General features: G+C 70.3%; 50 protein-coding genes and 1 pseudogene (1 of these 51 only partly in view). 23 read left to right on the top strand and 28 right to left on the bottom strand.

Annotated features, from left to right (window positions below; translation table 11 throughout):
* Both H4F98_RS13125 and H4F98_RS13120 read left to right on the top strand, forming a co-directional pair.
* Window positions 1-4, top strand: the 3' portion of a protein-coding gene (locus H4F98_RS13125) for an RtcB family protein (RefSeq protein WP_182688288.1). The gene continues 1,220 nt to the left of window position 1, outside the view; the window shows 4 of its 1,224 coding nt (coding positions 1,221-1,224); its start codon lies off the left edge, out of view; it ends in the stop codon at window positions 2-4.
* A 1,088-nt stretch (window positions 5-1,092) separates the two neighbouring features.
* Window positions 1,093-1,401, top strand: coding sequence for a DUF3247 family protein (locus tag H4F98_RS13120; RefSeq protein ID WP_182688287.1), 309 nt, complete (start codon window positions 1,093-1,095; stop codon window positions 1,399-1,401).
* Between the two features lie 22 nt (window positions 1,402-1,423).
* Here the strand turns inward: H4F98_RS13120 and H4F98_RS13115 are convergent, their stop codons facing one another.
* The gene (locus tag H4F98_RS13115; protein WP_182688286.1) at window positions 1,424-2,086 is read right to left on the bottom strand and encodes a DsbA family oxidoreductase; all 663 of its coding nucleotides are present in this window, start codon (window positions 2,084-2,086) and stop codon (window positions 1,424-1,426) included.
* Between the two features lie 283 nt (window positions 2,087-2,369).
* Entirely contained in the window at window positions 2,370-2,579 is a 210-nt protein-coding gene (locus H4F98_RS13110) for a cold-shock protein (protein ID WP_141517323.1), read from the bottom strand.
* A gap of 258 nt (window positions 2,580-2,837) precedes the next feature.
* On the opposite strand from H4F98_RS13110, the gene H4F98_RS16860 reads away from it, so the two are divergent.
* From H4F98_RS16860 to H4F98_RS13085, 5 genes are all read left to right on the top strand, one after another.
* Window positions 2,838-3,122 (top strand): DUF4031 domain-containing protein, encoded by a 285-nt coding sequence (locus H4F98_RS16860; RefSeq protein WP_182688285.1) that lies wholly within the window; start codon window positions 2,838-2,840, stop codon window positions 3,120-3,122.
* A gap of 112 nt (window positions 3,123-3,234) precedes the next feature.
* On the top strand, window positions 3,235-3,486 hold the full coding sequence (locus tag H4F98_RS13100) for a hypothetical protein (RefSeq protein ID WP_182688284.1): 252 nt from the start codon (window positions 3,235-3,237) through the stop codon (window positions 3,484-3,486).
* Between the two features lie 88 nt (window positions 3,487-3,574).
* Window positions 3,575-4,912, top strand: coding sequence for an MFS transporter (locus H4F98_RS13095; protein WP_343064771.1), 1,338 nt, complete (start codon window positions 3,575-3,577; stop codon window positions 4,910-4,912).
* Window positions 4,913-4,972: 60 nt separating this feature from the next.
* Window positions 4,973-5,251, top strand: a complete 279-nt coding sequence (locus H4F98_RS13090) for a DUF3297 family protein (RefSeq protein WP_182688282.1) — start codon at window positions 4,973-4,975, stop codon at window positions 5,249-5,251.
* 9 nt (window positions 5,252-5,260) lie between these two features.
* Window positions 5,261-6,859, top strand: a complete 1,599-nt coding sequence (locus tag H4F98_RS13085) for an MFS transporter (RefSeq protein WP_182688281.1) — start codon at window positions 5,261-5,263, stop codon at window positions 6,857-6,859.
* A 6-nt stretch (window positions 6,860-6,865) separates the two neighbouring features.
* Here H4F98_RS13085 and H4F98_RS13080 read toward each other — a convergent pair whose 3' ends face one another.
* Genes H4F98_RS13080 through H4F98_RS13070 form a run of 3 tightly spaced genes read right to left on the bottom strand, consistent with a single transcriptional unit; the run spans window position 6,866 to window position 9,074 of the window.
* Window positions 6,866-7,627, bottom strand: coding sequence for an ABC transporter permease (locus H4F98_RS13080; RefSeq protein ID WP_182688280.1), 762 nt, complete (start codon window positions 7,625-7,627; stop codon window positions 6,866-6,868).
* Window positions 7,624-8,595, bottom strand: coding sequence for an ABC transporter ATP-binding protein (locus H4F98_RS13075; protein WP_182688279.1), 972 nt, complete (start codon window positions 8,593-8,595; stop codon window positions 7,624-7,626). The genes H4F98_RS13080 and H4F98_RS13075 overlap by 4 nt, the downstream gene beginning before the upstream one ends.
* A gap of 38 nt (window positions 8,596-8,633) precedes the next feature.
* Window positions 8,634-9,074: a carboxymuconolactone decarboxylase family protein gene (locus tag H4F98_RS13070; protein WP_182688278.1), complete on the bottom strand. Its 441-nt coding sequence runs from the start codon at window positions 9,072-9,074 to the stop codon at window positions 8,634-8,636.
* Window positions 9,075-9,343: 269 nt separating this feature from the next.
* On the opposite strand from H4F98_RS13070, the gene H4F98_RS13065 reads away from it, so the two are divergent.
* Window positions 9,344-9,727: a YciI family protein gene (locus H4F98_RS13065; protein ID WP_182688277.1), complete on the top strand. Its 384-nt coding sequence runs from the start codon at window positions 9,344-9,346 to the stop codon at window positions 9,725-9,727.
* Between the two features lie 97 nt (window positions 9,728-9,824).
* Here H4F98_RS13065 and H4F98_RS13060 read toward each other — a convergent pair whose 3' ends face one another.
* From H4F98_RS13060 to H4F98_RS13045, 4 genes are all read right to left on the bottom strand, one after another.
* Entirely contained in the window at window positions 9,825-10,418 is a 594-nt protein-coding gene (locus H4F98_RS13060) for a hypothetical protein (RefSeq protein ID WP_182688276.1), read from the bottom strand.
* Window positions 10,419-10,521: 103 nt separating this feature from the next.
* Window positions 10,522-11,193 (bottom strand): SDR family oxidoreductase, encoded by a 672-nt coding sequence (locus tag H4F98_RS13055; protein ID WP_182688275.1) that lies wholly within the window; start codon window positions 11,191-11,193, stop codon window positions 10,522-10,524.
* An 87-nt stretch (window positions 11,194-11,280) separates the two neighbouring features.
* Entirely contained in the window at window positions 11,281-11,706 is a 426-nt protein-coding gene (locus H4F98_RS13050) for a hypothetical protein (RefSeq protein WP_182688274.1), read from the bottom strand.
* A 127-nt stretch (window positions 11,707-11,833) separates the two neighbouring features.
* Window positions 11,834-12,160, bottom strand: a complete 327-nt coding sequence (locus H4F98_RS13045) for a DUF6122 family protein (protein WP_182688273.1) — start codon at window positions 12,158-12,160, stop codon at window positions 11,834-11,836.
* Between the two features lie 242 nt (window positions 12,161-12,402).
* Between H4F98_RS13045 and H4F98_RS13040 the strand changes: the two genes are divergently transcribed.
* The 3 genes from H4F98_RS13040 (at window position 12,403) to H4F98_RS13030 (ending at window position 15,880) form a co-directional block, all read left to right on the top strand.
* Complete coding sequence (locus H4F98_RS13040; protein WP_182688272.1) at window positions 12,403-12,966, top strand: biliverdin-producing heme oxygenase; 564 nt, start codon at window positions 12,403-12,405, stop codon at window positions 12,964-12,966.
* Window positions 12,959-14,749, top strand: coding sequence for a GAF domain-containing protein (locus tag H4F98_RS13035; RefSeq protein ID WP_182688271.1), 1,791 nt, complete (start codon window positions 12,959-12,961; stop codon window positions 14,747-14,749). The genes H4F98_RS13040 and H4F98_RS13035 overlap by 8 nt, the downstream gene beginning before the upstream one ends.
* 87 nt (window positions 14,750-14,836) lie before the next feature.
* Window positions 14,837-15,880 carry an oxidoreductase gene (locus H4F98_RS13030; RefSeq protein WP_182688270.1) on the top strand — a complete coding sequence of 348 codons (1,044 nt, stop codon included), beginning with the start codon at window positions 14,837-14,839 and terminating at the stop codon, window positions 15,878-15,880.
* Window positions 15,881-16,218: 338 nt separating this feature from the next.
* Here H4F98_RS13030 and H4F98_RS13025 read toward each other — a convergent pair whose 3' ends face one another.
* The 7 genes from H4F98_RS13025 to lexA form a co-directional block, all read right to left on the bottom strand.
* Window positions 16,219-17,250, bottom strand: coding sequence for a polysaccharide deacetylase family protein (locus tag H4F98_RS13025; protein WP_246373194.1), 1,032 nt, complete (start codon window positions 17,248-17,250; stop codon window positions 16,219-16,221).
* Window positions 17,251-17,403: 153 nt separating this feature from the next.
* A complete protein-coding gene (locus H4F98_RS13020; protein ID WP_182688269.1) occupies window positions 17,404-17,958 on the bottom strand; it encodes a CcdC protein domain-containing protein in 555 nt (184 codons plus the stop codon).
* Between the two features lie 84 nt (window positions 17,959-18,042).
* Window positions 18,043-20,085, bottom strand: a complete 2,043-nt coding sequence (locus tag H4F98_RS13015; protein WP_182688268.1) for a S9 family peptidase — start codon at window positions 20,083-20,085, stop codon at window positions 18,043-18,045.
* A 100-nt stretch (window positions 20,086-20,185) separates the two neighbouring features.
* Window positions 20,186-23,434, bottom strand: coding sequence for an error-prone DNA polymerase (locus H4F98_RS13010; protein ID WP_182688267.1), 3,249 nt, complete (start codon window positions 23,432-23,434; stop codon window positions 20,186-20,188).
* The gene (locus H4F98_RS13005) at window positions 23,431-24,849 is read right to left on the bottom strand and encodes a Y-family DNA polymerase (RefSeq protein ID WP_182688266.1); all 1,419 of its coding nucleotides are present in this window, start codon (window positions 24,847-24,849) and stop codon (window positions 23,431-23,433) included. The genes H4F98_RS13010 and H4F98_RS13005 overlap by 4 nt, the downstream gene beginning before the upstream one ends.
* 9 nt (window positions 24,850-24,858) lie before the next feature.
* A complete protein-coding gene (gene imuA, locus H4F98_RS13000) occupies window positions 24,859-25,494 on the bottom strand; it encodes a translesion DNA synthesis-associated protein ImuA (RefSeq protein ID WP_182688265.1) in 636 nt (211 codons plus the stop codon).
* 1 nt (window position 25,495) lies between these two features.
* A complete protein-coding gene (gene lexA / locus H4F98_RS12995; protein ID WP_182688328.1) occupies window positions 25,496-26,104 on the bottom strand; it encodes a transcriptional repressor LexA in 609 nt (202 codons plus the stop codon).
* Between the two features lie 133 nt (window positions 26,105-26,237).
* On the opposite strand from lexA, the gene H4F98_RS12990 reads away from it, so the two are divergent.
* Complete coding sequence (locus H4F98_RS12990) at window positions 26,238-26,969, top strand: SGNH/GDSL hydrolase family protein (RefSeq protein WP_182688264.1); 732 nt, start codon at window positions 26,238-26,240, stop codon at window positions 26,967-26,969.
* Between the two features lie 184 nt (window positions 26,970-27,153).
* On the top strand, window positions 27,154-27,618 hold the full coding sequence (locus H4F98_RS12985; RefSeq protein WP_182688263.1) for a hypothetical protein: 465 nt from the start codon (window positions 27,154-27,156) through the stop codon (window positions 27,616-27,618).
* A 21-nt stretch (window positions 27,619-27,639) separates the two neighbouring features.
* Here H4F98_RS12985 and H4F98_RS12980 read toward each other — a convergent pair whose 3' ends face one another.
* From H4F98_RS12980 to H4F98_RS12970, 3 genes are all read right to left on the bottom strand, one after another.
* Window positions 27,640-28,383 carry a class I SAM-dependent methyltransferase gene (locus H4F98_RS12980; RefSeq protein ID WP_220479214.1) on the bottom strand — a complete coding sequence of 248 codons (744 nt, stop codon included), beginning with the start codon at window positions 28,381-28,383 and terminating at the stop codon, window positions 27,640-27,642.
* A gap of 102 nt (window positions 28,384-28,485) precedes the next feature.
* A complete protein-coding gene (locus H4F98_RS12975) occupies window positions 28,486-28,959 on the bottom strand; it encodes a YciI family protein (protein ID WP_182688262.1) in 474 nt (157 codons plus the stop codon).
* 76 nt (window positions 28,960-29,035) lie between these two features.
* Window positions 29,036-30,244: a phospholipase D-like domain-containing protein gene (locus tag H4F98_RS12970; RefSeq protein WP_182688261.1), complete on the bottom strand. Its 1,209-nt coding sequence runs from the start codon at window positions 30,242-30,244 to the stop codon at window positions 29,036-29,038.
* A gap of 397 nt (window positions 30,245-30,641) precedes the next feature.
* Between H4F98_RS12970 and H4F98_RS12965 the strand changes: the two genes are divergently transcribed.
* Both H4F98_RS12965 and H4F98_RS12960 read left to right on the top strand, forming a co-directional pair.
* The gene (locus tag H4F98_RS12965) at window positions 30,642-32,624 is read left to right on the top strand and encodes a catalase (RefSeq protein WP_425487608.1); all 1,983 of its coding nucleotides are present in this window, start codon (window positions 30,642-30,644) and stop codon (window positions 32,622-32,624) included.
* A gap of 272 nt (window positions 32,625-32,896) precedes the next feature.
* Window positions 32,897-33,274: a VOC family protein gene (locus H4F98_RS12960; RefSeq protein ID WP_182688259.1), complete on the top strand. Its 378-nt coding sequence runs from the start codon at window positions 32,897-32,899 to the stop codon at window positions 33,272-33,274.
* A 189-nt stretch (window positions 33,275-33,463) separates the two neighbouring features.
* Here H4F98_RS12960 and H4F98_RS12955 read toward each other — a convergent pair whose 3' ends face one another.
* The 3 genes from H4F98_RS12955 to H4F98_RS12945 form a co-directional block, all read right to left on the bottom strand.
* A complete protein-coding gene (locus tag H4F98_RS12955) occupies window positions 33,464-33,856 on the bottom strand; it encodes a DUF3325 family protein (protein ID WP_343064769.1) in 393 nt (130 codons plus the stop codon).
* The gene (locus H4F98_RS12950) at window positions 33,849-35,531 is read right to left on the bottom strand and encodes a PepSY-associated TM helix domain-containing protein (protein WP_182688258.1); all 1,683 of its coding nucleotides are present in this window, start codon (window positions 35,529-35,531) and stop codon (window positions 33,849-33,851) included. Before H4F98_RS12950 ends, H4F98_RS12955 begins: the two co-directional genes overlap by 8 nt.
* Window positions 35,532-35,885: 354 nt before the next feature.
* Window positions 35,886-38,099: a TonB-dependent siderophore receptor gene (locus H4F98_RS12945; RefSeq protein ID WP_220479213.1), complete on the bottom strand. Its 2,214-nt coding sequence runs from the start codon at window positions 38,097-38,099 to the stop codon at window positions 35,886-35,888.
* Window positions 38,100-38,396: 297 nt separating this feature from the next.
* Here H4F98_RS12945 and H4F98_RS12940 point away from each other — a divergent pair, with 297 nt between their 5' ends.
* A complete protein-coding gene (locus tag H4F98_RS12940) occupies window positions 38,397-39,509 on the top strand; it encodes a GGDEF domain-containing protein (RefSeq protein ID WP_425487607.1) in 1,113 nt (370 codons plus the stop codon).
* 380 nt (window positions 39,510-39,889) lie between these two features.
* Here H4F98_RS12940 and H4F98_RS12935 read toward each other — a convergent pair whose 3' ends face one another.
* Window positions 39,890-41,566 carry an ABC1 kinase family protein gene (locus H4F98_RS12935; protein ID WP_182688255.1) on the bottom strand — a complete coding sequence of 559 codons (1,677 nt, stop codon included), beginning with the start codon at window positions 41,564-41,566 and terminating at the stop codon, window positions 39,890-39,892.
* A 365-nt stretch (window positions 41,567-41,931) separates the two neighbouring features.
* On the opposite strand from H4F98_RS12935, the gene H4F98_RS12930 reads away from it, so the two are divergent.
* Window positions 41,932-42,612, top strand: coding sequence for a universal stress protein (locus tag H4F98_RS12930; RefSeq protein ID WP_220479212.1), 681 nt, complete (start codon window positions 41,932-41,934; stop codon window positions 42,610-42,612).
* Window positions 42,613-42,745: 133 nt separating this feature from the next.
* A complete protein-coding gene (locus H4F98_RS12925; RefSeq protein ID WP_182688253.1) occupies window positions 42,746-45,256 on the top strand; it encodes a cation-translocating P-type ATPase in 2,511 nt (836 codons plus the stop codon).
* Between the two features lie 42 nt (window positions 45,257-45,298).
* Here H4F98_RS12925 and H4F98_RS12920 read toward each other — a convergent pair whose 3' ends face one another.
* Together H4F98_RS12920 and H4F98_RS12915 are read right to left on the bottom strand one after the other, a co-directional pair.
* Window positions 45,299-46,210, bottom strand: a complete 912-nt coding sequence (locus H4F98_RS12920) for a ribose-phosphate diphosphokinase (protein ID WP_182688252.1) — start codon at window positions 46,208-46,210, stop codon at window positions 45,299-45,301.
* On the bottom strand, window positions 46,207-47,745 hold the full coding sequence (locus tag H4F98_RS12915; protein WP_182688251.1) for a thymidine phosphorylase family protein: 1,539 nt from the start codon (window positions 47,743-47,745) through the stop codon (window positions 46,207-46,209). The genes H4F98_RS12920 and H4F98_RS12915 overlap by 4 nt, the downstream gene beginning before the upstream one ends.
* Window positions 47,746-47,933: 188 nt before the next feature.
* Here H4F98_RS12915 and H4F98_RS12910 point away from each other — a divergent pair, with 188 nt between their 5' ends.
* The 4 genes from H4F98_RS12910 to H4F98_RS12895 all read left to right on the top strand — a co-directional run bounded on the left by H4F98_RS12910 (window position 47,934) and on the right by H4F98_RS12895 (window position 50,711).
* Entirely contained in the window at window positions 47,934-48,770 is an 837-nt protein-coding gene (locus tag H4F98_RS12910) for a universal stress protein (protein WP_182688250.1), read from the top strand.
* A 9-nt stretch (window positions 48,771-48,779) separates the two neighbouring features.
* Complete coding sequence (locus H4F98_RS12905; RefSeq protein WP_182688249.1) at window positions 48,780-49,082, top strand: hypothetical protein; 303 nt, start codon at window positions 48,780-48,782, stop codon at window positions 49,080-49,082.
* A 483-nt stretch (window positions 49,083-49,565) separates the two neighbouring features.
* The gene (locus H4F98_RS12900) at window positions 49,566-50,339 is read left to right on the top strand and encodes an SDR family NAD(P)-dependent oxidoreductase (protein WP_182688248.1); all 774 of its coding nucleotides are present in this window, start codon (window positions 49,566-49,568) and stop codon (window positions 50,337-50,339) included.
* 129 nt (window positions 50,340-50,468) lie between these two features.
* Entirely contained in the window at window positions 50,469-50,711 is a 243-nt protein-coding gene (locus H4F98_RS12895) for a DUF6868 family protein (protein WP_182688247.1), read from the top strand.
* 183 nt (window positions 50,712-50,894) lie between these two features.
* Here H4F98_RS12895 and H4F98_RS12890 read toward each other — a convergent pair whose 3' ends face one another.
* Window positions 50,895-52,298, bottom strand: a complete 1,404-nt coding sequence (locus H4F98_RS12890; RefSeq protein ID WP_182688246.1) for an MBL fold metallo-hydrolase RNA specificity domain-containing protein — start codon at window positions 52,296-52,298, stop codon at window positions 50,895-50,897.
* Between H4F98_RS12890 and H4F98_RS17060 the strand changes: the two are divergent.
* Window positions 52,297-53,109, top strand: a pseudogene (locus H4F98_RS17060) (cyclic nucleotide-binding domain-containing protein); the annotation flags it as partial. The gene H4F98_RS12890 and the pseudogene H4F98_RS17060 overlap by 2 nt on opposite strands.
* Before the next feature lie 103 nt (window positions 53,110-53,212).
* On the opposite strand, the gene H4F98_RS16850 reads toward H4F98_RS17060, so the two are convergent.
* Together H4F98_RS16850 and H4F98_RS12865 are read right to left on the bottom strand one after the other, a co-directional pair.
* On the bottom strand, window positions 53,213-55,186 hold the full coding sequence (locus H4F98_RS16850) for a PAS domain S-box protein (RefSeq protein WP_246373190.1): 1,974 nt from the start codon (window positions 55,184-55,186) through the stop codon (window positions 53,213-53,215).
* Window positions 55,187-55,191: 5 nt separating this feature from the next.
* On the bottom strand, window positions 55,192-55,932 hold the full coding sequence (locus tag H4F98_RS12865; protein WP_182688244.1) for a response regulator: 741 nt from the start codon (window positions 55,930-55,932) through the stop codon (window positions 55,192-55,194).
* Window positions 55,933-56,679 lie beyond the last annotated feature (747 nt).

Raw genomic sequence — 56,679 nt, 5'->3', positions numbered from 1 at the left:
TTGATCGCAATCGCGGACAGCCCCCGGCAGGCCGCCTCCCTGGAGGCGGCCTTTTTTTGGCTCGGCTCCCCGCGGAGGGGAGACCGGCGCACGGCGTCGTGCCAGCGAACGCTGGAGTGAGAAAAGGGGGGGGCGTAGCAACGGAGGATGGGTAGGGCGAAGCAAAACCCATCGTGCGTCGTGGCCGGGCGCCATGGTGGGTTTCGCCTTCGGCTCTACCCACCTGGTATTGGCGCGACCAAGGGCGGGCAGCTCGACCCCGGCCCAGCGCAGCGCGCTGGGCGTTCGGCCAGACCGCGCGGCTGTGCCGCGCAAGCGGTCCGCCTCACCCCAGCGAACGCTGGGATCCAGCCTTTCGAACAGGAACGGCCAGGCATCGAGATGACATGCGAGGTCGAGGCGCATCGAAGCCTGCATACGGGTCGTTGTCAGCCCAGGAGCCCAAGAGCCAGGAGCTGGATCCCAGCGTTCGCTGGGATGACGAAACGTGGTTGCGTAACACCGTAGGATGGCTTGCGCGAAGCAAGCCCATCGTGCGTCGTGCGTGCAGCGTCGCAACGGTGGGTTTCGCCTTCGGCTCTACCCACCCTACGGTCCGACTCGGCGCGTTGCCGTTGCCGTTGCCTTTGCCGTTGCCCTTGCCGTTGATCTTGATCTTGATCTTGATCTTCGCGACTTTGAGTCCGCCGAGCACCGCAGGCCGTGGCGGCCGGAGAGGCGCCCTTGTCTGAGCGAAGCGAGTTTGGGCGCCGTGCCGCCAGGGCCGAGGCGCGCAGGGGACCGGTGCGGCGAAGCCGTGCCGGCGGACGATGGAGCCCGCGGTTTTGGTTCCTTTTGACAAGACAAAAGGGACTCGCACGCGCAGCGGGCGAAAGCCTTTGACTGGCTTGGATTCCGATCCCGCACCGCAGGATGGGTAGCGCGAAGCAAAACCCATCATTCATCGTGCATGCGAGCACGCGACGGTGGGTATCGCCTTCGGCTCGACCCTCCCTACGACCCGTAGCGCCTCTGCCATGGGCCCTTCACCGGCATGTCGCGCCGCACGCGCTAAGGTCGGCACATGTGAGACATCCCGCAGGAGCCCCGTACATGGGCAGGTTCGCCGAACGCATCCATACCGACCGCGCCGACATCGACCGCCTCGAGGCCCGCCTGCTCGAGCTGCCCAACGATGCCCGCGTCGCACTCAGGCTGGACGACGGCAGCGAGCTCCTCGGCACGGTGGCCGCCCGCGCGAGCCTGCAACTGTTCGAGGACCGCGAGGGAAACGAAGGCATGAACGCGATCGTCCGGCTGGAGGACGTCGTCCTGGACGGCAGCACCCGCGCGGCCGTCCAGGACCTGTGGCTGGACCGGATCGTGGCGGTCCGCAGGATCCCACGCGACGCCGCGTGCTGACCCCGCGGGTGGCGACGCCGGCTCAGGCCGTGCGCGCGCGCCGCACCAGTTGCCTCAGTGCCCGCTCGAATACCTCCACCGGTTGCCCGCCCTGGACCAGGTGCTGCCCGTCGAGGATCACCGATGGGACCGCGCGGATGCCCCGGCCGGCGAAAAAGGCTTCCTGGCGTCGAACCGCGTCGGCATGCGCGTCCGAGGCGAGGATGTCGCGCGCCACGCCGGCATCGAGCCCCACTCCGGCCGCCACTTCGGCCAGCACCTCATGCGAGGAGACGTCGCGCCCCTCGCCCTGGTAGGCGCGAAGCAGGGCGTGCTTGAGCGCACGCTGGCGGTCGGCGCCGAGCTCGCCGGCCCAGTGCAGCAGGCGGTGGGCGTCGAAGGTGTTGTGGATGCGCGTGCGCCTGCCAAACTCGAAACCCACCTCGGCGCCGCGCTCGCGAAGCGTCCGCCGGTTCGCCTCGAGCTGGTCGGGCGACAGGCCGTACTTGGCGGCCAGGTGCGCGTCGGCGTCCTCGCCTTCCGGCGGCATCCCGGGATTCAGCTCGAAGGGTTGGAAATGCCACTCCACCTCGACCTGATCGCCGACCCGTGCAATCGCCTGCTCGAGCGCGTTGAGGCCGACCGCACACCACGGGCAGGCGACGTCGGACACGAAGTCGATGCGGATGGGAACGGTGGTGCTCATATGGATGACTCCGTGGAGGCGACGGGGTATCAAGCCGATGACATGGGGGCGGCGCAGCGGCTCTGCAAACCCTGCCGAGCCCCCGGAACGGCAGGAATGGGACACGATGCGCATGTTCCTGGCTCCCCGCCCAGGGGCGAGCCGCAGGAAGGTCGCATGCGCGGGGGGCTGGCGCTGGGTGCGCGGCGGCGCGCGCCGGAACGAAAAAACCCGGCTTGCGCCGGGTTTTTTGCTGCATCGGGCTCCCGGGCAGGGCCCGGGAGCCTGTTGCGGTCGGTTCGCCTTACAGCGCTTCGACGGCGTCGGCCTGCAGGCCCTTCTGGCCCTGGACGACGGTGAAGCTGACCTTCTGGCCTTCCTGCAGGCTCTTGAAGCCCGAGCCCTGGATCGAACGGAAGTGGACGAAGACGTCTTCGCCGTTCTCACGGCTGATGAAGCCGAAGCCCTTGGCATCGTTGAACCACTTGACGGTTCCGGTTTCGCGATCAGACATTGTGTAGCTCCTGTACAAACAGATTTATAGGCCGCCGGAGCGGCAGTGAGGCTGGTTGCAAGGAGCAAGCGAGGCGCACGATGGGTGGATCGATCGATCAACGGCATCGGGTCACGGTTCACGGTGACCCTTGACGAACACAGCGTTTGCACAGTAGCCCCTATCGAGGACAATCACAATCAAAATCTTTTCCCTGTTCATGATCCAGCCTGCCCACCCCCGTCCCGGCGCCGCCCCGGCCCGTGCCAGGGGCCGGTGGTGAGCGTCTACGTCGACGATGCCGTGACCCTGTGGCGGGGCCGGCGCTGGGCCCACCTGATGGCCGACCGCCTGGACGAACTCCATGCCATGGCCGCGGCCCTGGGCATTCCCCGGCACGCCTTCCAGGACAAGACCAGTGGCGCCCACTACGACGTCACCGCGGACCTGCGCGAACAGGCCATCGCCCGGGGCGCGATCCCGATTTCCCGCCATCGCGACCGGGAGCAGGTGCGTGCGGTGATCCGCGTCGCCCGGGCCCAGGGCCGCGGCGAGCACCCTTGAGCCGCCGTTCCATGCACTGCACGTTCCGCGACAAAAGCGCATAGTGGGCGTTCGCCGCGCCGTCCGGAAGGGTTCCGGGGGTCGCGTGTCCACCCTCCACGAGGGAGTCAGCATGACCCGTGCCAAGAAAGGCCGCTCGACCGCCGTGAAGCCCAAGGCGGGCCTCCCCGCCGGCAGCGACCACAACCTGCAGAAGCGCATCGAGAGCGAACGCATCTCGGACGACATCGCCAGTTTCGAGAAATCCGGCGGTCGCATCGAGAAGCTCGGCACCACCCGCGTCCTGCAGAAGGTGGCCCCGGCCACGCCCGACGAGCACGCGGCGGCGCCCAAGCGCGTCCCGCCGACCGCGCGCAGGAAGTAAGCGCCGGCCGATCCGGCGCCCGCACTTGACCCGATGCGTCTGGCCGGGCGTCGCGCCTTGGCCGGAACGCTGCGTTGAGGCTCCGGCGCTGGCTCCGGCCCGCGCGCGGCCCCAGACTGCGGCGATGCGCGCAACCTCCGCCTCGCTCCTTCCCTCCGCCACCGCAACACCCCGGCCCCTGTGGCGGGGGCGTGCCCTGGTCCTGCTCGGGATCGCGCTGTCCGCGTTCACCCTACGCACCGCGGTGACCTCGCTCACCCCGCTGCTGGACCGCATCGGCGAATCGCTGGGCTTCGGCACCGCGATGATGGGCGTCTTCGGCATGGTGCCGACCGCGGCCTTCGCCGCCTTCGGCGTCGCCACCCCCGCGATCGCGCACCGCATCGGCCTGGAGCGCACCGCGCTCGCGGCCATGGGACTGGCCGCGGCCGGCCTGCTCGCGCGCGGCTTCGCGCCGGGAACGGGAGTGCTGCTGGCCGCATCGGCCCTGGCCCTGTCGGGCATGGGCATCGGCAACGTCGTGCTACCGCCATTGGTCAAACGTTACTTCCCCGACCGCGTTGGCATCGTCAGTTCGACCTACATCACCGTGCTGCAGTTGGGGACCATCCTGCCGGCGCTGGCCGCGGTGCCGCTGGCCAACGCGGTGGGCTGGCGCAACTCGTTGTCGGCGTGGGCGATCGTCGCGGTCGCCGCCGCCCTGCCCTGGCTGGGCGTGCTGTGGATGGAGCGACGCGGGCGGCGCGATGGCCCCTGCTCCGATCAGGCCCGCGTACTGGCCGAGGTGCACGACCGCGCGACGGCCAGCGGCGACCCCGCTCCCGAGCTGGCGCGCCCCGTGGCCAAGGGCCGGGCATGGCGTTCGCCGGTCGCCTGGGGCCTGGCCCTGATGTTCGGCATGACCTCGCTGGTCACCTACTCCATGTTCACCTGGCTACCGTCCCTGTTCACGTCGGCCGGTGCGAGTGCGGCCTTCGGCGGCAACATGGTCGCGCTGTTCTCCACGCTCGGCCTGCTGAGCGGCCTGGTGATGCCCTTGGTCGCCGTGCGCATGCCCAATCCGTTCCCGGTGGTGCTGCTGTGCCTGGGTTGTTTCGTCGCATCGTTCCTGGGCCTGCTGCTGGCCCCGATGCAGGCACCGCTTCTGTGGGTGGCCCTGCTGGGGCTGGGCCCGGCGACCTTTCCGCTGTCACTGGTGCTGATCAACCTGCGCACGCGCAGCCCGGGCGGTTCGGCCGCGCTGTCGGGCTTTACCCAGGGCGTGGGCTATACCGTCAGTTGCATCGGCCCCCTGCTGTTCGGCTGGCTGCACGACGGCAGCGGCGCGTGGACCCTGCCCTTCGCCTTCCTCGGCCTGTGCCTGGCGGTACTGGCAGCGGGCGGCTGGATGGCCTGCCGGCCGCGGATGCTCGAGGACAGCTGGTAAGGGCCCTGGAAGGCGGGCCGCGGTATCCTGTGCCCCCGTTTCCACGCACGCCACCGCACCATGTCCGACACGCCGACCGATTCCCCGCCCGACCGCCTGTCCAACGACCCCCGCAGCCCGTTCCACGACGAAACCTTGCTCGAACGTGGCATCGGTATCCGCTTCAATGGCATCGAGCGGCACAACGTCGAGGAATACTGCATCAGCGAAGGCTGGGTGCGCATGGCGATGGGCAAGTCGCTGGACCGCCGCGGACAGCCGATCACGGTCAAGGCCAAGGGCACCGTCGAGGCCTGGTTCCTGTTGCCGCCGGACGCATCCGAAAACGCCCCGGACTAGGTTCCCGCGATGCGTAGCGGAGGACTCTCCTTCCACCACCCGCTGGCCTTCTGGGCCGGTTGCGCGCTGATCGTCGCGGGCGTGTTCTCGCATGCCCCCATGTTCCTCATGGGCCGGCACACCCACTGGATGATGGTTGGCATGCCCATGTCGATGGAAATGTGGCTGGGCATGGCGGCGATACCGCTCGGCCTGGCGCTGGCCGGTTACGGCCTGATGCCACGGCTGGAACAGATGCGGCTGGCGATGGATGGGGCGAGCAGGCCCGTGGGCTTCCATGTCGCCGACGGCGTAGCGCTCAATCGCGAGCACTGGACATTGGTGACGGTGCTGGCGGTGGCCCTGGTGGTGGATGTCATGAAGCCGGCCACGCTGGGTTTCGTCCTGCCCGGCATGCGCGGCGAGTACCGGATCAGCACCGAGACCGCCGGCCTGCTGCCGCTGGTCGCGCTGACCGGCACCACCCTGGGATCAATCGCCTGGGGACGGATCGCCGACTTGTTCGGCCGCCGCGCGGCGATCCTGCTGTCGGCGCTGATGTTCATCGGCACGGCAATCTGTGGCGCCATGCCGACGTTCGAGTGGAACCTCCTGATGTGCTTCCTGATGGGCCTGTCTGCCGGCGGCATGCTGCCCATCGTGTTTACCCTGATGGCCGAGACCACTCCTGCCGCCCATCGCGGCTGGCTACTGGTGGCATTGGGCGGGGTCGGCACCTCGGTTGGCTATCTGGTCGCCGCCGGTGCCGCGGCGGTGCTCGAGCCGCTGATGAGCTGGCGCGTGCTCTGGTTGCTGGGCCTGCCCACCGGCGCACTCGTGCTGCTGCTCAACCGCTGGATCCCGGAGTCACCCCGGTTCCTGTCCAGCGCGGGCCTTCCGGATCGCGCGCGCGAAGTGCTGCAGCGTTTTTCGCGCCGCCTGGAGCGCGACGACCCCACACATTCCGCCCCTGCGCTGATCGACGAGGACCACCCCATCGCCAACGGCCGCCAACGATTGCGCGGGCGACATGCGGCGATTACCCGAGCGCTGGTGACCTGCGGCCTGGCCTGGGGCGTGGCGAACTTCGGCTTCCTGTTGTTCCTGCCTGTCAACCTGGTCGAGCTCGGACTGGATGGCACACGCGCCAACACCCTGCTCGCGCGGTCGGCAATATGGGCAACCCCTGGGATCGCGTTGGTGATCTGGCTCTATCATCGCTGGAGCAGCCTGCGCGCATTGGCGCTGTTCGTCGCCCTGAGCACCCTCGCCCTGCTGGCGTTCTTCGTGATGGACGTGGCCAGCGTCCGCTCGGCCGCCGCCCTGACGGTCGCGACCGCCGCCCTGCTGGTCAGCCTGAGCGGGGTGATCGCGATGCTGGTGCCCTACGCATCCGAGATCTATCCGGTGCACCTGCGCGGCACCGGCTCCGGGGTGGTCGCGGCCAGCTCCAAGGCCGGGGGCATCATCGGCGCGCTGCTGGGGGTCACCGGCTTCTTCGGACTGTTCGGGTGCTCGGCGCTGTTGGTGGCCCTGCCCATGGCGGTGTCGTGCGTCATGCTCCTGCGTGCGGGCGTGGAAACCCGCGGTCGGCGGCTGGAGGAGATCGAAGCCGCATTCAATGGCTGAGGCCGTTTACTGCTTGAGCTTCCAGCCGGTGTGGAAGATCCAGGCCACCGTGCCCAGGCACAGCAGCAGGAAGCCCAGGATCGCCGCGGCGCTGATGCCGACATTGACGTCGGACACGCCGTAGAAGCTCCAGCGGAAGCCACTGATCAGGTAGACCACCGGATTGAACAGGGTGATCTTCTGCCACACCGGCGGCAGCATGTTGATCGAGTAGAACGCGCCGCCCAGGAAGGTCAGCGGGGTCACGACCATCAGCGGGATCACCTGCAGCTTCTGGAAGTCGTCCGCCCACAGCCCGATGATGAAACCGAACAGGCTGAAGCTCAGCGCGGTCAGCAGCAGGAAGCACAGCATCCAGAACGGGTGCGCGATCTCGTAGGGCACGAACACGCGCGCGGTGGCCAGGATCAGCAGGCCGAGCATCAGCGACTTGGTGGCGGCCGCGCCTACGTAGCCGACCACCACCTCCATCGCCGAGACGGGCGCCGACAGCAGCTCGTAGATCGTACCGGCCCACTTGGGCATGTAGATGCCGAAGGAGGCGTTGGAAATGCTCTCGCTCAGCAGCGACAGCATGATCAGGCCCGGGATGATGAAGGCGCCATAGCTGACGCCGTCGATCTCGCCCATCCGCGAACCGATCGCCGCGCCGAACACGACGAAATACAGCGAGGTCGACAGCACCGGCGACAGGATGCTCTCGCCCAGGGTGCGGAAGGTGCGCGCCATCTCGAAACGGTAGATCGCCTTGATCGCGTGGAAGTTCATGCCTGCGCCTCCCCTGCCGTGGCCGCCGCCGCTGCGCCGGCCACGCCATTGCGCACCAGGCTGACGAAGATCTCCTCGAGCGAGCTTTCGCTCGAATGCAGGTCGCGGAAGTCGATGCCATGGGCATTGAGCGTGCGCAGCAGGGCCGCGATGCCGGTTTCCTCGGACTGCACGTCGAAGGTGTAGACCAGCGAGGCGCCGTCGCCCGAGAGCTCGAGCGGCAGCGACGCCAGTTCCGCCGGGATCGCGGCGAGCGGTTCCTGCAGGCTCAGGGTCAGCTGCTTCTTGCCCAGCTTGCGCATCAGCGTCGCCTTGTCCTCCACGAGCACCAGCTCGCCCTTGTTGATGACGCCGATGCGGTCGGCCATTTCCTCGGCCTCCTCGATGTAGTGGGTGGTCAGGATGATGGTCACGCCGTCCTCGCGCAGCCGCCGCACCAACTGCCACATGTCGTGGCGCAGCTCGACGTCGACACCGGCGGTCGGTTCGTCCAGGAACAGGATTTCCGGCTCGTGCGCGAGCGCCTTGGCGATCAGCACGCGCCGTTTCATGCCGCCCGACAGGGCCATGATCTTGCTGTCCTTCTTGTCCCACAGCGACAGCGCCCGCAGCACCTTCTCCAGGTGCGCGGGATCGGGCCCCTTGCCGAACAGGCCGCGACTGAAGCGTACGGTGGCCCAGACCGTCTCGAACGCGTCGGTCGACAGCTCCTGCGGGACCAGGCCGATCTTCGCGCGCGCGGCGCGGTAGTCGCGCACCACGTCGTGGCCATCGGCCAGGACCGTGCCGCCGCTGGGATTGACGATGCCGCAGATGATGCTGATCAGGGTGGTCTTGCCCGCCCCGTTGGGGCCGAGCAGGGCGAAGATCTCGCCCTTGCGGATCTCCAGGTCGACGCCCTTGAGCGCCTGGAAGCCGGAGCCATAGGTCTTGGTGAGGCCGTTGACGGCGATGATCGGGGAAGCCATGCGAATCCTGGGAAGTGGGGTCGGGGTCGGGCCGGGCATCAGTCCGGGAGCGCCACCCGGAACCCGACGCCGAAGCGGTTCCAGGCGTTGATGGAGGCGATGGCGAGGGTCAGGTCGACGCGCTCCTTCTCGTCGAAATGCGCGGCCAGCCCGAGATAGTCCTCGTCCGGCGCGCCCGTGTCGGCCAGTCGGGTCAGCGACTCGGCCCAGGCCAGCGCGGCGCGCTCCCGCGCACTGTACAGGTCGCTCCCGCGCCAGGTCACCAGCGCCCGCAGGCGTCGCTCGGACTCGCCCCGCGCACGCGCGTCGCGGCCGAACTGCTCCACGCAGTACGCGCAGCCGTTGACCTGCGACACCCGCAGTTTCAGCAGGCACAGCAGGGCGGCGTCCAGGCCCAGCCGGGCCACCGCGATCTCCAGCGCCATCATCGCCTCGATCGCGTCGGGCGAGGCCCGGTGCCAGTTCATGCGTTGCTGCATCCCGCCCTCCTGTCCGTCGATCCTCGCCGGCCCGGCATTGCACCCTAACGCCGGCGCCCGCGGCCGATAAGCCCATGCGAACCGGATGCTTTTTCCCGCCTCCGGGACAGTGGCGGGTGTAAGGTGCCGGTTCGGCGCGTGGCTCCCTCCCGGTACGACGCTCGGGTCGCGCCCGTTTCGACACGACGACGGCAGGCAAGCCCGTTACCATCGCCGGAACGGCCGCGCGCGCCGTCCCCACCGGTCACGCCGACACCTGCGAGGATGCAATGAAGTTCCTGGTCATGATCCACACCGACGCCAGCCTCATCGAGGCCCTGCCCGAGGGCGAGTACGACCGTCTGATGCGGGGCTGCTTCGACAAGGCCGACGCGCTGCGCGCCGAAGGCACCCTGCTCGACTACCAGCAGCTGGAAGGTGCCGCGACCGCGCGCACGCTGCGCCAGCGCGAGGGCACGATGTCGATCACCGACGGCCCCTTCTCCGAGGCCAAGGAGGTGTTCGCCGGCTTCAACCTGATCGAAGCGGCGGACATGGACGAGGCGATCGAGGTCGCCAAGCAGTTCCCCTGGTCGCGCTTCGGACGCATCGAGGTGCGCCCGGTGCGCGACAGCGACGCCGTGCGCGAACGCGTCGGCGCCGCGCCGCGCTGAGGCGCGGGCCCACCGGCGCCGGCAGCGCGAGGCACGCCGTGGCGCCGGAGGCACGAATCCCCGGGACCCATCACGGCCCCCGGGATGGAGCGATGCCTCAGGGCAGGCGGTCGACGCTCGCCGCCAGCGCGGTGATGTAGGACACCTGCAGCATGTCGCCGTCCTTCAACGTGGCCAGGCGCGCGCGGTTCTCGGGCTTCTCGACGTAGAAGGTCCATTCGTTGCCCTGCGGGCCCATCACCGTGAGGGTGTGGTTGGCCACGTCGACGGCGGTGATCGGGGCGACGATGGTGGTGACCTTGGTCTGGCCGCGCGCGGGACGCTCGCCGGTCTTCGCATAGTGGTCGTCGGTCGACTCGTAGACGCCCGGCTTGGCGTCGCCTGCCGGCTGGATGCCGACGGCGAGTGCGGTCATGTAGCGCACGCTGACGGTGTCGCCCTGGCGGATCTGGTTGAAATTGCGCACGTCCGGCCCGGCCTCGATCTCGATCGAACGCCCCGTGTCGTCGGTCACCGTGATCAGGCGGGCGTTGGAGTCGATGCCGGTGACCCGGCCCTGTACCGACATTTCCATCGACGCCACGTCCTGCTTTTCGGGCGTGGGCGGCATGCTGTTGCAGGCGGAAGCGCCCAGCAGCACGGCGGCGGACAACAGGCAGGGCAGGACGGCGGAACGGAAGCGAGCGTTCATGGAAGTCTCCCTTGACAGTCGAGGCGGGGCTTCATCGCCCCGCCGACTCTGCGGCAGGCTGCGTGACAGCGCGATCAAGGCCACGTGAACGCCTTGCAGCGTGCTACCAGGGCAGGGACTGGCCGTTCGCGTGCCAGAAGGTGCCGGTCTGCTCCAGCGTCAGCCCGTCCAGCCGGTCGACCAGCTGCGCGGCCGACTCCGCGGGGCTGATCTCGCCGGCGTTGCCGACCATGTCGGTGGAGACGAAGCCCGGATGCAGGAGGAATACGCCGATCCCCCGGGGCTTGAGGTCCATGGCAAGCGACCTGCCGATCGCGTTGACCGCGGCCTTGGAGGCGCGGTAGCCGTAGTAGCCGCCGGAGCCGTTGTCGGCCATCGAGCCCATGCGGCTGGTGATGATCCCCACCCGGCTACCCTCGCCCAGCAAGCCGCGCAGCGCCTGCACCGTGCGCAACGGGCCCAGCGCGTTGACCTCGAACTGGCGGCGCATGCCCTCGAACGCATCGGCATCGATGTCGCCGAAGGCCTCGCGCTCGAGCACCCCGGCATTGCAGAGCAGCACGTCGACGCGGACGTCTTCGAGGCGCGCGGCCAGTGCGGCAAGCGCGGCGTCGCTGCCGATGTCGATGCCGCGTTCGATGCGCGCGGTGGTCGCTTCGAGTGCGTCGCTGGACTGCCGGCAGGCGGCGATCACCTCGTCGCCACGGGCCAGGTAGCGTTGGACGAGGGCGAGGCCGATGCCACGATTGGCGCCGGTGATGAGGACGACGGACATGGGGGAGTACCTCGTGGGATTCCGGGCGGGGGTCCTGTCAGGATGGGGACGAAGCGCCCCCGCTTCCACCCCGGGCCCGCCCCCGGCTCAGCCGTGGGAGGCGAAGGGCTTGCCGGTCAACAGGTTGAAGTAGGGCTGGCTGTCGACGTGGTGGAACAGGTAGGTCTTGCGCGGCGCGCCCTCGGCCGGCTTGGGCACGAGCTCGCACAGCGCATGCATCAGCGCCTGGTCGCCGGCCTCGCGGTCGTGCGGCCAGCGCGGGTAGAACGTCGCCACCAGCATGTCGTCGCAGTCGTCGACCAGGTCGAGTTCGTCGTAGAAGAAACCGTCGTCCTCGTTGTCGTAGGCCATCCGGGCGGCCTCCGCGAGCGACGCCCCGTTGCCGGCGCGGTAAAGCCCGATGCCCAGCACCGGGACCACGACGCCATTCTCGCGAGTGGTGTCGACGACCGCGTCGATGACGCCGGCACCGGGATGTTTGCTGAGGAACCTGCTGAACTCCGACAGTGGCATGGGCATATCCCGCTGTTGGGTGGGGGTTTCGAGGAAGATCCGGGCACAGAGTAGTGGCGATGCCGCCGTCTGTCACCGCCGTGGGGAGCCCGCGGCGCGGCATCCGCCATCGCCGTGGTCGCGGCGATCAGGACGACATGCAGCGCATCCATGCGCAATCGATCGCGTCGAGGGCGACGTGCACCAGCAGGCCGATGCCGAACAGGCGCGTACGACGGGGCAGGACCAGCCCGCCGTAGAGCACGATCGCGGGCGCGGTATGCAATGGATGGAAGCCGATGCTGCAGCGGTCGGGCGCGTAGACCGGATCGGCGAGCAGGTGGTCCAGGTCGATCACCCAACCCAGCAGGAGCAGCAGCCAGGCGCGCCCGAAGCGCTCGCGCCAGAACAGCCAGGCCAGCAAGGCGGGCACGGCCGCATGGAGGCAGAGGTGGAGGATGGCGCGCAGTCCCATCGCGCCATTGCAACGCAAGTCGGCGCCACTTGAAAGCCTCGCGGCGCACCCCATCCATGCGCGCCGGGATCTGGATTTCCCAAGGCCTGGCGGGGCGCCCACCGCACCCCGCAAACGCCGCAATGCCAACGGATGGATCACATATCGTCGACATCGCCTTCACCTGCCAAACTGAACCCGGGTTGGGATAGCTGAATCGTCGTTCGGACGAGTGAACGCCACTACACCGTAGAGTTTCCTGCATGACCGAACGCCCGCCCCTGTCCTCGGCCCACGAGTTGCTCCGACGCACCACGTCGGAGGCGCATTCGCGCGTCGACGCGCTGGTTGGAGGTGGCCTCGCATCCAGCGAAGGCTATGGCATCTACCTGCGCGGCATGCACCGTTTCATCCAGGTGAGCGAGGCCCGCCTGGCCGGCCACGGTGTCATGCTCGGCGTGGCGCGGGACCGCCTGGAGCAGGACCTCGCGGCCCTGTCCTTCGAACCCATCCGACCCGCCGCACCGACCTCGCCCGAACCCGACCGGGTCGCGCGCCTGGGTTGGGAGTACGTGGTGTCCGGCGCCTCGGTCGGCGCTCGCTACCTGCTGCGGCAGGCGCAACAGCTGGGCTACTCGGCCGAGCATGGCGCGCGCTTCCTCGCCGGCCATGCCGGCGACCCCGTCTGGCCGCGCTTCCTGGTCAGGCTGGCAAGCGAGCGCTTCACCCCCAATGAGCTGGATACCTTGCGGGATGCGGCGCTCGACGCCTTCTCCGCGGCGGAGTCCGCCTTCAAGACCGCACGACAGGAGAACGTCCATGGCTGATATCGCAGACACGTCGAACGGAGTGGACCTGTCCAATCCCGACATCCAGGAATGCCTTCGCGAACCGATCCACCTCTCCGGGGCGATCCAGCCTCACGGCTACCTGGTGAGCTGCTCGCCGGGCGACTGGCGGGTCCGTCATGCCTCGGCGAACATCGACGCCCTGCTGGGCGTGCCCGCGGCCTCGCTGCTGGGCCAGTCCCTGCGCGAGTTCGTCGAGGACGACGTGATCGACCGCATCAACGATGCCATCGCCGGCTCGGAGCCCAACGCGGCGGCGCAGCGCGCCTGCACCACGAACGTCGGCACCAAGATGACGGTATGCGACGTCACCGCCCACGTCGCCGACGGCCTGGTCCACGTCGAGTTCGAGCCGCAGCCCTATCGTCGCCAGGAGTTGCCGCCGACCGCGGTGGCGCAGTTCATGGTCGCGCAGGCCGACATGGGCGGCGAGGACGAGGCCTTCTTCCAGCGCGCCGCCGAGCAGGTGCGCTCGCTGACGGGCTACGACCGGGTGATGGTCTACCGCTTCCGCGAGGACGATTCCGGCGAGGTGATCGCCGAGACCTGCGCGGCCGGCATGGAGCCCTACCTGGGCCTGCGCTACCCGGCGACCGACATCCCGCCGCAGGCGCGCGTGCTGTACCTGCGCAACCGCATCCGGGTGATCCCCGACGCCCGCTACGAACCCGTGCCGCTGGTGCCCGGGACCCGGGACGACGGCGCGCCGCTGGACCTGAGCCAGCACGTGCTGCGCAGCGTGTCGCCCGTGCACCTGGAATACCTGGCCAACATGGGCGTGGTCGCCTCGATGTCGATCTCGATCATCAGCGGCGGCCGCTTGTGGGGACTGATCGCCTGCCACCACCCGACGCCACGCCCGCTGTCGGCGAACGTACGCGCCTCGGCCGACCTGTTCGGGCGCTTCGTGTCGATGTGGGTGTCCGCGCGCGAGCAGGAGCTGACCATGTCGCGCTACGAGAACGCCCAGCGCCTGCGCGACGCGCTGGCCCAGCGCCTGGCCCAGGCGCGAGACTTCGATGCCGCGCTGGTCGACGAGATCGAGGCGATGCAGCGCGTGATCGACTGCGACGGTGCGGCCCTGTGGGTCGGTGGCCAGTGGCATGCCAAGGGCCGCACGCCCGATGCCGCGCAGGCCGGCGCCTTGCTGGACTGGCTGCGCGGACAGGACGACGCGCAACAGGTGGCGATGACCGACTCGGCGGACGACTGGCGGGCCGCCCGCGGCGACGCCGAAGGCCTGGCCGGGCTGCTGGCGATCAACCTGGGCAGCGCCGACGACTGGCTGTTCCTGTTCCGCGTGGAGCAGGTCGAGCAGGTGCGCTGGGCCGGCGAGCCGAAGAAGGCGTTGGTGCTGACCGACGATGGCCAGCGCATCGCGCCGCGCAAGAGCTTCGCGATCTGGCGCGAGACCGTGCAGGGCCGCAGTGCGCCCTGGTCCGACAGCGACAAGCGTGGCGCCGACCGCCTGCATCGGGTGCTGCGCGAGCAGCGTCGCCGGGCGCTGGCCCATGCCCGCGAGATGGACGAGCTCGATCGCCGCTACCAGCGCCAGCGCATGCTCGACCAGAAGTCGCGACTGGAGAACCTCTCCACGATGCTCGAGGGCCTGATCCACCTGGAGGACGACGACACCGCGCAGCTGGCCGCGCGCATCGACCGGCTGGAAAGCGACCTTCGCGCCATGATGCACAAGGCCGGAAGCCGTGCCGGCACGCCCGCCGCCCAGGACGGGGTGCAGCCGACGACTGAAGCCGGTTGATCGCCGACGTCGCCGGGTGCGTGACCCGGCGACGTCTGCTGCATGGCGGGTCGTTTACCCTGACCGGCCCCCATCCGGTCCGAGGCCATGACCCGAAACGACGCCCCCGTCCGCACTGCCCTGATCGGCTACGGCTTCGCAGGTCGCAGCTTCCATGCGCCCCTGGCCATCGCCGCGGGGCTGGCGCTGGAAGTCGTCGGCTCCCGCGATGCCGGGCGCGTGCACGCCGACCTGCCCGGGGTCGACGTCCTGGCCGATCCGATCGCGGTGGCCCAACACCCCGACGTCGAACTGGTGGTCATCGCCACCCCCAATCCCACCCACGCGGCGCTTGCGCGCGCGGCACTGGAAGCAGGCAAGCACGTGGTGGTCGACAAGCCACTGACGCCGACCCTGGCCGAGGCGCGCGCGCTGGCCGCGCTCGCCACCTCGACAGGACGCCTGCTCTCGGTCTTCCAGAACCGGCGCTGGGACAGCGATTTCCTCGCGATCCGCGAGGCCATCGACGCCGGGCGCGTGGGCGAGGCCATGCACGTGGAATCGCGCATCGAACGCTTCCGCCCCCACGTTCGCGACCGTTGGCGCGAACAGGCCGGCGCCGCCAGTGGAGTGTGGTGGGACCTGGGGCCCCATCTCGTCGACCAGGTGCTGCAGCTCTGGGGCCGTCCTGACCGGATCCACGCGGAACTGGCGGCGCAGCGTGCGGGCGCGACGACGGACGACTGGGCGCATGCGGTCCTCCACTTCGGCGAACGCCGGGCGATCCTGCATGCCGGCATGCTGGCGGCCAGCCCGGGCGCGCGCTTCGTCGTCCACGGCACCCGGGGCAGCCTGGTCAAGCGCGGAGCCGATCGCCAGGAGGCGCAGCTGCTCGCCGGCCTGCGTCCGGGCGACGACGACTGGGGCGTGGACCCCGATCCGCTGCTCTGGCGCGATGGCGAGGGTCCGATGCAGGCGCTGCCCACGCCACGTGGCGACCAGGCCACGTACTACCGGCTGCTGGCCGACGCGATCCGCGGCCGGGGGGCCAACCCGGTCCCGCCGATGCAGGCGCTGGAGGTGATGGCGGTGCTCGAGGCCGGTGCCCGGTCGGCGCGCGAGGGGCGGCCCGTGGTGCCCGACTACGACTGAAGGCGGGGCGTGCACGGCGGGGTCACACGTCGCGCGCACACTGTGGAACCTCCCTTCGAGTGGCACGCCATGAGCCTGAAACGACAGTCCCGCCGCTCGACCCGACTGGTCGCCGAAACCGGCGCCGCGTCGGCCGCGGTGATCGCGATGCGGCTGGCGGCGATGGCCGATCCGACCCGCGCCAGCTCGCCTCGCCAGCAGGCCGAGCTGCGGCGGATGGTCCGGGAAAAACAGGTGGCCGGCCAGCAGGGCGCCTGGGATGCCGCCACGCAGCTGGCCCTGTTGCCGACCCGTGCGATGGCCGCCTTCGCCACGCCCGCGGCCCTGACGCCCTCGGGCTACCTGGACGCCTGTGGCAAGCTCGCCGCGCTCTGGCTGGGCGTGGGCAACGCTGCGCTGGCACCGGCGCGACGCAAGGCGGTGGGCAATCGCAAGCGGCTGTCGGGCGCTTCGTCGCGCCGACGCTGAACCCTGTCCGGGATCGCGGCGGCGGGCGCCCCCCCTGCCTCGGCCGCCGGTCGCGCCTGCTGTTCGCGCACGTAGCGCATGATCTGGATGAAGCTGTCCACCCAGTACAAGTCGCGATGGCGGTCGAGATACGCCAGCAGGCCTTCGTGCGCCTCCGGCGACACCGACAGGTAATCGCCACCGATGCCGTGGAAAGTGAGATTGACCATCGTCCCCGCGCGTGCGGCCGCCTCGACGTGTGCGATCAGATCCTCGGCGCTGGCCGCCACGGGCGCCTCGACCGTCACCGCGTACGGGTCGAGCGCGTCCATGTCGGGCGTCACCGCGCCGTCGCCATACTTGATCGCCACGAATGCCGGCGCGACCAGGTCGAGGTAGTTGCCGTCCGCGGCCATGGCGTCGCCGCACGGTACAGTGTAGGTGCGCTCGGTCTCGCCATCGATTGCGTGCAACATCGCGTTTGCGAGCAACACTTCGTCGCGCATGCGCGAGGCAGGGGTGGCGTCGAGATCGTGTTCCGGCGCGACCCAGTCGCGGTCCGGTCCCTTGCCCGAGCACTGGTGGAACAGGCTGTGGTTGCCCAGCTCATGGCCGCCCCGCGCCGCCGCGCGCCAGTCCGCCAGGCGCTCGCGCACCGAAGGCCGCGACAACTGCAGGTAGAAGCTGGCCTTGAACCCGTGGCGGTCCAGCGCCGGAAGGGCGTGGTCGAGTTGCGAGTCGAGCGCATCGTCGTAGGCCAGGCTGACCGCGGCGCGACGGCCCTCGGGCCAGGCGAAGCGCATGGGCTCGGCCGCCGGGGCCGCCAGCGGGAGCGCGAGGAGCGCCGACAGTGCGGCGACGCGCGCCCATCGCATGGGCGCAGCGACGCGACCCGGTGCCGACAGGGGTATGCATGGGTTCATGGCGTGGCTCTTTCCTCACGATGGAAGGCCGGAGCCGCGACTGCATCGCCGGGCGCGGGCGCGGCCGGGCAGCCAGGGGAAGGCCGGCTCGGGTCTGGCATCGTCATCTCCCACCTTGAAACGGTTCGTGTCGCTGGACCCGGCAACACCGCATCAGCGTAGCGCGCCGGACGGACGCAGGCGCCGGTGGCGTCGCCGTATGCCCCAGGCATAGGCGATGGCATAGCCGAGCAGCAGGCCGCCCATCGCCCACAGCCCGCCCGCCTGCACCAGCCCCTGCCAGCCCGATCCGTCGACATCGCCACCCGAGGCCCGGTGCCAGGCCCACCACAGGCCGAGTGCGATCCGCGCCGCGACCAGCAGCGCCAGGGCCAGCGCCATCCAGCGGTTGGGGGTGTAGTACAGCCGCCCCTGCACGGTCTCGAAGCGGGTCAGCCAGAGTCCAGCCAGGCCCAGCAGCGCCCCCACGGCGAGTCCGGCCGCGGCGTCGGGCAAGGCGTCCGGGCTCCAGACACTGCCCAGCCAGGCCGCGAGCAGGAAGCCCGGCAGGGTCGCCAGCAGGCTCCAGGCGTTGAGCGCGACCAGCCAGCCCAGCGCGCGACGGCGCGCGTGGCCGGCACGGTAGCGCTGCCACAGCGACAAAGGCAGCAACACCAGCACCACGGCCAGCAGGACGAGCAGCAGCAGGGGCAGGATGAGCAGGGGCATCGGGCGGTCGCGCCGCGTACGGGCGACCAGGCCCGCGTCCGGCCCCGGCGGCGCGTGCGCCGGCGGGGCCGGTGGCGCGTCGACTCAGCCTGCGGCCTCGCCGTCGGCCGGGGCGTCCCCGCCGGTGTCGCCGGTGTCGCCCGCGCCGGTCGTCGTGTCCGTGCCGGTCGCCGGGTCCGCCTCCGTGCCATCGCCCTTGAGGTAGGTATCGAGGAAGGCCAGGATCTTGCCGTAGCCCTCGATCTGGTTCTTCTTCTTCGAGAAGCCGTGGCCCTCGTCGTCGAACACCACGTACTCGACGGGCACCCCGTTCTTCCTCACCGCGGCGACGATGTCGTCGCTCTCGGGCTTGATCACGCGCGGATCGTTGGCGCCCTGCAACACCATCAGCGGCACGTCGATCTTGTCGGCGTGGAACAGCGGCGAGGTCTCGACGAGGAAGTCGTGCTGGGTCTCCGGGTTGCCGATCTCCTGGTAAAGCGCCTCGCGGAAGCTCTCCCAGTACGGCGGGATCGACTCCAGCGTGCGCACCCAGTTGGCGACGCCGAAGATGTCGACGCCGGTCTTGAACTCACCCGGCTTGAAGGCCAGCGCCGAGAGGACCATGTAGCCGCCGTAGCTGCCGCCGATGATGCCGATGCGGTCCGGATCGACATAATCGAGCGACTGCAGGTACTTCTTGGCCTCGATGGTGTCCCAGAGCGGTTCGCGGCCGTGCTTGCCGTCGTCGGCGGCGAAGAAGGTCTTGCCGTAGCCGCTGGAACCGCGGTTGTTGATGCCCAGCACCACGTAGCCATGGTTGGCCAGGTACTGGATCGTCGCCGAGTGCGCGCGGGTGGTCTGGCCGCCGGGACCGCCATGCACCCATACCAGCGCGGGCACCTTGTTTTCCGCGCTGGCCTGGTGCGGCTTCCACAGGATGTTGGGGATCTCCATGCCATCGAAGCTCTTGAAGCGCACCACGCTGGACTCGACCAGGTCGGCCGGGTCGATCGCCGGGTTCAGCGACGTGGTCAGCTGGCGCGGCTCGCCGCCGTCGAGGTCGACCACGTACAGATCGCTGGGCTGGCGGTCGCCATTGAGGTAGAAGGCGATGCGGTCCTCGCTGTCGGCGATCCGCAGGCCGCGGATCTCGCCGGCCGGCATCTTCGGCAGCCTGACCTCCTCGCCGCTGGCGGTGTCGAACAGCTCGACCCGCGCGCTGCCGTCGTCGTTGACCACCATCGCGAGGTACTTGCCGCCATGCGACAGTGCGGCCGCGACGATGTCCCAGTCGGCCCGCTGCACCGTCTCGTGCTTCCAGCTCGACAGGCTCACCCGGCGCAGCTCGGAAAACTCGCCGGCATCGTTGGCGGTGTAGTACAGCCATTCGCCATCGGGGCTGAAGGCCTGCGCCGAGAACTGCGCCTGGCCCTCGTGCTCGCTGACCCGGGTCTGGCTGCCATCCTCGAGCCTGACCACGAACAGGTCGGAGTCGTTGGTCGAGTTGGCCTTGCCCAGCGCCAGCCAGCGTCCGTCCGGGGAGACCGCCTCGGGTTGCAGGCCGGCTTCGTTGGTGAAGACGCGCTCGCGCGCGTAGCCGTCGGCGGCGTAGCGGTAGAGGTCGAAGAAGCGCGGATCGCGCTCGTTGGTCACCACGAAGAAGTGCGCGCCGTCCTGGCTGAAACCCACCAGCTGCGCCTTCAGGTCCTTGCCCGGTGTCAGGTCCTTCTCGCTGCCGTCGGGGTCGATCACGAACAGGTGGTCGAGTTCGTCGCCGTCGTTGTCGCGGGTGACGAGGACGCGGTCGTCGTTGGGGAAGTAGGCCACCGCGTAGCTGTTGCGGGTGGTCGAATCGGTCACCGGGGTCCAGTCGCCGCCCGCCACCGGCATGGTGTAGGCGTTCCAGACACCGGCCTTGTTGGACGAGAACAGGATGCGCGACTCGTCGGGGCTGAAGGATGCACCCGCCACGCCGACGCTCTCGACGAACTCCTCGATGCTGTACTGGCGGCTCGGGCGCGCCACCGCATCCTCGACCGGCGTGGCGGCGGTGCTGGTCGCGCCTTCGGGCGCCGGTGCGGGTTGGCACGCGACCAGCGGCAGGATGGCGGCCAGCGCAAGGGCGAGCGGAACGGGGCGCAACATGTGCATGGGGTGTCCTCCCTGGATTGAAGGGCCGATGCTGGGCCCTGCCCCGCACGTTTGCAATCGCACCGCCGCCACCGGGCAGTTGCAGGCACCGGGATCAGTGGAAGTCGCGCGAGCGCGGCTGCAGCGCGCCCAGCAGGTGGCTGAGGTCCTCCATGTCGCGGGCGATCAGGTGCTGCACGCCGTCGACGTGCTCCCAGCGACCGCGCACCGCCAGCAGTCGCGCGCCCAGCAGGGCCTTGCGCCGGCGCGCGGCGAGATCGGACCAGACCACCACGTTGACCATGCCGTGCTCGTCCTCGAGGGTCAGGAAAATGGTGCCCTTGGCGGTGGCCGGGCGCTGGCGCTGGGTCACGATGCCGGCGGCATGGACGCCCCGGCCGTGGGCGAGCCCGCGCAACTGGCGCGAATCGAGCACCCGCCGGCGGCGCAGCTGCGCGCGCAGCAACGACAGCGGGTGCGCGCCCAGGCTCAGGCCCAGGCTGCGATAGTCCGCCACCAGGTCCTCGCCGACGCCGGGCGCGGGCAACACGACCGCCTCCTCGTCGGGGCTGCCGGGCAGCAGCGGGCGCTGGCGCTCGATGCCGGCCACCTGCCAGCGCGCGTCGTGGCGGTGCCCGGCCAGGGCCTGCAGGGCCCCGGCCTCGGCCAGGGCCTCGCGCGCCTTCTCGTCGAGTCCGGCGCGCAGGCACAGGTCGCGCACGTCGGCGAAGGCGCGCCGGGCGCGTGCGTCCACGATCGCCCCGGCCATGCCCTGCGCCAGGCCGGCGACCTGGCGCAGGCCCAGCCGGATCGCCGCCTGCCCGCCATCGTCGTGGCCGTGGCGGGGGTGGCCGTCCTCGAGGGTGTTGTCCCAGTCGCTGCGGGTAACGTCCACCGGCCGCACTTCGACGGCGGCGCGGTCGCCGCGGCCGCGGCGCGCGTCCTGCACGATCTGGCTGGCCGAATAGAAACCCATCGGCTGCGCATTGAGCAGGGCGCAGGCGAAGGCCGCCGGCTCGTGCCGCTTGAGCCAGCAGCTGATGTAGACCAGCTTGGCGAAGGAGGCGGCATGGCTTTGCGGGAAGCCATAGGAACCGAAACCCTTGATCTGCTCGAAGACCTGGTCGATGAAACCGTCGGCATAGCCCTTGTCCTGCATCAGCGCGCGGATCTTCACGCGGTGCGGTTCCATGTCGCCGCCGCGGCGCCAGGCCGCCATCGAACGGCGCAGGCCATCGGCCTCCTCGTGCGAGTAACCGGCGTGGATCACCAGTTCCATCACCTGTTCCTGGAACAGCGGGATGCCCAGGGTCGAGCCGAGGATGGACTCGATGCCCGGCGAGGGATAGACCACCGGCTCCCTGCCCTGCCGTCGACGCAGGTAGGGATGCACCATGCCGCCCTGGATCGGTCCCGGGCGGACGATCGCGACCTGGACGACCAGGTCCTGGAAGTTCTGCGGCCGCAGGCGCGGCAGCATGCTCATCTGCGCGCGCGATTCGATCTGGAACACGCCGACCGTGTCCGCGTCCTGGATCATCGCGTAGGTGGGGCCGTCGCCCGCCGGCAGGCGCGCGAGGTCGATGCGGTAACCGCGATGGCGCTCGACCAGGGCCACCGCCTTGCGGATGCAGGTCAGCATGCCCAGGGCCAGGCAGTCGACCTTGAGCATGCGCATCGTCTCCAGGTCGTCCTTGTCCCACTGGATGATGGTGCGGTCGGGCATCGCGGCATTCTCCACCGGCACCACCGTCGACAGCGCCGCGTCGGAGATCACGAAGCCGCCGACATGCTGGGACAGGTGGCGGGGATGTCCCTTCAGCTCGCCGGCGACCGCCATCACCTGCCGGACCAGCGGGTTGTCCGGATCGAAGCCGGCCTCGCGCAGGCGCTGCGCCATCGGCGTGTCGCCATTGCCCCAGCCCTGGCATTCGGCCAACAGCGCGATCTGGTCGGCGGGCAGGCCGAAGGCGCGGGCGACGTCGCGCACGGCGCTCTTGCCGCGGTAGCGGATGACCGTCGCGGCGAGGGCGGCGCGCGTGCGACCGTACTTGGCGTAGACGTACTGCAGGACTTCCTCGCGCCGTTCGTGTTCGAAGTCGACGTCGATGTCGGGCGGCTCGTTGCGCGCCTTCGACAGGAACCGCGCCATCAGCAGGCGGCTCTCGGCGGGATTGACCACGGTGATGCCAAGCGCGAAACAGACCGCCGAGTTGGCCGAGGAGCCGCGCCCCTGGCACAGGATGCCGCGCGAGTTGGCGAAGCGCACGATGTCCTCGACGGTCAGGAAGAAGGCCTCGTACTCGAGCTCGGCGATCAGCGCCAGTTCGGCCTCGACCTGGGCCAGCACCGGCGCCGGCACGCCTTCGGGCCAGCGCTTGCGCAGGCCGGCGAAGGTCAGTTCGCGCAGGCGCCGGGTCGGCGTGAGGCCGCCGGGCACCAGTTCGGCGGGGTAGTCGTAGCGGACCTCGTCGAGGCTGAAGGTGCAGCGCCGGGCCAGCGACACGGCCGCTTCCAGCAGCGCGGGCGGATGGATGTTGCCCAGCGCGCGGCGGCTGCGCAGGTGGCGTTCGCCATTGCGGAACAGCTCGGCGCCGCACTCGGCCAGCGGCCGGTTGTGGCGGATCGCGGTCATCGTGTCCTGGAGGACGCGGCGGCGGCGCAGGTCCATGTGGACGTCGCCCGCCGCGACCGGGGTCATGCGCAGCCGCCGCGCGAGGGCCAGCAACTGCGACAGGCGCAATGCGTCGTCGCGGTCGCGGTGCAGCTCCACCGCGAGATGGGCGCGCGCGCCCAGGCAGGCCTGCAGCCACGCGCCCTGCGCGGGATCGGGATCGGCGCCGGGCACCCACAGCGCGAACAGTCCGGCATCCGTGGGATCGCCCTCGCCCAGCACCTGCTCCAGGTCGTCGCGCGCCAGCCGGTATTCGCCCTTGGGCGCGGCCCGGCGCGCGCGCGTGATCAGCTCGCACAGGCGCACGTAGCCGGCGTGGTTTTCCACCAGCAACACGCACTTGAGCCCGCAGGCCAGGGTGAACTCGCTGCCCACCACCAGTTTCAGCCCGGTCGCCCGCGACGCCTCCAGCCCGCGCACGATGCCGGCCAGCGAACATTCGTCGGTGATCGCCAGCGCCTCGTAGCCGCATTGGCGCGCCCGCGCGAACAGGGCCTCGGCGCTGGAGGCCCCGCGCAGGAAGGAAAAATCCGACAGGCAGTGCAGTTCGGCGTAGGCCGGCAGCCCGTCGCCCGGCGCGGCATCGTCGTTGGCCGCGCCGCCGAGCCGCCGGGCCACCTCCCAGGCGCGCGGCGGGCGGCCGCCGGGGGTGTCGCGGTCCACGCCGTCGACGGCGTCGTCCCAGCTCATGCGAACCACCCGTGCAGCATCCAGCCGTCGCGTTCGCCGGGCGGGGCATAGGCCCAGGCACGCTGGCCCTGCGCGGTCTCGAGCACGTAATAGTCGCGGCGGGCGTCGTCGCCATCCCACCAACCGCTTTCCAGCCGTTCGGGGCCGGAGACGATGCGCGGGCGGGGCTCGCGCAGGGGCAACGGGCGCGGCAACAGCCACAGCGGGCGCGGCGGACGGGCAGGCGCGTCGGCGAAGCTCGCCTGTTCGCCCTGCACCGGGCGCCAGGCCCTTTCGGGCCGGGGATCGGTGCCGGCCGCGACCCGGTAGACGGCCTCGTCGCCCAGGCGCGAACGCAGGCGTTCGCGCAGTTGCGGCCACGGCAACTGCTGCTGGCTGCGGGTATCGAACAGGTCGCGGGTGGCCGGGATGAAGGGCGGCAACTCCCGGGCCAGCAGGCGCAGCGCGACCACCGGCCGGTCGATGGCCACGCGCTCGAGGCGGTGGCGGGTGAGCTCGAACAGCATGCCCGGCTCGCGCTCGGCGGCCAGCAGGCCAACCTCGACGTCGGTATGCCCGGCCTCGTGCTCCAGTCGCAGGCGGAAACGCTGCACGCCGCCGTCGCGGACCGAGAGGTAGGTGCACAGGTCGCCGACCAGGCGACGCAGGGGGAACAGCAGGGCGGTATGGCTCTCGACTTCGTAGCCCATCTCCACCCGTGCATCGAAATGATCCGGCGGCGCATGGCAGTCCAGGGGATCGTCGGCGTTGCCGTACAGCCGGTCCAGGTGGTCGAGCATGGGCAGGCCGAAGCGGCGGCGCAGCGCGTCGCGCGGCAAGGCGCGCAGGCGCCGCAGGTCGTCGATGCCCATGCGCTGCAGGCGCTCGCCGCCGTCGCCGGGCAGCCGTGCGCGGCGCACGGGCACGCGGTCGAGCACCTGGGCCATGGCGGCCGGGTTGGAGACGGCCAGGCCGTCGCGCAGGCCGGCGAAGACATGCGCCGCCCTCGGCGTGGGCGCGAGCGCGATGCGATGCTGGAACCCCAGCGCGTCGAGCTCCTCGCGCAGGCGGGCCTCGATGCGCGGCCACGGGCCCAGCAGGCGGAAGCTGGCGCGTACTTCCAGCACCACGCATCCGGGCCACTGCACGCTGACCAGGGAGCTGTAACGGTAGGCCCACGCGGCCAGGAAGCCCTGGCATCGCAACGTCTCGCGCGGGTCGTGCTCGACCATCGCGAACTCCGGCAACAAGGCATGCGCGGCGGTCAGCCGCATGCCCGGCTGCAGGCCGGCCTCGCGGGCGGCGGCATTGACCGCATGCAGGCTGCGCAGCTGCGCCGGCCCTTCGACCAGCGCCAGGGGACGCACGGGATCAGGGTGTCGGCGAAGGACGGCGTCCAGCGCCAGTTGCGGCAGCAGTACACAGGCCCACAACATGCATGCGCCTCAACATGCGTCCAGCGCGAAGGCCCGGCCCGGCACCGGGCCGCCCCGGCACTTGCGGACCTGCCAGGCGAGCCGCCCGCCCGCCTCGGGGCAGGCTTCCAGGCGCAAGGCCGCCGGCGAGGGGTTCGCCGCATGGCGGCTGTCGCGCAGGGCGAAGCCCAGGCAATCGCCGCCATCGGCCGCCACCTGCAGGCGCCGCAGGGCCTGGGGGCCGGCCTGGCCCGGCCAGCCCAGCACCGCCGCGCAGGCGCCGCTGCGCAGGCACTGCTCGAAGGCCCACAGGGCATCGCGGGGGGCGGCCTCGACGATCTCGAGCCGGGCCAGCGCCACGCCCCCGGCCTGCCAGGCCGGGGCGTAGGGCAGGTAGGGCGGCGCGATCACCGCCACGGTGGCCCCGGCCGCGGTCAGCCGCGCGAGGGTCGGCAGCAACAGGGCGAGCTCGCCCACGCCATCGGCCGGCAGCAGCAGTTCGGTCAGGGCCCGTCGTGGCCAGCCGCCCTGCGGCAACAGGGCATCGAGGGCGGCGTGCCCGGTGGGCTCGCCATCCAGGCGCGGCGCGGCATGGCGGCCGGCATGCCAGAGCGTGCGCGCCGCGAGCATGGCGTCCAGGTCGGGAACGGCGGACAGCGCGGCCATCTCAGCCCTGCCGCACCAGGCCGCAATACACGCCCTCGATGGCGAAGTCCTGCCCGGGATGCACGTCGATCGGGGCATGCGCGGGATTGCGCGGCAGCAGGCGCACGCGCCGCCAGTCGCGCTGCAGGCGCTTGATCGTCAGCTCGCCGTCCACCCGGGCCACCACCGTCTGCCCGTCGTGGGCATCGGCGCTGCGGCGGACCCCGACCAGGTCGCCGTCGAGGATGCCGTCGTCGATCATCGAGTCGCCTTCCACCTGCAACAGGTAATCGGGACGCGGCGAGAACACCCGCGGGTCCAGCCAGAGCTGGCGGTCGAGACCGATGTCGGCGCCGACCGGCACGCCCGCCGCGACCCGGCCGAGCACCTGCAGCGGCAAAAGCTCCACCCCGCCCCCGGGCAGCCTCAGGCCTCGCTTGCGCCCCGGCGCCTGCTCGAGCAGGCCGTCGGCGACGAGCGCCTGCACATGCTTGTGGGCGGCATTGCGCGAGGCGAAGCCGAAGGCCCCGGCCACCTCGGCCAGGCTGGGCGAACGCCCGGCCATCAGCTCGCCGCGCAGGAAGGCCAGCACGGCGGCGCGTTGGGGCGGCAGGGTATCGTCGGTCTCCATGGTGTACATTTGTACACCTTCCGGTCGCACAAGGCGAGACCGGTCGTCGCCGGCATGGCGCCAATGCACCGACCTGGACAAGCCCATGCCCCCGGGTCCTGCCTAGACTGGAGCCCCGCCCACGCCTGCCTGCATGTCCCTGCGTTCCGCCATGTGCCTGACGATCGCGCTGCTGCTCGCCTGGACGGCACCGTCCCCGGGCGCGCCGCCGGTGCGACCGCTGCGCATCCTGTTCGTGGGCAACAGCCACGTCGCCACCCATGACCTTCCCGCCCTGGTAACGACGCTGGCGGGGCACCAGGGCGTGGCGCTCGACATCGAGCCGCTGGCCATGCCCGGGCATTCGCTGGCCGACCATCTTGCCGGCCAGCGCCTGCAACGGGCGCTCGCCCGCCCCTGGGACTGGGTCGTGCTGCAGCAGGGTCCGTCGGCGCGGCCCGCCAGCCGCGCCGAGCTGATCGCCAGTACCGGGACGATCGCCGCCCGGTTGCGCGGACGCCCCGTCCGCATCGCCCTCATGTCGACCTGGCCCGACCAGCGGCATCGCCGCGACACCCTGGCCGCCGAAACCAGCTACCGCGAGGCGGCCGAGGCCATCGGCGCCTGCGTGCTGCCCGTCGCCACCGCGTGGCGCCATGCCCTCGCCTCCGACGAGCCGCCCCACCTCTACCAGGGCGACCGCCTGCATGCGACGGCGACGGGCGCGGTGCTGGCCGCGCTCGCCATCGTCCCGGCCTTCACGGACGGCGAGGGCATCGACCGCTCGATCGACGCCGCAGCGAGCGGCGACGAGGCACGCGTACTGCAAGGACTGGCGGCGGCGGCCGCGCGTGCCTACCGCGACGAGCCCCTGCGCTGCCACTGAGGCCGGCGATGCCCGCATGGGCCGGGGCGCGCAACCGCGACGCCCGCCCGGGAGCCCGGCCCGGCTTTGGCTTACCATGCGCCCACAGGCCGTGGCCGGTCGCGGGCCGTGGAAACGCGCGTCGCGATGGCCCGGGCATGCCCCGCCCGACGGCCGTCCCACCCTTCAAGCCAAGGAAGCCACCATGAAGACCAAGACGCTGTTCGCCACCCTGTTCCTCGCCGCCGCGGGCCTGTGCGCGTCGCTCCAGGCCAGCGCCCAGGAAGTGGGCATCCGCAAGGGCGAAGTCACCGCGATCGCCCCGGTCGAGGTCGAGGCGCCGCCGGCGCAGCCCGCACGCAGCTCCGCCACCGGCGGCGCGCTCAGCCGCTCACTCAGCCGCCTGGCCGGCCGCGCCGCGGCCCGTGCCACCGGCGGGTACTCCTACGATGCCTACGATGTCGCCAGCAGCGCCACGCGCGACGCCACCGATGCCGCCGCCGAGGTCGCCAACGCGCCGAAGGCGGGCGTCGCCTACATGGTCATGATCCGATTCGACGACGGCAGCGAGTCGGCCATCCAGACCGACGACGCCAGCAAGCTGGCCGTGGGCGGCCGCGTGCGCGTGCTCGGTTCGGGCAGCAGCGCCCAGCTCATCCCGGGCGACTGAGCCAGGTCCCGCGGCGCAGGGCTACCGGTCCTGCGTGCGGCGGAACACCACCACGTGCTGCTGGCGCAGCGAACCGACCGTCCGCTCCCAGGCCAGGCCGTGCGCCTCCGCTTCCCGCCGGATCTGGCGCTCGCTCATCTTGTGCAGCGGCTTGATCGGCACCGCGTCGTCCTCGGCGCGGTACTCGACGAAGACCACGCGTCCACCCGGCTTCAGCGCGCGGACCAGCGCATCGAGCATCTCGGCCGGGTACTCCAGCTCGTGGTAGACATCGACCATCAACGCCAGGTCGATGCTGCCGGGCTCGAGGTTCGGGTCGCGGGCGCCGCCGAGCACCGGCACCACTTCGCCGTCCTCGACCCCGGCGGCCACCTCGCGCAGCATGGCCACCATCTCCGGTTGCACGTCGACGGCGTACACGCGGCCGCCGGGAGCCACCCTGGGGGCGATCCGGCGGGTGAAGTAGCCGCTGCCCGCGCCGATGTCGGCGACCGTCATGCCCGGCGCCAGGTCCAGCGCGCGCAGCAGGCGGCTGCCGCGCTCCTCGCGTTCGCGCTCGCGCCGTTCCAGCCACTGCGCGCCCTGCCAGCCCATGATCGACGCGATCTCGCGGCCCATGTAGGCCTTGCCGATGCCATCGCGCGTCGCCTCGACCTGCGTATAGCCCGAAGACGCGTCGGCCGGAGCATCCTGGGCGCGGAGCGGACTCCCGGCCAGGCTCACGCCCAGCAGGAACGTGAACAGCATGCGTCCGCGTATCGACATGGCCGGGCCTCCGCGTTACGAGAGGCCGCCAGCCTAACCGGCGACCGGTTCGCCGGGCTTCACGCCGTCGCCACCGGGACGCAGGTGCCGGTCGCCCCGCGCTCAGGGACTCGCGCGGGCGATGCGCGCGTGCACCTCGTTGACGCCCATCAGCGCGGCCGATCCGTAATAGGCATGGAACTCGGGCACCATTTCGCCTTGCGCGACCACCGGGTCGGTGGCGACGATCGCCTTCGCCGCCTCGACGTCATCGATCGCGAGCACGAACAGGCCACGCCAGCCGTCGACGCCGTCCAATGGGCCGGCCAGGACCAGGGTGCCCGCGTCGGCGAGGCGCTTCATGTTGGCGAAATGCCCCTTGAACATCGCGTCGCGCGAAGCACCCGCGGGCACCGGGGTGTCGCTGGACTTCAGGATCACCAGCACATAGCGGCGCATGCCGTACTCGTCGGCACCCAGCTTTTCGGCAAGCGCGGCATCGTGGCCCGCCGGCACGGGCGACGGCTCCGAGGCCAATGCCGTGCCGGCCATCGCGATCGACATCGCCAGCAGCCATCGAATACACGATCCACGCATGTCCACGCTCCCGGAGGCCGGCCTCCAGCATACGCCAGCGCCCTTCCGGTCCGACGCCTTCCGGGCACCGCGGTGCCTAGAGCTGCGACTTGAACGGCCGCACCACCTTCTCCAGGCACTTCTGCCGCCACGGCCGCTGCCGCCAGGCGTCGTGGGTGTAGGCCCGGGTGCGCTCGAGGTCGGCCTCGTAGACCGCCGTCATCGCCTCGGCGAACGCCGTGTCGTAGAGGTTGAGGTTGGCCTCGTCGTTCAGGCGGAAGGAGCGCATGTCGAAGTTGGTGGAGCCGACCGACACCAGCGCGCGGTCGACGATCAGCATCTTGTTGTGGAACATCGTCGGGCGGTACTCGTGGATCTCCACGCCGGCCAACAGCAGTTCGCCCCAGGCGGCCCTGGACGCGATGCGGACGACCTTCGAGTCGATGTGTTGGCCCGGCACCGTGATGCGCACGCGCACCCCGCGCGCGCAGGCCGCCACCAGGGCTTCGACCGCCAGCGGGTCGGGGACGAAGTACGCCGCCTGCAGGTCGATGCTGTGCTCGGCGGCGGCGATCGCCATCAGGTACATGATGTGCATGCTCTCCGCGCCCCCGGCCGGCGAGGCCACGAACAGGTGCGCGTGGGTGTCCCCGACGCGGTGCAGCTCGGGGAAGAAGTCCTCGCCGTTGAGCACCTGGCCGGTGGTCTTGATCCAGTTGTCGTTGAAGGCGGTCTGCATCTGCGCGACGACCGGCCCTTCCACGCGGAAATGCATGTCGCGCCAATGGTCGGGATCCTGCGCGTCGCCTTCCCAGGGGTCCGCGATCCCCACGCCGCCGGTGAACCCCACCGTGCCGTCCACCACGAGCAGCTTGCGGTGGGTTCGGTTGTTCATGCGGCCGAAGTTGTACCAGTTCAGCGGCCGGTAGCGGACCAGGCGGACACCCGCGGCTTCCATGCGCTCGAGCAGGGACTGCTCCATCTTCGCGCTGCCCACCCAGTCGATCAGCATGTGCACCCTGACGCCTGCCCGCGCGCGCTCGGAGAGCGCATCGGCGAACACCCGGCCGATCTCGCCCGACCAGTAGATGTAGGTCTCGAAGGTGATCGTCGTGCGGGCCGCGCGGATGGCCTCCAGCATCGCCGGGAAGATTTCCGCGCCGTTGCGCAGTGGCGTCACGCGGTTGCCGGGGAGGATGGCGGGCCCGAGCATGACGCCCATCTCGCGCAGGAACTGCGGCGACTCCACCGGGCACTGGTGCGCGAGCGTGTATCGGATCTGTTTGTCGGGGGTGGAAAAGATCATCCGGTGGCGTGCTCCGGTCGGGACCCGTGGCGGGACTCGCCCATCGCGGGTACGGGCCGGCCACGAGGCGCGGGCGAGCAGTGGAGCATCGGCGGTCGCGCGTGGTGCGGACGTGAACCGGACGCACCGGCTGAGAGCGGCCGGCATGCAACGGGCGCGTCGCCGCGACCGGGTCGCCGTTGCGACTGAACGGCCGCCATACGCATTCACGCCATCTCTCCAAGGCCTTCACCGGCCGCGCGCAACACTCCTTGCCCGCCCCCGCAAAGGAGTTCGCATGGCCAGCCGCAGCAAGAAGGCGACACCCGCCCCACGTTCCAGGACCGGACAGAAGGACGCGCAGCGGCGCGGCAGCGGCGGCGAACCGCAGCACCAGGCCGGCGGCAACCATCCAACGATGACCACCGCGCAGGGCATCCCTGTCCCCGACAACCAGAACGCCTTGCGCGCCTCGCCGCGCGGCCCGGGGCTGCTGGAGGACTTCATCCTCCGGGAGAAGATCACCCACTTCGACCACGAGCGGATCCCCGAACGCATCGTGCATGCGCGCGGCAGCGCCGCGCACGGCTATTTCGAGCTCACGCGCTCGCTGTCGAAGTACACCACGGCGAAGGTCCTGGTCGAGAAAGGCAAGCGCACCCCGGTGTTCTGCCGCTTTTCCACCGTCGCCGGCGGCGCCGGCTCGGTCGACACGCCCCGCGACGTGCGCGGCTTCGCGGTCAAGTTCTACACCGACGAAGGCAACTGGGACCTGGTCGGCAACAACATCCCGGTGTTCTTCATCCAGGACGCGATGAAGTTCCCCGACCTCATCCACGCGGTGAAGATGGAGCCTGATCGCGGCTGGCCGCAGGCCGGCAGCGCCCACGACACGTTCTGGGACTTCGTCTCGCTGATGCCCGAAAGCATGCACATGGTCGCCTGGGCAATGAGCGACCGCGCCATCCCGCGCAGCCTGCGGATGATCGAGGGCTTCGGCATCCATACCTTCCGGCTGGTCGATGCCGAGGGTGGATCGACCTTCGTCAAGTTCCACTGGCGACCGAAGCTGGGCCTGCAGTCCACGCTGTGGGACGAGGCGCTGAAGCTGCAGGCCGCCGACAACGACTTCCACCGCCGCGACCTGTGGGAAGCGATCGACCGCGGCGACTTCCCCGAATGGGAGCTGGCCGTGCAGCTGTTCAGCGAGGAGGATGCCGAACGCTTCCCGTTCGACCACCTCGACCCGACCAAGCTCATCCCCGAGGAAATCGTGCCGCTCACCGTCATCGGGCGCATGGTGCTCGACCGCAATCCCGACAACGTGTTCGCCGAGACCGAACAGGTGGCCTACTGCCCGGCCAACGTCGTGCCCGGCATCGACTTCAGCAACGACCCGCTGCTGCAGGGTCGACTGTTCTCCTATCTCGACACCCAGCTCAAGCGACTGGGCGGCCCCAACTTCCACCAGATCCCGGTCAACGCGCCCAAGTGCCCGTTCGCGCACCACCAGCGCGACGGCCACATGCAGATGGAAGCACCTCGCGGCCGCGTCGCCTACGAGCCGCAAAGCCTGGACCCGGAGGGCCCGCGCGCCAGCGAGGCGCGTGGCTTCCGCTCCTTCGGCGAACGCGCCCCGGACGACGCCCGCAAGGGCCGCGTGCGGCCGGCCAGCTTCGCCGACCACTACAGCCAGGCGCGGATGTTCTACCGCAGCCAGAGCGCGATCGAGCAGGGCCACATGGCGGCGGCGTATACCTTCGAACTGTCGAAGGTCGGCACGCCGCACGTGCGCGAGGCGATCGTCGGCCACCTTCGCCATGTCGACGAGGCACTGGCACTGCGCGTCGCCGACGGCCTCGGCATGGATGCATTGCCGGCCGCGCCCGATCCGGCGGCGCCCATCCTCGACCTGGCCCCGTCCCCCGCCCTGCGCATCATCGATCGCATGAAGGACACCCTGAAGGGCCGTTCGATCGCGATCCTGGTCGCCGAGGGCAGCGACGGCACGCAGCTCAAGGCCCTCAAGCGCGGCGTGGAGAAGGCCGGCGCGCACGTCACCGTCGTCGCACCGAAACTGCGCATCCGCCTTGCCGACGGCAAACCCCTGGAGGCCGATGCCCAGCTGGCGGGCACGCCGTCGGCGATGTTCGACGCCGTCGCCAGCATCCTCGATCCGGACGAGGCCGCGCGCCTGGCCCGGGATCCGGGTGCGGTGGACTGGTTCCGCGATGCCTTCCACCACCTCAAGGCCATCGCCGCCTGCGGCGGGACCCGCAAGCACCTGTTCGCGGCCGCGAAGATCAAGGCCGATGCAGGCGTCGTCGAGCCCGCGGACGTCGCCGGCTTCGTCGACGCGGCGAAGGGCCGGTTCTGGAAGCGCGGCGCCAAACGAGGGTGATCCCACGCCGGGCCTGGAATCCCCGGGGCATTCCAGGCCCGGCGCCTCGCGGCGTGCGATAGCCGGGCGTTTCACCCTGGTTCGATCACCGGGCGGGCGACCTGCCCCCTTCGGGCTCCTGTTCGACGACGCGTTTGTACGCCACCGGCCCGGCACGCGCGCACAGACGGCGGGCACATGCCGGCGCTGTCGAAACCGCATGGGCCGGATCGTCGATCCAGTACCGGCCGCGATCGGTCGCGTTCACCCGCGCCCCTCCACAGGAGGACACCATGCTCCAGGACCATCCGATTCATGCCTATCTCCCCGCGCGCGATGTCGTGCGTGCGCGGCACTTCTACGAACAGGTCCTCGGCCTCGTGCCGGGCGCCGAACTGGAAGGTGGCGTCACCTATGCCTTCGGCGGCGGGACCGCCGCGTTCCTGTATCCGACCGGCAATGCCGGCACGTCGCTCGCGAGCCAGGCCTTCTGGCAAGTCGACGACATCGAGCGCGAGGTCGCCGCGCTCAAACAGCGCGGCGTTCGCTTCGAGCACTACGACATGCCCGACACGGAATGGGAAGGCGACATCGGCAGCAGCGGCTGCGTCCGTGCCGCCTGGTTCAAGGACAGCGAAGGCAACATCCTGGCGATCATCCAGCCCCTCTGACGCCAGGGGCCACCAGGCTTGCGGCTGCAGCGCAGCCGGAAGCGCTCGTAAAGTCGGCGACGGCGGTGGGGAGCTACCCCCGTCAGCGCGCGACGCTCTCACGCGAGGATTCGAGGCGATCGTCGGCGAATCCGGGCGGGCGGACGCGGGTGCGTCCTGCCCCGCGGGAGACGAGGGACGGCTGCGTGCCTATCGGGTTCGACTCCTGGACTTGCCCGGGTCGCGACGCGCGGGTCCGTCGGGAATCGAAGCGGGTACTGGCCCCCGGGAACCCCGACCGAACCAGGGCGCCAGCAGGCCCAGCCACCGGGCACGCCACGCCAGCATCATCGCGACCGCGACGGCGCCGACGGCCAGCGCCATCACCCAGACCAACACCGCCATCGTGGCGTGGTCCACGCGCAGGCACAGCACAAGCGCGACCACCAGCGCCGCCGCGCCCATCGCCCGCAGCGCGCGCTTCGCCTTCGCCCCGGCAGCGCGGCCCCAGGCCTGTCGCCCATGCACGTCCATCGCCAGGGCCAGCCAGCCCACGCCAACGATGCAGGCGGCCAGGGCGATCGCCAGCATCAATTCAGGCACGCGCCACCTCCCTGCCGACGGCGGTGGTGGCAGCGTCGCCTGCGCTCACGGCCCGGCGTCGGAGCCGCCGACCGGCCAGCGCTGCCAGCAGTGCCGTCGCGAGCAGCGCCAGGTCCAGACCCGCGACCGGCCAGTAGCCGGTACCGAGCGTGCGCAGCAGGTGGTCGCCGGTGCTCGCCCAGTTCAGCAGTACCGCGGCGATGGCCATGGCGGCCACGGCCCAGCATTGCTCGCGCCAGGCCGGGTTCGGGCCTCCCGCCGCGACCGGCGCACTGCGCCAGCCCGCATGCAGCAGCGCCAGCAACCCGCTTCCCCAGAACGCCAGGCGTTCCCAGTCGCCGCGCGCCGGCAGGTCATCGGGCAGGAGACGGTTGGCGACGAGGATACCCAACGTCGCCAGGAGCGTGCCGGTCACCGCGGCGACGGCGAGCGCATCGACCACGCGCGCGCCCTGGCGCCCCTGCTTCGCGTGCTGGCGCTTGCGCTTCTCGACGAAGAACACGAACCCGGTGGCGATGCAGACCGCGCCCGACAGTCCGCCGAATACGTACAACCAGCGCAGCAGCCAGTGGCGGAAGTGCTGCAGGTGCAGGCCGGTCAGGAACTCGCTGACCCGCGCCACCGCCGTCGGCGGCGGATCCTCGTGGAGCACTTCGCCGGTCGCCGCCCTGAAGTGGATGCCCTGTCCGACCAGGGCGATGCGGTCGGTGCCGGCGCGGTGGACGCTGACGTAGCCGTTGGCGTCGCCGACGTGTTGCAGCACCAGGAAGCCGACCTCGCCGGCCATGCCGCGCGCCTGCCAGCGCCGGCGCGCCTCGGCGACCATGGCGTCGACGTCGGCCAGGCCCGCGGGTACGCCGGCGCGCTGGTGCGGCAGCCCGGTCTCGCGCGCCTCCACCTCCGCGTGCAGGTCGTGGAGGTCGTGCAGTTGCGTATGGCCGACGGGGAAGTAGTACGCCGCGGCGAAGATGAGCAGGCCGGTGAAGGCGAAGAAGAAGTGGAACGGCAGTGCGACCACGCCGGTCAGGTTGTGCAGGTCCAGCACGCTGCGCAACCGGCCCTTCCCGGGGCGGAAGGTGAACAGTTCGCGGAACAGCCTGCGGTGCATGACCACGCCGCTGGCGAGCGCGGCCAGCATCACCAGCGCAGACAGACCGACGATCCAGATGCCCAGGTTCTTCCAGTCCAGCGTCAGGCTGTAGTGCATCGGGTAGAAGAAGCCGCTGCCGATCTTCAGGCGTTCGTCCGGCAGCGGCGTGCCATCGCGGGGATCGATCGTGCCGTAGGCCCAGATCGCCTCTTCGGGATCCTTCGCGTTGGGCACCTCGTAGCCGGCATACAGTGCGAGGACCGGGTCGCGATGGGTGGTGTAGGCGCTCCAGCTCACCACGGTCTCGTAGCGCTCCGGCATGGGCCCGTCGACGCGCGCCGACATCGCCGCCACCGCCGCGGGCACCGGCTGCATGCGTTCGAAGGCCGGCCGCAGCACCGTGTCGAACGCGGGCATCGGCTGCGCTTCGAAGCGGGTCGCGGGAATCGACCAGCGATCGATCTCGCGGTCGAACACCGACAGCGCGCCGAAAAAGAACGCCGCCATCAGCACGAAGCCCAGCACCAGGCCGAACCAGGTGTGCAGCCATGCCATCGCCTGGCGGAAGCCCGGGGCAACGGGCATGGCCGCGCTCATGCGAGTACCGCCTGGATCGTGGACGCGAGTGCGGCCATGGCCACCGCGCCCCCGGCCAGCAGCGCCGCGCACCGTCCTGGGCGGGGGGTCGCGATGCCCACAAGAACACCGCGAGGAAGCCCAGCAGGCCGAGCGCACTGGCCAGGAACTCGGCGTCGTGGAAGCCCATGCCGGCGGCGAACAGCAGCGCCGCGGTTGCCGCGACGAAACCCCAGGCAAAGGCGTATCCGCCCAGGAGCGCCGTCGCCACGCGCACGGCCACGTGCCGGGCAGCACGGGGTTCGGGCGCTCTTGCGGGGCCCGAGGTGGGACTCGTGTCCATGGGCATGGCCTCCGCGCGCCTTAGAAGCGGTAACGGACGGTGGCGCTGATGCTTCGCGGCGCCCCCCATGTGAGCGCGTTGTAGGCGGAAAACATGCCGAAGTGCGATTCGTCCAGCAGGTTGTCCACGTTCAACTGCAGGGCGACGTTGTCGCTGAGCGCGTAGCGGGCCATCACGTTGACCAGGGCGAAGGCGTCCTGCTCGATGCGTCCGTCCGAGCCACCGGGCAGGGCCGGATCGACCGTATAGGTCCGGCTCTCCCAACTCGCGCCGCCGCCCAGGGTCAGCGCACTCCACGCACCGGGCAGGCGCCAGGTGGTGAACAGCCGCAGCAGCCTGCGCGGATAGATCGTGTTGAATGCTTCGCCATGGGCGTCTTCGGCCTCGAACTGGCTGTAGCCGGCGCTGGCATTCCAGCCCGGCAGGATCTCGCCGGCCAGGTCGATCTCGAAGCCGTCGCTGGTCGCACCCTCGGCAGCGCGGTAGTAGACCTCCGGTCCGTTGCCGCGATCGACCACGCCGGCCTCCTGCGCCAGGTTGTCCTGTTCGATGCGGAAGACCGCGGCCGACGCGTACAGGCGCCCGTCGGCCAGCTCGGCCTTCAACCCGAGTTCGGCGCTCTTGCCGACGATCGGATCGAGCAGGTCGCCCTGCAGGTCGCGTGCGTCCTGTGGGCGGAAGATGTCGGTGTAACTCGCATAGGCCGACCAGGCCGGGCTGAAATCCCAGACCACGCCGGCATACGGCGTGACTTCATGGTCGACATCGACTTCATACGGCGCGGTCCACAGGCCTTCGCCGGTGCGGCTGTAGTCGGTCACGCGCGCGCCGGTGACCAGGGAGAGCGGCGCACCGAGCGACCAGCGCGCGACCGCATACAGCGCCTCCTGGCGCGTGTTGCCATTCTCGTAGCGATACGGCGCGCCCCAGGCGGGCTCCGGGTAGTTGCCATCCCAGTCGTCGAAGTCGCCGACCCCGGGATACGGCCAGGGCGCATCGCGGCTGTCGGCCACGAAGTCGTTGTCCGAGTACAGCATGCCGGCGGCGAACGCGTGCTCGCGCCCGCCCAGGGTGAAGGGGCCCTCCACGTGCAGGCCGACGTCGTCCTGGCGGGTCGCGGTGATGTAGGCGCCCGGGAACGCGGTCAGGCCGGTGCCATCCTCGATGAGCGGGCCGGACAGGTAGAGCAGGAAGGAGTCGGCATCGCGTTCGCCGCGGCTGGCGTCGGCACGCACGCGCCAGCCATTCGCGAAGCGGTGCTCGAGCTTCGCGTACGCGTTGGTGTACGCAGTGTCCCAGCGCGTCCACTTCGCCGCCGTCGTATCGGAACGATCCCAGGGAATGATGCGACCGCTGTCGGCGTAGCGGTAAGGCAGGCCGCCCCACATCGGCCCGTTGCTGGCGGTTTCCTGTTCGCTCACGCCCAGGGTCAGCCGCGTCGAGGGCGTGAGGTCCGCCTCGAGCGTGGCGAACAGGGTCGAGCTCTGGTCGTCTGCGTAGCGCAGCCAGCTCCCGCCCTGCGCGAACTCGCCCGACGCGCGCACGCGCACGCTGCCCGAGGCATTGAGGGGCGCGGCGACGTCGCCGTACATGCGTTGACGATCCCAACTGCCCACGCCCAGCTCGACGCTGCCGGTGAGCTCGCGACTGTCGGCGCGCTTGCGGACCAGGTTGATCGCGGCCGACGGATCGCCGGCGCCGGTCATCAGGCCGGTGGCACCACGCACGACCTCCACGCGATCGTAGGTCGCCAGGCTGGTCTGTACTTCGCCCGAGCTCCAGGCCGCTTCCCAGGTCGTGGGCACGCCGTCGACCTGCAGGTTGGTGATGTCGAAGCCGCGCGCGGTGAAACCGGCGCGATGGGTTTCGTACTGGTTCACCGATACGCCCGTGGTGTTGTTGACGACGTCGGTCACCGTTTCCAGCCCCTCGTCCTCGATGCGCTGCCGGGTCACCACGGTGATCGACTGCGGGGTCTCGCGTGCGCTGAGGACCAGACCGGTGCTGGTGGCCGAGGCGTCGGGGCGATAGTCGCTGGCCCGCGGGGCCACGACTTCGACGGCATCCAGGTCGGTGGCGCTCACCCGTCCGTCCGGCGCCGCCTCCGCCGCGTGCAGGGGCGATACCAGGCCGGCGCAGGCGAGGCCTGCCAGCGCAAGGCGCACGGCACGGGCGCTGGCGCGCAGGACGGGCAGACGGGAGGCGCGGCGAGCGGGGGTGCGACGGGTGTTCACGTGGGTAAGACTCCGGATGCGGCGATGCGCGTGTGGGGACGGGATCCGCCGCCGGGCACGACCGTGGCGGGCCCGGAGGGGCCGCGGCGAAAGGCGGGGTTCGAGGTATCCGGGGGCTGGCTGACGGCTTGCCCACCGGGCGACAATGGCGCCCATTAAACGCGAATAGCTCTCATTCGCGCAAGCCCTGCGGAGAGATGGAGCGGGTGCGCTGGCGCCGTCCGCCCCTTGGCATCGGGCGCATCCCGGCCACGACAGGTGCCGCCCACGTGGATTCCGTGACGCCGTACTGCCCGCGTGTTGCACGCCATCGGGCGATCCCTATGCTTTGTCCATCGCCCACAGGATCCCGCCATGCCGCGACCCGCTAAACCGGACAACGAAGCCGCCCGGCTGAAGGCGCTGCACCGCCACCAGATCCTCGACACCGGCGCCGAATCCTCGTTCGACGACCTGGTCACGATCGCCGCGGCCATCTGCGGCATGCCGATGGGTGCGGTCAGCCTGGTCGACGCCGAGCGCCAGTGGTTCAAGGCCCGGATCGGGCTCGATGAGACGGAGACCTCGCGCGACGTCGCCTTCTGCGCGCACGCGATCCTCGATCCGCACGAGGTCATGATCGTGCGCGATGCCCGCGACGACGACCGTTTCCGCGACAACCCGGTGGTGACCGGTTCGCCGGGGATCCGCTTCTACGCCGGCGCGCCACTGGTCGACGTCGACGGCATGGCGCTGGGCTCGTTGTGCGTGATGGACCACGAGCCGCGCGATTTGGCGCCCTACCAGCGCGACGCGCTCAATGCGCTGTCGCGGCAGGTCTCGGCCCTGCTCGAACTGCGTCGGGTCTCGCACGCGCTGCGCATGCAGTTGCAGGAGCGCGACTGGTACGAGGACCAGCTGTCGCGCTTCAGCGACGAACTCGAACTGCAGAACGCCGATCTCAACGAGCAGGTCCGCCTGGACGCGCTGACCCGCCTGCCCAATCGCCGCGCCCTGGGCGTCGCGCTCGAACAGGCCCTCGCCGAGGGTCAGCCGTTCTGCTTGGCCCTGCTCGACATCGACCATTTCAAGACCGTCAACGACACCCACGGCCACGCCGCCGGCGACGAGGTGCTGGTGCAGGTCGCCGATGTGCTGCGCGCCACCAGCGCCGGCTTCGGCCTGGTCAGCCGGCACGGCGGCGAGGAGTTCGCCTGGCTGCTGCCGGAGGCCGACCTGGAACGCGCGCGCATCCAGTGCGAATACCTGCGCGAAGCGGTCGCCTTCGCCTCCGAAGCCATGCCCGTCACGATCAGCGTCGGCCTCGCCCGCCGCGCGCCCGACGACACCGTCGGCGACCTGATGTCGCGCGCCGACAAGGCCCTCTACGCCGCCAAGCACGGCGGCCGCAACCGCGTCGTCAGCGGCTGACGACCGGACAGGCCGGCGGCCGCCAGTACGCCGCGCTGATCGCTACAGCACCGCAGGATGGGTTGCGCGAAGCAAGGCCCATCGTGCGTCGTGGCCGGTAGCGACGATGGTGGGTACCGCGTTCGGCTCGACCACCCTACACGCCGTCATCCCAGCGTGCGCTGGGATGACGAAGCATGGTGGCGTAGCACCGAAGGATGGGTAGCGCGAAGCAGAATTCCTCATTTCATCTTGCATGCAAGGACCCAACGGTGGGTTTCGCCTTTGGCTCTACCCACCCTACGAGGCCCGGGGCAGAGGAGGCCCCGCAGGAAGGATTACGGGAAGCAAACCCCATCGTGCGTCGTGGCCGGATGCCATGGTGCGCATCGCCCGCGCTCCTACCGTCCACCACCGCTCCGGAGGATCGACCACAAGAGCCAGAGGCCCGCGATTGAAGCGCCGATGAAGCCCAGCAGCCCGAAGAACGGCAGGCCCAGCAAGCTTGGGCCGCCTTCCACCGTCATGGCGATCGAGGACCCGACGATCAGTGCCGCGATCACCAGGGCGCCGGCCATGCGATTGGCCGAATGACTCACCTGGCGGCTGAACTCGGGCAGGTGTTCCATCTGCATGTGCAACCGCAGGTTGCCGCCGCGGACGGCACGCAGCAGCCGGCGCAGGTCATGGGGCATTGTCGCCAGAACGCCCGTCGCCTCGACCAGGGCCTGGCCCCCGCGACGGGCGATCGCGCCAGGCCCGAATCGGGCGGCGACGGCGGCGCGCAGGAACGGTTGCGCCAGGCGCGCCATGTCGAAGTCCGGGTCGAGGCTCCGCCCCAGCCCTTCCAGGGTCAGGCAGACCTTGATCAGCAAGGCCAGGTCGGCCGGCAACGCCAGGCGATGCGAGCGCAGCAGGGCGGTGATCTCCATCAGCATGCCCGCCAGGTCGAGCTGGCCCAGCGGCACGCCGTGGTAGTGGTCCACGAACGCATCGATGTCGATGGCGAGCTGCGTCTCGTCGACATCCGGTTGCCCGGTCCAGTCGAGCAACACCTCGGTCACCCGCTCGGGATCGCGTTCGACCAGGCCGAACAGCAGGCTCACGACTTCCTCGCGACGCGCGGCCGACAGCCTTCCGACCATGCCGAAGTCGATCACCGCTATGCGCGAGCCCGGCAGGACGAAGACGTTGCCCGGGTGGGGGTCGGCATGGAAGAAACCATCCACCAGGATCATCTTGAGCACCACGCGCGCCCCTGTGCGCGCAATCCGCTTGCGGTCGGTGCCCGCCGCATCCAGGGTCGCGATGTCGGCAACCGGGATGCCTTCGATGAACGCCTGGACGTTCATGCGTTCGCTGGTGAGGTGCCAATGCACCTCGGGCACGACGATACGATCGTCACCGGCGAAGCTGGCCGCGATGCGCTCGGCGTGCCGGCACTCCGCGGCGAGGTCGAGCTCGCGCAACATCGAAGCGCGGAACTGGCGTACCACCCCGACCGGGTGGAACCGACGCAGCTCCGGGAAACGCCTCTCGGCCGTGCTCGCTGCGTACTGCAGCAGCCGCAGGTCGGCTTCGATCACCGGGCGGATGCCGGGACGACGCACCTTTGCCACCACCTCGCGCCCGTCATGGAGGCGTGCCCGGTGGACCTGGGCGATCGAGGCGGCGGCCAGGGGCTCGGGGTCCAGCCAGAGGAACGCCGACTCCGGCGCACGGCCCAGGGCCTGCGTCATTTCCGCATGCACGGTTTCGAAGGGCACCGATGGCGCCGCATTCTGCAGCTTGCTGAACTCGGCGATCCATTCCGGCGGGAACAGATCGACGCGTGTCGCCAGCACCTGCCCCAGCTTGACGAAGCCGGGGCCCATCTCCTCGAGGGCCCGACGCATGCGCACGTGGGGTGGCAGCGACACCAGCGCCTCGAGGCGCTCCAGCGCCAGCACCTTGCCGACACGGGCCAGCGCCCGCTCCATTCCCAGTCGCCGCACCAGGTCACCGAAGCCGTAGCGGACCAGGATCGCCGCCAGCGTCTGGAGCCGGGCCAGGTCATGGGTGGCGAACATCTCCCACATGGCCGCAGGCTCCTCTGATTGCCGAGATCCATCCCGCCCCCGACCGTCGGGGGAGGCTCAAGCCACAGGGTATGTCCCTGACCGCCGCCGGACTTGACCTGGGTCAATGTCCCCCTGCGAGGGGCGCGCGCGGCATTGATTGATCGAGATCAAGGCCGGGGGGCCAGGACTGCGGCGATAGTGCGGCATCGAATCAGGAGAGCGGTGCCATGCTCCCACGGGACCTCGTCGTCTTCCTCGAGCCGCCACCGGGCCATGCTCAACGGCTCGCCTACGCGGCATCGCTGGCCAGGCGCTGGCAAGCGCATCTGGTCGCCACGTACGTAACGCAACCGTTGTCCCTCCAACCGCATGCGGGATTCGCGATGGGTCCAGGCCTGTCCGCCATGCTGGCCGACTACCGGGCCGCTGCCGCGACCGCCCTGGCCGGGGCGCGCGCTCAGTTCGACCACCTGGCCGAACGGCGGAGCTTTACCAGCGAGTGGCGCGTATCCGAGGACGAGACCGGCGAAGCGCTGATGCTGCACGCACGGCACGCACGCCTGGCGATCCTCGGTCCTCCCGCCGAACAGCGTCGGGCGACGACGCCATTGAGCCTCGCCGAGCGCGTGATCTTCGCATCCGGGCGCCCCTGCCTGCTGGTTCCCGACGATTGGCCCGGCGATCGCATGGGCGGCCGGATCGTCGTCGGCTGGAACGGCGGCCGCGAAGCCACCCGGGCGATCGCCGATGCGTTGCCGCTGTTGGCCGCGGCCGAGTCGGTGCACCTGGTCGTGGTCCGGGACGCACGCGTGCAGGCCCTGTACGGCGAGGAGCCGGGCGCCGACATGGCCGCGCACCTGGCGCGGCACGGTATTGCCGTCGTGCTCGAACAATGCCGCGGGGACGACGCCGGCGCCCTGCTGCTCGGCCGCTGCGACACCCTCGATGCCGACATGCTCGTGATGGGCGCCATGGGTCGGCCGCGGACCAGCGAGTTCCTCTTCGGTGGCGCGACACGCACCGTGCTTGGCCGGGTCGACGTACCGGTACTGATGTCGCGCTGAGGCCGGTCGTGGCCCCTGGACAGGACCCGCACGCTTCAGGCAGCCGTTGCCCGGGGCCGGCAAGGACGGTGCCGCGGTTCGACCGGCTCGCCCGCGGCGTCGGAAAGGACCCGCTTGATGGGATGGAGCATCGATGAAGGCCGCCGACCGGACGCCCGCAGCCCCGTCGCCACGGGGACTTTCGAGCGCGGAGGTGGCGGTCCGCCAACAGCGGGACGGCGCCAACCTCCTGCCCCAGCCGGATCGCCGCAACTGGCTTCGCATCAGCTGGAGCGTGCTGCGCGAGCCAATGTTGCTGTTGCTCGTGGGCGCCGCTGGCATCTACCTCCTGCTCGGGGACCCGCAGGACGCCGCCGTGCTGGGAGCTTCGGTGGCGCTGGTGATCGCGCTCACCGTCTACCAGGAGCACAAGTCCGAACGCGCGCTCGAAGCCTTGCGCGAGCTGAGCAGTCCGCGTGCGCGCGTACTGCGCGACGGCGAAATGCAATGGGTGGCGGCGCGCGAGCTGGTGGTCGGCGACGTCATCCTGGTGGCCGAAGGCGACCGGGTGCCGGCCGATGCCCACGTGCTGGATGCCGAGGGCATGAGGGTCGACGAGTCGATGCTGACCGGGGAATCGGTGCCCGTGGAACGTTCGGCCTTTTCCAGTGGCGCGGAAGAGGAAAGCGCGTTGCGCGCCAGCACGCTCGTGGTCGCGGGCCATGGCGTGGCCGAGGTCGTGGCCATTGGCCTGGGTACGGCCGTGGGCCAGATAGGCATGGCGCTGCGTACCCTACGCTCGCCGCCCACGCCGATGCAGCTGGAAATCCGGCGCGCGGTCATGCTGTTCGCCGCGCTCGGACTGGCCTCCAGCGTACTCATGACCCTGCTATACGTCGCCGTGCACGGTCGCTGGCTGCAGGGATTCCTGGCCGGCATCACGCTGGCGATGGCCAACATCCCGGAGGAGTTCCCGGTCGTCCTGACCGTTTTCCTCGCCCTGGGTGCATGGCGAATGGCGCGCCACCAGGCCCTGGTCCGCCGCGCGCCGGCGATCGAAGCGCTGGGTTCGGTCACCGTGTTGTGCACGGACAAGACCGGCACGCTGACGGAGAACCGGATGTCGGTGGCCGAGCTGGCCAACGACGGCGAGCGGGGCGTGCCGGCCGCTGTTCTCCCGCCGTCGCTGCGCACCCTGCTTGCCTGTGCCGGCCTCGCCAGCCCGGACCATCCGTTCGATCCCATGGAGCAGGCCCTCCACGATGCCGCGAACCAGCTCTCCGAACCGCTCCCACGAGAAGGTTGGACGCGCGTGCACGAGTACCCGCTCTCCCGCGAACTGCTCGCGGCGACGCATGTGTGGCGCCAGCCAGGGACCCTGGAATTGCAGGTCATGTGCAAGGGCGCACCGGAAGCCATCGCCGATCTGTGCGGCCTGACGGTGACCCGTCGAGCCGAGGTCATGGCGCAAGTCGACGACATGGCCCGGCGGGGCCTGCGTGTGCTCGCCGCGGGTTCCACGGCATGGAGCGGCGACGAAGCAGGCTTGCCGCCGACTCCCCGCGGCTTCCGGCTCGAATGGAAGGGCCTGGTCGCGTTCGCCGATCCGTTGCGCGCCGGCGTTCGCGAAGCGGTGGCCGAAGCGCATGCCGCGGGCGTCCGGGTCGTCATGCTCACCGGCGACCACCTGGAGACGGCGCGCGCCATTGCCACCCGGGCCGGCCTGGCCAATCCCGATTCGGTGGTACTCGGCAGCGAGCTCGATCCCGACGAGACCACCCTGTCCCGCCGCGTCCGCGACGTCAACGTGTTCGCACGCGTAAAGCCCGACCACAAGCTGCGCCTGGTCGACGCGCTCAAGCGCGATGGGCAGGTGGTGGCGATGACCGGCGACGGCGTCAACGACGCACCGGCACTGACGGCGGCCCACGTGGGAGTCGCGATGGGTGGACGCGGGACCGACGTGGCTCGCGAGGCGGCGTCGATCGTCCTGCTGGACGACAACTTCGTCACCGTCGTGCGTGCCATCCGGCACGGCCGTGTCATCTACGACAACATCGTCCACGCCATTCGCTACATCCTCGCCGTGCACGTGCCCATCACCGGCCTGGCGGTGCTGCCACTGCTGTTCGGCGGACCGCTGGTGCTGCTGCCGCTTCACGTGGTCTTCCTGGAGCTGATCATTGACCCGGCGTCCACGCTGGTGTTCGAACGCGAGCCGGCCGCCCCCGATGTCATGCAGCGGCCGCCCCGCCCGCCCGCGCAGAGGTTGCTCGATCTCAGGACCGTGGTCGGAAGCCTCGGCCAGGGCCTGGTGGTGTTCGCGGCCGTGACGGCCGTGTATGTCGCGGGACGCGCCAGCGGGGTGTCGACGCCCCAGCTCGCCGCACTTTCGTTCGTCGCACTGGTGGTCGGCAACCTCGGGCTGATCGTGGTAAACCGGGCCGGCGCAGCGCGCATGCACGGGTGGGCGCGATCCAATCCCGCGTTCTGGTTCGTGGTACTGCCGGCAATGGGGCTGCTGATCCTGGTCACCCGCCTCGAAGGACCCGGGCGTCCTTTCGGTTTCGCCCCGCCGCCGCTGGGCCTGTCTGCGGCGGCGGCATTGCTGCCCCTTCTCGCGTTGATCGCGGTCGAGGCCTGGCGCGCCCTGCGCCTGCGCTGAGCGCTGCCTGGTCCGGCGCGCATGCCATGCAGCGCGCGCCCGTCAGTTCCTGTCGTCGCCTCCGCACAAGGCCAGGCGTTGGGCGACGATGGACGCTATCGGCGCTGCCAGGCTGATCGCGTTGCTGGGATGGGCGATGCTGTCGGTGCTGACGATCCGGCCGGCGCCGGCGCGCACCAGGCAGTCCCATGCATCGCCGGCGAAGATCGCGTGGATCACCACGCAGACCGGCGGCGGCAGGTGCAGGCCGTTCAGGTGGGCCAGCGCGGCCGCCAGGGTACGCCCGCTGGACGCGATGTCGTCCACCAGCACGGGCGTGCGGCCGCGCAGGCTGGCGCCGGCCGGGAGGCTCACTTCCACCTCGCGGTCGCCTCGACGGCGCTTGCGCAACACCTCGTAGGGCACCTGCGCATGAGCGGCCACCTCGGCCACCCACTGTGCACTCTCGCTGTCGGGTCCGATCAGCACCGGCCGGTCGACCTCGCGCTGGATCCACTCCGCCAGAGGACGTGCGGTTTCGACGGCGACGGCCGGCATCCGGAACACTGCGTCGAGCGTGGCGATGCGATGCAGGTGCGGCGCCACCGTCACCAGCCAGTCCATGCTTTCGTCCAGGAACTGCGCGAACGCGTGGGCAGCGACGGCTTCGCCGGGCCTGAAGCGCGCGTCCTGCCGCATGTAGGCCAGGTACGGCGCCACCAGCCCCACGCTGCGGGCGCCGAGCTCGCGCGCCGTCCTCGCGGCGAACCTCAGGGGCAGCGCCTTGCGATCGGGGTCGTTGAGGCTTGCGAACAACACGACGTCCGCGCCGGCGACCCCCGGGTCGATCGCGACGAGGGATTCGCCGTCGGGGAAGTGCCGCCACTCCAGGCGACCCAGGTGCGCGCCAATGCGCGCGGCGACGGCGGCTGCCAGCGCACGATCGTCGGGAAAGGAGAGAAGGATGGGCGTCATGGCGCGTCCGGCGCCACCACCAGGATGTCCGGATGCGCGAGCGCGTATTCGAGCGCGTACTCCAGTTCGCCTCGCGTCGCCGCGTGCACTTCGAAGAGGGGTGCGCCCGGCTCGATCCGATCACCCTCGCGCAGGCGGCAGGTCACGCCGGCCGCGGCGTCATGGGGCGCTCCGGCCAGCTTGGCGACCCGCGCCAGCTGGCGATTGTTGATGCACGCGACCCTCCCCCCCAAGCGGGCCGGACAGGGCCGTGTGAAAGGCGCACTCCCGGGCTCGTGGAAGCCGCCCTGGGCCTCGCATATCGCCATGAACTTGGCCAGCGCGGCGCCCGAACGAAGCACGTCGCGCGCATGCATGCGCCCGCTGCCAGGCGTCGTTCCCGGCAGCAGATCGAGCACGGCGCCGGCAACGTCGAGCGAACGCTCGCGCAGGTCTTCCGGTGCCCCGGCCGCATTGCGGAGGACCGACAGCACATCATGGGCCTCCAGCGCCGGACCGATTCCCCTGCCGACCGGTTGCCGTCCGTCGGACACGTGGATGCCCACCCGCAGCCCCACCGCTTCGCCCACGAACGCGAGGCGGCGCGCAATCGCGTCCGCCGCCGACGTCGTGCGGACCTTTGCCGTCGAACCGACCGGGATGTCGATCAGGACATGCGTCGAGCCGGCGGCGGCCTTCTTGGACATGATGCTGGCGGCCATCTGGCCGTCGCTGTCGAAATCGAGCGGCCTCTCGACCTGGATCATCAGGTCGTCGGCCGGGCTCAGGCGCATGCTGCCGCCCGAGGCCAGGCAACCGCCCTCGCGCTCCACGACGCGCCGCAGGGTCCCGATGTCGAGGTCCACCTTCGTCATCGTCGCCATGACGTCCGCCGTGCCCGCCGGCGAGGTGATGGCCCGGGAAGAGGTCTTCGGGATGAGGTGGCCCAACGCGGCGACGATGGACACGACGATCGGCGTGGTGCGATTGCCGGGCAATCCGCCAACGCAGTGCTTGTCCAGCACCGGCCCTTGGCCCCAGTCGATCTGCTCCCCGGCCGAGATCATCGCGCGCGTCAGTGCCACGGACTCGTCCAGGTCCATGCGGTCGCCCGCGCACGCCGTCACGAACGCCGCCAGTTCGATGTCCGACAAGCGCGAGGCCAGCACGTCCTCCAGTACCGCGGTGAAGTCGGCCTCGACCAGGCGCGCGCCGAACACCTTGGCCCGGACCACGGTGGTGGATTCGGGGGGTTCCGCATGGGCGAACGCAGCCAGCGCGCCCGGCGCCGGATCCAGCGCCTGCCAGGCAGCGTCCGACAGCGCGGCTTCGCCTTCGCCGAGCCAGTCGCCGGTCACGACGTTCAGGAGGGCGACGATGTCGCGGCCACCGCACCTCACCCTGACCCGCGTCAGCGCGGCAAAGCCCTCGGCACGGCACACCACGCAACCCCGCCGCAGGTAGAGCACGGGCTGGCGATAGGTGTCGATGCCGGCACGACGCACCGGCAGGCAGGTGCCGGGTGCAGGGGAGCGGACGGGGTCGGCAGCGTGCATTCGAGAACACCTGGAAGGTCCCTCGCCAACCTAGTCGATGGACCGCCCGGCACCTTGACCCCGGTCAAGCAAAGGCGACGAACGCGCCGATCCGTCGAAGGCGGGAATCGCGGCGGGATTGATCCATGTCAATGGCGACGTGTTCCCCGGGTGGGATCGTGCCCCCAGCACAACGCCGGGAGCGATCCATGATCCGTGACCTGTTCCTTCCGCTCACAGGGACCCCCGGGGACGAGAGCGCCGTGGCCGCCGCGATCGCCCTGGCCCGGACCTGCCGGGCCCACGTGTCCGTCGTCCAGCCGGTCGACCTGTCGCTGCCGATCCCCAGCGCGTGGGGCATCACCCCGGATCCGACGCTCGGCCATACGCATGACACGCTACGCGCCGAGGCGGCCAGGCAGGCAGTCAGGTGGCGTGAGCGGCTCGACGGCGAGGAGGTTTCCTGGGAGGTGCGGGTGGACGAGCCCGGACTGGTCGAACCGCCCCGCGCCATGGCGCGGCAGGCGCTTTACAGCGACCTGAGCGTAATGGCGGCACCCGCGCCGACGGCATCCGACGCGGCCTTCGCGCATGCGCTCTTCAACGCCTTGCTGTTCGAATCCGGCCGCCCCGTGCTCATGGTGCCCCATGCCCCCCCACTACCCGTGCGCCACGCAATCGTCGCCTGGAAGTCGTGTCGGCACGCCTCTCGCGCCTTGCACGACGCGCTGCCGCTGCTGGCCGGCGCCGGGTCGATCGACATCGTGACGGTCGACCCGGCCGCCGCCGGCGCTTTCGACGGCGCGGACCCCGGGGTAGACATCGCAACCCATCTCGCGCGCCACGCGCTGCCGGTGAACCTCGTCAGCCTACCCCGGGGTGGGCAAACGGTCGCCAGCGCGCTGCTCCGGCATGCCTCCGAGTCCGGCGCGCAACTGCTGGTCGCGGGCGGCTACGGACATTCGCGCCTCCGCGAGTGGGCCCTGGGCGGAACGACGCGCGACCTGCTCCTGGCGACCCACCTGCCCATTCTCTTTTCGCATTGAGCCAAGATGATGGACAAGACCGACGTGCTGGGTCACGCAAAGGCCGCGCTGGAACGTACGACCGATGTCCTGTCGGGCATGCAGGCACGCCTCGACGCCGCGGGCCTGGGTCACCGGCACCGGCTGGTGGCCGATGAGGCCCTGCGTGCCCTCGGGCGCCGGCAGGCGGAGCTGGTCGTTCTGTACGAGGAGATGCTCGTCGTGCCCGAGAACGAACTCCCCATGCATTGGCAGAGGTTCTTCGCCTGCTACGACGATTTCCTGGAGGCGGTTCGCGACGCCCGCAGCCGCTTGGCACGGGAAATCGAATAGCGGCGTCCTACATGCGCCAGCAACGCGGTCTTCGCCGGTCGGGCACGGATGCATCCCGCCGGCATTCGCATCCTGATTCGCATCGGCTGCATCGGCCTCACGCGCGGTGCATGCGCGAGACATGGGATATCCCCACCCTGTACGTCAGGCGTCGCGCGTGCGCGGCTGTTTCACGAACATCGTTCCGGTTGATCTCGATCAACATCGGTCCGTGCAAGGGGTATATCGTGCGAGTTGCCGCAAGGATCCGTCCCGGGCCGGCGGAGAGGCACCGCGCCGCACGTGGGTAGCCGGGGAATTTCCTCCCTGCCGCGGCCGGGGTCTCCCGCACCCGGTAGCCGGATCCGGACCCCGAGCCCCGTGCCCATTCACCGCCCGGTTGGGGATCGCGACGGGATGCCCGCGATCGGAGCGCAAGCATGCGTGCCCCCACGGCGCCATCGCCAAGCGTGGTGGTGGCGACACGACCCCGAGGATCGAGCCATGAACCGAGTCAAAGGCAGGGTCTGCATCGTCACCGGTGCCGCACTGGGGATCGGACACGCCTGCGCGAGACGGCTGGCCGACGAGGGCGCGCGCCTGGCCCTGTTCGACGTACTCGACGACGCGGGCCGGGCCTTGGTCGAAGAGCTCCAGACGCGCGGGGCGAGCGCCCGCTACTGGCACGTGGATGTCGCGAGCGAGCGCAGCGTCCACGAAGCCATCGAAGGCGTCGCCCGGCACTACGGTGCCATCCACGTGCTCGTCAACAATGCCGGCATCGCGGGCGCCAACAAGCCCACGCACGAACTGAGCGAGGAGGAGTGGGACCGCGTCCAGGCGATCAACGTCAAGGGCGTGTTCTTCTGCACCAAGCATGCGGTCCCGCACCTGCGCAGGAGCGGTTCCGGCAGCATCGTGAACCTGTCGTCCATCTACGGCCTGGTCGGTGCACCCGACGTCCCGCCCTATCACGCCTCGAAGGGCGCGGTGACGCTGATGACGAAGACCGACGCCCTGCTCTACGCAGCCGACGGCATCCGCGCCAATTCGGTGCATCCGGGCTACATCTGGACACCGATGGTCGAAAAGCACCTGAAGGACGGCGGCGCCATCGACATCGAAGCCGCGCGCGCGGAGGTCGGTCGCCTGCATCCGCTCGGGCACATGGGCGAGCCCGACGACATTGCCTGGGGCGTCGTCTATCTCGCCTCGAACGAATCCAGGTTCATGACCGGAGCGGAGCTGGTGATCGATGGCGGCTACACCGCACGTTGAGCCGCGCAGCCCATCGACCGCTCCGTCCTCCCCGGCCCCGTACGGCTCAGCGCATGGGTGCATGTTCGTTCTGTCGGGCCGCCACGACGCCGGCGCCCTGCAGGCAAGCCCGACCCCCGAGGAGACCCCATGGATATCGAGTTGCTGAAGTCATTCCTGTTATGGAGTGCCGCACTGAACTACGGCCTGCTCCTGTTTTCGTTCGCCGTGTTCGTGCTCGGGCGCGGCTGGATGTACCGGCTGCATCGCCGATGGTTCGACCTCGAGCACGCGACCCTGGATGCGCTGCTTTACCTGTGGTTCGGCCTCTACAAACTGGCGATCGTGTTTTTCCTCCTCGTGCCTTTGCTCGTGCTGATGGCGCTGGAGTAAGGACAGACGCGGTGCCCGGCGCCCCGGGCCTGGCCGCCTTGCTTGCGTCCGGGCTAAGTCCTCGCGGACGCCAGGGCAGCAGGTGCGGCCAAGCGCGGCCCGCTGCCGTCGGGATGCGCGCAAAAGCCCGTGGTTTCGGCGTGCCCTGGCTGCGTAGAGGCCGTCGCCACGGTGCGCAGAGGCTTACACCGGGGTGTCCAGGTCGATCCGTTGCAGGTACTCCGGCACCTGGACGCTCCATTGCAGCTCCCGTTGCACGCGCAGGCGCAGGGCGTCGGCCGCATCGGGCTCGCCGTGCGTGATGAACACCTCGCGGGGTGGACGCGGTGCCGTTCGCAGCCAGGCAATGAGCTCATCGGCATCGGCGTGGGCGGAGGCCGCGCCCAACTGCACGACCTCTGCGCGGACCGCGACGTCCTGACCGTAGATGCGCACCGTGGTGTCGCCCCGAGCGAGCGCCGCCCCACGCGTGCCCCCCGCCTGGAATCCGGACAGGACGATCATGTTGCGCTGGTCCGAGGCGAAGGCGACCAGGTGGTGCAGCACGCGCCCGCCCGTCACCATGCCGCTTGCGGCGACGATGACCATCGGGCCCCGCCGTCGATTGAGCGCCTTCGACTCCTCCACGCCGTTGACGATGCGGGTCGTGCGCCTGAGACGATCGAGCGCCGCGTCGTCCAGCCGGTGCTCGTCGCGATACCGCGCATACAGCGGTGTCACGTCCGAGGCCATCGGGCTGTTGAGGTAGACGGGCACGGTCGGTATCGCTCCGCGCGCCTGCAGGTTGGCGATCATGCTCAACAGCAGTTGGGCCCGACCGACCGCGAAGGCGGGAACGACCGCGACGCCGCCGCGGGCGATCGCCCGGCCCAACGATTCGCCAAGCTCGCGCTCCAGCGAGAGCGGAGGATGCCTGCGGTCCCCGTACGTGGACTCGACGACCACCCAGTCGGATTCGCCGAGCGGGGCCGGCGCGCGCATCACGGGGTCGTGCGACCGGCCCACGTCGCCGCTGAAGGTCAATCGCCGCCCGCGGTAGGACATCGCCACCGCAGCCGCCCCCAGGATGTGCCCCTGGGGTCGCAAGGTGGTCATGAGGCCGGGAACGGGCTCGAAAGGACGTTCGAAAGGTGTCGCCCGCAACCGATGCAGGCTACGGCGGGCATCGTCTTCGGTATACAGCGGCTCGGCAGGGTGGTGCTTCGAACTGCCCTTCCGGTTCGCGTACACCGCCTCTTCCTGGAGCAGGTGGCCCGAGTCGGGGAGCAGGATGCCGCACAGGTCGCGCGTGGCCGGCGTACACCACACCTCGCCGGCGAAGCCGCTTCGGACCAGCCTCGGCAGGTAGCCGCTGTGGTCGAGGTGGGCGTGCGTGAGCACCACCGCGTCGATCGAAGCAGGGTCGACCGGGAACGGTGCCCAGTTTCGAAGACGCAGCGGTTTGTAGCCCTGGAACAGCCCGCAGTCGACCATCACGCGGGCCCCGCCGGCTTCGACCAGATAACGCGAGCCGGTCACCGTGGCATTGGCGCCCAGGAATGTCAGGTGGAAGTCGGAAGGCTCGGCGCCCGCGCCAGGGGTGTCCATGCGAAGCATCCACGTCGGGTATGCCCACAGGATGCGTGCCTGGCGCACCCGCGCATTGATCCTGGTCAAGCCTCATGATCGCCGTGGGGGCAGCGTCGCGTTACAGGATGTTACAAACGGTTACCGGGTTGAGGTCACGGCCAGCGCCGCAGCGAGTAGCCTGATCCTCGTCTCCGACGAGGACGCCATCATGTCCGAAACCGTTTGCGCACCCACTCGCGCGGCATGTAGCGCCAGGTCGCCCGCGCTCGGAGACCCCGTGCCCGCGGACCTGGAGGCCCACCTGGCGGCCCTGCCCTTGCAGCGTCGTCGCCTCCAGCGCAAGCAGGTCCTGTTCCGCACCGGCCAGCCCTGCCATTCGCTCTTCCTGGTTCACGCGGGCCTGTTCAAGACCTGCGTCCTGAGCGAGGACGGCCGCGAGAAGATCACCGGCTTCCACCTGCGCGGCGACCTGTTGGGGGTCGACTCCTTCGACATGCCGGTCCATGCCTGCGATGCGTTCGCGCTCGACACCTGCGAAGCGTGGGAGCTTCCCTTCGCGGAATTGCGCCGCACGCCAGGCCTGCTGCGACACGTGACCGCGATGCTGGCCGGCACGATCCGCAACGACTGGCGCTGGATGCTCGCGCTGGGCACGCTCAGCGCCGAACAGCGCGTCGCTGCGTTCCTGCTGGACCTGTCGGCGCGACACGCTGCGCTGGGCTTCAGCGATCGCCAGCTCATGCTCCGCATGACCCGCGCCGAGCTGGGCAACTTCCTGGCCCTGCAGCTGGAGACGGTGACGCGCGCGTTGTCGCGCCTGGCGTCGACGGGCCTGATCGACGTCGACGGCCGCGCGATCCGGATTGCGGACCCCGCCGCGCTGGCGGCCATGCTCGCCCAACCGAGACCGTGCGCTGGGTGCGACCCTCGACCTATCCCGGGAGGTTGCGCCGGACGGCGGCCGCGAGCTGCTCCCTCCGATAGGGTTTGCGCAACAGTTCGAAACCTGAAAGTGGAGAGGTCGCGGTGGCCGGCTCGTCGTAACCGGAGGCCAGCAGCACTCCCAGGCGCGGACGAAGCGACCGCGCTGCCTGTGCCAGCTCCACCCCATTCATTCCGCCGCCCAGCATGACGTCGGTGAAGAGCAATGCGATCTCGTCGTTCGCCGCCAGCTGCTCGAGCGCTTCGGCGGCGCTGCCCACCGAGACCACCCGGTAGTCGAGCGATCGCAGGAAAGCCGCGGCGATCTTGCGCACCTCCTGCTCGTCCTCGACCACGAGGATGGTCTCGGAGCCGTGGACGGCCCCCACTCGGGGTTCCGACTCCCGCGCCTGCGCCTCCGTCGCGACGGGAAGGAAGAGCGCGACCCGGGTGCCCGCCCCGGGCTCGCTCTCGATGCGCAGGTGGCCGTCGCTTTGCCTGACGAAGCCGTACACCATGCTGAGTCCAAGGCCGCTCCCGCGCCCGATGGCCTTCGTGGTGAAGAACGGCTCGAACGCTCGGGCCAGGACCTCGGGACTCATCCCCCTGCCGGTGTCCGCCACGGAAAACGCAATGTAGTGCCCGGCGCGCTGATCCGGACGCGCGGGATCCTCGGGCACCCACTGCTCGGTCGCCCCGATGGTGATCGCACCTCCCTGGGGCATGGCGTCGCGGGCATTGAGGGCCAGGTTGACCAGGGCGCTGTCGAGCTGGGACGGGTCGGCGAATGCAGGTTTGAGCCCCGGGGGGCAGCCGATCTCGAGCCTGATCGCTTCGCCCAGGGTGCTGCGCAGCATCAACGCAAGGTCGTTCAGCAGGCAGGACGGTTCGACGGAGCGCGGGGTGAGGTGCTGTCGCCGTGCGAAAGCCAGCAGCTTGGATGTCAATTCGGATCCACGCTCCACCGATCGCAGTGCGCTGCCGATGATGTCCCGGGCACCGGGCTGGCTCTCGTACTCGCACTCCAGCAACTGCAGGCAGCCGGACACCACCGTCAGCAGGTTGTTGAAGTCGTGCGCCACGCCGCCCGTCATCTGGCCGATGGCGTCCAGCCGTTGCGCGTGTGCGCGCTGCTCTTCGGTGCGGCGACGCTGCACCAGCGAGGCGATCAGGTTCCCCACCGTCTTCAGCAACTGCATGGCATCGTGGTCGAAACGCCGCGGCTTGTCCGTGGCCGCCAGCAGCGCGCCCATCGAGCGCTCGCGATCGAGCAGGGGGACGATCACGCCGCTTGCCAGCGACGACGGCCAACCCGCCGGTGCATTCGCCGCGGCGTCGTCCACCACCAGGGGCACGCCGCGGGACATGGCCGCGTCCAGGGGGCCGCCGGCGATGGCCCACCACTCCGGCGCGCCTGCCCGGGTGGCCTGCACCCCCACCGCCGAACGCATCACCGGTTCGTTGCCGCGCACGATCACGACGGCCACGGTAGGCACGTCGAGTACTTCCGCCAGCACGATGGGCAGGTCGTTCACGGCACTGTCGTCGGTCGACGCTAGCGCCATCTGGCCGATGCGCGCGACCACGGCGTCGTAGCGCGCGCGGACGAGCGCCTGGCGCGCCCGCTGGGTCTCCGAGATGTCGCGGACCGAGGCCAGGTAATGGCCCCCCTCCTCCGTCTCCAACGGGCTCAACGCGATCTCCACCGGAAACTGCTGGCCATCCCGGCGCTGTCCGACCAGCGTCATGCCACCGCTGCCCATCGGCCGTACACGGGGATGCCGCATGTAGTCGTCCCGATGCGCGCGATGGCGGTCACGGGCATCCACCGGGACAAGGTCCTCGACCGACAGCCCGGTCAATCCCCCGGCGGGATACCCGAACAGTCGCTCGGCGTTCTGGTTGGCGAGCACGATGCAGCCCGCCCGATCCACGATGACCAGCGCATCGGGCACCGATTCCAGCACTTGGGGCAGGATCGCCATTGCATTCAGCCGCGTTCGACCTTGCCGGCGAACACATAGCCGATCCCGCGGACCGCCTTGATCAGGCGCGGTTTCGCAGGATCGCGTTCGATCTTCCGGCGCAGCCGGCCGATCTGCATGTCGACAGAGCGATCGAACGGCCCGCAGTCGCGACCATGCACGGCGTTCATCAGTGCGTCGCGGGAAAGTACGCGCGGCGCCTGCCCGAGCAGCGCCTGCAACATCTCGAATTCCCCACTGGTCAGCTCGACGTCCTCGCCATCGCGCCCTCGTAGCTGGCGAGAGGCGATGTCCAGTCGCATGCCGTCGAAGGCGTACGGTGTGCCGTCCATTGGCGGCGTGGGCGTGGGCGGTATGCGCCGCAACACCGAACGGATGCGTGCCAGCAGCTCCCGAAGATCGAACGGCTTGCTGACATAGTCGTCGGCGCCAAGCTCCAGCCCAACCACGCGCTCCACGGATTCGCCCCGGCCGCTGACGATGATCACCGGTCCATCCCAGGCAGTGCGCAGTTCGCGCATCAGGCCCAGGCCGTCCTCGTCGGGCAGCCCGAGGTCCAGCAGCACCACGTCGAAGTCGAGCGGCGCCATTGCCGCCCTCAGCTGGGCGCCGTCCGCCGCGACGCGTACCTGCAGGCCTTGCCCGCCCAGGTAGCGCGACAGCAGGGCGGCGATGTCCGGGTCGTCGTCGACCACGAGGACCTGGGGCCGCCTGGGTTCAGGGTTGTCGCGCGTGGCAGCCTGCATGGTGCAACTCCGGTCGCGTCGCTCCATCATAAGTCCGGCAGCGACGCTGTCCAAAGCATCCGGCACAGCCCCGGAGACGCCATCGGATGACGAGGGGTCGGGACGGGCCGGGTGCACCGGAGCCTGCGGCCCCGGTGCGCCTTTCGACGAGACGGGGGCTCTTACGCGCCGCGGCCGAAAGCCATTGACTTGGCCGTCGGCTCCCGCCCCCTTGCAGGAAGGCCGCACGAAGCGAGACCCGTCGTGCGTCGAGACCTTGAGAGACGGTGGGTATCGCCTCCGGCTCGACCCACCCTACGGCCCGCAACCTCCATGCCGTCATCCCAGCGAACGCTGGGATCCAGCCCTTGTTTCGACGTTGCTCTCGATCATCGCCCCAAGGCGATGGGCGAGCAGGGGGCATGGTGCAATGCGCTTCGCTTATTGCACCCTACGGTCCTCTACGCCGCCAAGCCCGGCGGCCACAACCGCGTCGTCAGCGGCTGAAGCCAGCCGGCACGCGCCACCGGACAGCCCGGGGGGCTGCCAGTACGCCGCGCCGATCAATACAGCAGCCCAGGATGGGTTGCGCGAAGCAAGACCCATCCTTCGTTGTGGCCGCTACTGGCGGGGGTGGGTATCGACGTCCCCCCGGTTTTGAGTAGCGCGGCGATCTGGAGTCCAATTCCCCAGAGTAAGGAGATTGGACGTGAAGAAGCGCTTTTCCGAAGAGCAGATCATCGGCTTCCTGCGTGAGGCCGAGGCCGG

It is taken from the genome of Marilutibacter spongiae, assembly GCF_014145325.1.
Classification (GTDB): Bacteria; Pseudomonadota; Gammaproteobacteria; order Xanthomonadales; family Xanthomonadaceae; genus Marilutibacter; species Marilutibacter spongiae.
The sequence above is the reverse complement of the archived record's forward strand: the minus strand, read 5'-3'. Positions and strand labels throughout refer to the sequence as shown.

Coding starts and splice junctions, on each gene's coding strand:
- H4F98_RS13120 (WP_182688287.1), top strand. CDS start 1,093: ATGGGCAGGTTCGCCGAACGCATCCATACCGACCGCGCCGACATCGAC.
- H4F98_RS13115 (WP_182688286.1), bottom strand. CDS start 2,086: ATGAGCACCACCGTTCCCATCCGCATCGACTTCGTGTCCGACGTCGCC.
- H4F98_RS13110 (WP_141517323.1), bottom strand. CDS start 2,579: ATGTCTGATCGCGAAACCGGAACCGTCAAGTGGTTCAACGATGCCAAG.
- H4F98_RS13100 (WP_182688284.1), top strand. CDS start 3,235: ATGACCCGTGCCAAGAAAGGCCGCTCGACCGCCGTGAAGCCCAAGGCG.
- H4F98_RS13090 (WP_182688282.1), top strand. CDS start 4,973: ATGTCCGACACGCCGACCGATTCCCCGCCCGACCGCCTGTCCAACGAC.
- H4F98_RS13085 (WP_182688281.1), top strand. CDS start 5,261: ATGCGTAGCGGAGGACTCTCCTTCCACCACCCGCTGGCCTTCTGGGCC.
- H4F98_RS13080 (WP_182688280.1), bottom strand. CDS start 7,627: ATGAACTTCCACGCGATCAAGGCGATCTACCGTTTCGAGATGGCGCGC.
- H4F98_RS13075 (WP_182688279.1), bottom strand. CDS start 8,595: ATGGCTTCCCCGATCATCGCCGTCAACGGCCTCACCAAGACCTATGGC.
- H4F98_RS13070 (WP_182688278.1), bottom strand. CDS start 9,074: ATGCAGCAACGCATGAACTGGCACCGGGCCTCGCCCGACGCGATCGAG.
- H4F98_RS13065 (WP_182688277.1), top strand. CDS start 9,344: ATGAAGTTCCTGGTCATGATCCACACCGACGCCAGCCTCATCGAGGCC.
- H4F98_RS13060 (WP_182688276.1), bottom strand. CDS start 10,418: ATGAACGCTCGCTTCCGTTCCGCCGTCCTGCCCTGCCTGTTGTCCGCC.
- H4F98_RS13055 (WP_182688275.1), bottom strand. CDS start 11,193: ATGTCCGTCGTCCTCATCACCGGCGCCAATCGTGGCATCGGCCTCGCC.
- H4F98_RS13050 (WP_182688274.1), bottom strand. CDS start 11,706: ATGCCACTGTCGGAGTTCAGCAGGTTCCTCAGCAAACATCCCGGTGCC.
- H4F98_RS13045 (WP_182688273.1), bottom strand. CDS start 12,160: ATGGGACTGCGCGCCATCCTCCACCTCTGCCTCCATGCGGCCGTGCCC.
- H4F98_RS13040 (WP_182688272.1), top strand. CDS start 12,403: ATGACCGAACGCCCGCCCCTGTCCTCGGCCCACGAGTTGCTCCGACGC.
- H4F98_RS13035 (WP_182688271.1), top strand. CDS start 12,959: ATGGCTGATATCGCAGACACGTCGAACGGAGTGGACCTGTCCAATCCC.
- H4F98_RS13030 (WP_182688270.1), top strand. CDS start 14,837: ATGACCCGAAACGACGCCCCCGTCCGCACTGCCCTGATCGGCTACGGC.
- H4F98_RS13025 (WP_246373194.1), bottom strand. CDS start 17,250: ATGAACCCATGCATACCCCTGTCGGCACCGGGTCGCGTCGCTGCGCCC.
- H4F98_RS13020 (WP_182688269.1), bottom strand. CDS start 17,958: ATGCCCCTGCTCATCCTGCCCCTGCTGCTGCTCGTCCTGCTGGCCGTG.
- H4F98_RS13015 (WP_182688268.1), bottom strand. CDS start 20,085: ATGTTGCGCCCCGTTCCGCTCGCCCTTGCGCTGGCCGCCATCCTGCCG.
- H4F98_RS13010 (WP_182688267.1), bottom strand. CDS start 23,434: ATGAGCTGGGACGACGCCGTCGACGGCGTGGACCGCGACACCCCCGGC.
- H4F98_RS13005 (WP_182688266.1), bottom strand. CDS start 24,849: ATGTTGTGGGCCTGTGTACTGCTGCCGCAACTGGCGCTGGACGCCGTC.
- imuA (WP_182688265.1), bottom strand. CDS start 25,494: ATGGCCGCGCTGTCCGCCGTTCCCGACCTGGACGCCATGCTCGCGGCG.
- lexA (WP_182688328.1), bottom strand. CDS start 26,104: ATGGAGACCGACGATACCCTGCCGCCCCAACGCGCCGCCGTGCTGGCC.
- H4F98_RS12990 (WP_182688264.1), top strand. CDS start 26,238: ATGTCCCTGCGTTCCGCCATGTGCCTGACGATCGCGCTGCTGCTCGCC.
- H4F98_RS12985 (WP_182688263.1), top strand. CDS start 27,154: ATGAAGACCAAGACGCTGTTCGCCACCCTGTTCCTCGCCGCCGCGGGC.
- H4F98_RS12980 (WP_220479214.1), bottom strand. CDS start 28,383: ATGTCGATACGCGGACGCATGCTGTTCACGTTCCTGCTGGGCGTGAGC.
- H4F98_RS12975 (WP_182688262.1), bottom strand. CDS start 28,959: ATGCGTGGATCGTGTATTCGATGGCTGCTGGCGATGTCGATCGCGATG.
- H4F98_RS12970 (WP_182688261.1), bottom strand. CDS start 30,244: ATGATCTTTTCCACCCCCGACAAACAGATCCGATACACGCTCGCGCAC.
- H4F98_RS12965 (WP_425487608.1), top strand. CDS start 30,642: ATGACCACCGCGCAGGGCATCCCTGTCCCCGACAACCAGAACGCCTTG.
- H4F98_RS12960 (WP_182688259.1), top strand. CDS start 32,897: ATGCTCCAGGACCATCCGATTCATGCCTATCTCCCCGCGCGCGATGTC.
- H4F98_RS12950 (WP_182688258.1), bottom strand. CDS start 35,531: ATGCCCGTTGCCCCGGGCTTCCGCCAGGCGATGGCATGGCTGCACACC.
- H4F98_RS12935 (WP_182688255.1), bottom strand. CDS start 41,566: ATGTGGGAGATGTTCGCCACCCATGACCTGGCCCGGCTCCAGACGCTG.
- H4F98_RS12930 (WP_220479212.1), top strand. CDS start 41,932: ATGGGTCCAGGCCTGTCCGCCATGCTGGCCGACTACCGGGCCGCTGCC.
- H4F98_RS12925 (WP_182688253.1), top strand. CDS start 42,746: ATGAAGGCCGCCGACCGGACGCCCGCAGCCCCGTCGCCACGGGGACTT.
- H4F98_RS12920 (WP_182688252.1), bottom strand. CDS start 46,210: ATGACGCCCATCCTTCTCTCCTTTCCCGACGATCGTGCGCTGGCAGCC.
- H4F98_RS12915 (WP_182688251.1), bottom strand. CDS start 47,745: ATGCACGCTGCCGACCCCGTCCGCTCCCCTGCACCCGGCACCTGCCTG.
- H4F98_RS12910 (WP_182688250.1), top strand. CDS start 47,934: ATGATCCGTGACCTGTTCCTTCCGCTCACAGGGACCCCCGGGGACGAG.
- H4F98_RS12905 (WP_182688249.1), top strand. CDS start 48,780: ATGGACAAGACCGACGTGCTGGGTCACGCAAAGGCCGCGCTGGAACGT.
- H4F98_RS12900 (WP_182688248.1), top strand. CDS start 49,566: ATGAACCGAGTCAAAGGCAGGGTCTGCATCGTCACCGGTGCCGCACTG.
- H4F98_RS12895 (WP_182688247.1), top strand. CDS start 50,469: ATGGATATCGAGTTGCTGAAGTCATTCCTGTTATGGAGTGCCGCACTG.
- H4F98_RS12890 (WP_182688246.1), bottom strand. CDS start 52,298: ATGGACACCCCTGGCGCGGGCGCCGAGCCTTCCGACTTCCACCTGACA.
- H4F98_RS16850 (WP_246373190.1), bottom strand. CDS start 55,186: ATGGCGATCCTGCCCCAAGTGCTGGAATCGGTGCCCGATGCGCTGGTC.
- H4F98_RS12865 (WP_182688244.1), bottom strand. CDS start 55,932: ATGCAGGCTGCCACGCGCGACAACCCTGAACCCAGGCGGCCCCAGGTC.